Here is a 55936-nt window from a genome sequence, read left to right on the forward strand (position 1 = left end):
GAAGATCGAAACGCAGCTGGCGTTCGTCGACATCGCCGGCCTCGTGCGCGGCGCGTCGAAGGGCGAAGGGCTAGGCAACCAGTTCCTCGGCAATATCCGCGAAGTAGACGCGATCGTCCACGTCCTGCGCTGCTTCGAGAATGACGACATCCAGCATGTCGACGACCGCGTCGATCCGATCGCCGATGCCGATACGGTCGAAACCGAGCTGATGCTGTCCGACCTCGAATCGCTCGAAAAGCGCGTGCCGAACCTCGCCAAGAAGGGCCAGCAGGGCGACAAGGAAGCCAAGGTCGCCGCCGCCGTGCTGAGCCGCGCGCTCGACCTGCTGCGCGAAGGCAAGCCCGCCCGCCTGACCGAGATCAAGGACGAGGAAGAGGAACGCTTCTTCGCGCAGGCGCAGTTGCTGACCGCCAAGCCGGTCCTCTACGTCTGTAACGTCAACGAAGAGGACGCTGCCGAGGGCAACGACCTGTCGGCCAAGGTCTTCGAAAAGGCGAAGGCGGAGGGTGCGCAGGCGGTCGTCGTGTCGGCCGCGATCGAAGCGGAGATCGCGACGATGGAGCCGGCCGACCGGGCCGAATTCCTGTCCGACCTGGGGCTGAAGGAAACCGGGCTGGCCCGCGTGATCCGCGCCGGATATTCGCTGCTCCAGCTCCTCACCTTCTTCACCGTCGGCCCGAAGGAAGCCCGTGCCTGGACCGTATCGGTCGGGGCCAAGGCGCCGCAGGCGGCAGGCGAGATCCACAGCGACTTCGAACGCGGCTTCATCCGTGCCGAAACTATCGCCTTTCCCGATTATATTGCGTGCAAGGGCGAAAGCGGCGCGCGCGACGCAGGCAAGCTGCGCGCGGAAGGCAAGGAATATGTGGTCCAGGACGGCGACGTGATGCTGTTCCGTTTCAACGTCTGATCCCTTCGCTGCCGCCGTGCCGGAGATCGGCGCGGCGTCGGGGCTTGCGGTCGACCGGTTTCCGGTTGAAACTGGTCCCATGCGCTATTTCGAAGACATCGCCGTCGGCGATACCGCCCGCTTCGGTTCCTATCCCGTGACGCGGGAGGCCGTGCTCGACTTCGCCCGGCAATATGATCCGCAGCCGTTCCATCTGTCGGACGAGGCGGCGGCACAGACCCATTTCGGGCGGCTGGCGGCCAGCGGCTGGCATAGTTGCGCGATGACGATGGCGATGCTGGTCGAACAATGGCGGGTCGATCCCGTCGCCAGCCTGGGGGCAGCCGGGATCGACGAACTGCGCTGGCGCCGCCCGGTCTATCCGGGTGATACGCTGCGATGCGAGACGGAGGTCCTGTCGACCCGACCCTCCGCCAGCCGCCCGGAAATGGGAAGCGTGGCCAGCCGGGTTACGGTGCGCAATCAGGACGATCAGGTCGTGATGACCTTCATCTCGCAAGCCCTGATCGCCACCCGGGCCGCTACCCTGTCAAGCTGAGCGAACGATCACTCCGACCGGGGTGGTCTCCGCCCACCGCCGCGCCCTTCGGGGCCACGAAAGCGACCGCCGCCCGGACGTACGCCTTCGGGTCGTTCGAACCCGCGCACGGCGCCGGCGGACGGCCTCTCCGGTCGGGGCGGCATCGCCGACTGGCTGCTGCCGCGCGGGACGTTGCGGAAGCCGGAACGCCCATCGAAGCCGGGGCGGCGGTCCGGTCCTGCATCCGGTCGCCCGCGCCAACCGCCGGGTTGACCGGGCACCGGTGACTGACCGCTGCCGCGCGGGACATTGTCGAACCCGCGTCGGTCGTCGAACCCCGGCCGCCGATCGCCGCGCCAGCCCTCCGGCCGCCCAGGCAAGGGAGACTGGCTGCTGCCGCGTGGGACATTCTGGAAACCGGGCCGGCCGTCGAAGCCGGGGCGGCGATCGTTCCAGCCCGGCCGATCCCAGCCATCCCAGCGCGGACGCCCGTCGCCCCAGCCGCCGCGCCACTGGCCACGTCGCTGCTGCCAGTAATAACGCTGGCGGTCGTTCCAGCGAAACGGACGGCGATAGCGATCATAGACGTAATAGCCGGAGCCCGGATAATAATAGTCGCCGAACCAGCCCCAATACGGATCGCCGAACCCGCCGGCATAGCCGTCATAATATCCATTATAGCCGCCACCATAATATCCCGGCGAGGCATAGCCGACGCCGACCCCACCATAGCCATAATCGCCATAAGCACAGGCGGATACGCCCGCCCCTGCGGCCAGGGTCAGCACGATTGCGCGCAGCCGATGAAACATGCGTTTGCTCCCGCAGGCGACGGGCATGGGCGCGACGCCGATGATGATGGCAAGCAACGGTCGGCACGGACCGCCGGTTCCTGCGCAGGACATCACCGCTAAGCACCCGCGCCTGAATGCAGGCTGTCAGGCGTGTATCAGGCTGACGTGTCCGTAGCAGTTGAAGCCGTAAGCCACTGCAGCCGACCGCGAGAGGGGGTGTCGTTCTCCCATCGCGGACGGGTAGCGGGGTGAGCGCGGAGGATGGCGTTGCAGGTCGGTGTGTCAGCGTCGTGAACGTCGGCGATGGCACGTACCGGTCAGTCCTGACGCCGCTCTGTCGCTTTCATGTTGGACGATGTGCAGGAATAACGCTTGGGCGGGCAGTCCGGCCTTGTCCGACTTACCGAGACCGATCGACCTTCATCCGCAAGACGTCACTTGGGGCTTCCCGGTCGGCCTGCCCAGAAGACATCAATCGCGATGGAGCGGTCCCGGACCAAGTCTGGCGTAACGTCGGAATAAAGGCGTCCTTGCTGCCGAACCGCACCGGATGTCGGTGCGACTTGGTACCGCTTCGTGAGATCATACGACGAGGCTTGTCGAAACAGGTGAATCGACGCGTGCCGGCACGTCGTTCTCCACGACTACAGGCCGGGATCCGTTTGCGGTTACGGCACGGCAGATATATCCGGCTATGCCCTGCCCCGCGCGCGGGCCGATGCTTAACCTTCCACCGATCGGACCCGTTGCCCCGGACGAACTGCCCACGGCAACACCACCGGTTGGGAGCCGTCTCGCCCAAGACGGTACATACGCCGCCTTCGCGCAACAGGGTGAAGTAACAACGATGTTCCGCACGGGTATTCGCGCAGTTGAAGTTGGATCAACATTCATGTTCTATTTCGTCACCCCGGACTTGTTCCGGGGTCCACTTCGCCGCGATCACGGTCGATAGAGGCTCACACGGCACCGATTGCCGCTCCGTGGACCCCGGAATATGTCCGGAGTGACGGAGAGGCTGGAGGCATCGATCGGGAACGACACAGGGGGTAGCTGACGGTTGATCGGCCCGAGGTCCTGAATAGACAGTTCGCGCGCAGCCGCATTGTCTCGGCCAGCATGGACCATAGCGGGGCCAACCCGCTGTCGATCATCGCGTTGTGTTGCAGATCGCCGCGCGCCGTTGCCCGGCCAACGGCACCTCGGGCGAAGACAGGTTCACAGCGGCGAGCAGGATCAGCGGGAGTCGGTGACACCACGCCCGACGGTGGCTTCCGCCCGGCGTCATGCGAAGCGCCTTACCGAACTAAGCCCCGCGGCCAACCAGCGTGCCGCACCATTCGAATCGTAACGGCGGGGCGCGCACGTCGCTGCCCCGCCCTGCTCAATGCCCCGGAAACGCGACCAGCGCAGACACCGCGATCCCATCGGCCCGCAGCGCATCCGCACCGCCCAGATCGGGCAGGTCGATCGCGAACGCCGCCTGCTCGACCGTCGCCCCGGCTTTCCGCAGCAACCGGACCGCCGCACGCGCGGTGCCGCCGGTGGCGATCAGGTCGTCGACCAGCAGGACACGGGCGCCGGGAGTACAGGCATCGGCATGGATCGCGATCCGGTCGGTGCCATATTCCAGCGCATAATCCTCGGCGATGGTCGCGCCGGGCAATTTGCCGTCCTTGCGGATCAACACGACCCCGGCACCCAGCGCCAGCGCGACGGCGGGGGCAAAGACGAAGCCGCGCGCCTCGATCCCCGCGACCAGATCGATCGGCCCCTGCACAGCCGCGACCATGCCGTCGACCGCGAGGCGAAGTCCTTCCGGATCGAGGATCAGGGTCGTGATGTCACGAAACTGGATGCCGGGCTTGGGAAAGTCCGGAATGGTACGGATGCGTCGGGCAAGCTCTGCCGGCCCGATGCCATCCGCGATGCTCAATGCTTCATGCCCCGCCAGATATTGCGATAGGCACCGAAGGCGAGCGCGGTGAAGATCAGCAGGAAGATCACCGCCGCCGCACCCGCCGCATGACGCGTTTCGAGGTTCGGCTCGGCGGTCCAGGTGAGGAACGCGGCAACGTCCTTCGCCATCTGGTCCACCGTCGCGCGGGTGCCGTCCTGATACTGGACCTGATCGGCCGCGGTCAGCGGCGGCGCCATGGCGAGGTTGAGCGTGGCGAAATAGCGGTTGAAATGCAGCCCGCCCGGCGTCTTCGCATCGGGGAATTTCTTCAGCAATTCCGCCGGCTGCGGACCATAGCCCGTCAACAGCGAATAGACGTAATCCGAGCCGTCGTCGCGTGCCTTGGGCATCAGCGACAGGTCGGGCGGCACCGCATTGTTGTTGGCGGCGCGCGCGGCGACGTCGTTGGCGAACACCAGCGGGAAACGATCCGACGGCAGGTTCTTGCGCGTCGCCGGCTCACCGGTTTCCGGGTTCACGCTCGGCTGTTCGATCTGCCAGTCGGTGGCGATCGTCTTCACCTGACCTTCATCATAGCCGAGCTGTTCGAGGTCGCGGAACGAGATCAGCCGGATCGAATGGCAGGCCGAGCAGACTTCCTTGTATACCTGAAACCCGCGCTGCAGCTGCTGCTTGTCGAAGGTGCCGAACAGGCCCGCCGATTGCAGCCCGGCGTCGCGCGGCTTCAGGTGGAACTCATGCTCGGCGGAATGGACCGGTTCGTCATGGATCATGCCGCTGACGGTCGAGAAGATGCCGAGCAGCAGCGCGAAGAGGAAGCCTGCGCCGACGACGAGGTTCAGGTTGCGGGCGAGAAAGCGGGAAGCGAAGGAGAGCATCGTTGTTCCCTTACTCGGCCGCGGCCGGGGTGGCGTGACCATGGGCGGCGGTCTGCGCGGGCGACGTGCCGCCCTCGCCCTTCAGCACCGCTTCGGTGATCGAATTGGGCAGCGGACGCGGACGCTCCATCGCCGACACGATCGGCAGCACGACCAGGAAGTGCGCGAAATAATATCCCGCAGCGATCTGGCTGAGCAGCACCGTCACCGGCGTCGCCTCCGCACCGCCCAGATAACCGAGCACCAGTACGTCGAGCAGCAGCACGATCAGGAAGATGCGATAGGTCGGGCGGTAATTGGCCGACTTGACCGGCGACTTGTCCAGCCACGGCAGAAAGAACAGCAGCAGGATCGAGCCGAACATCGCCAGCACGCCCCACAGCTTCGCCGGGAAGATGAAGTCGACGGTGAACGCCTTCAGGATCGCGTAGAAGGGCAGGAAATACCATTCGGGCACGATATGCGCCGGCGTCGAGAGCGGGTTGGCCGGGATGTAATTGTCCGGATGGCCCAGCAGGTTCGGCGCGAAGAAGATCAGCGACGCGAACACGATCAGGAACACGCCGAGGCCGAAGCCGTCCTTCGCCGTATAATATGGGTGGAAGGGCACGGTATCCTGCGGCCCCTTCACCTCGACGCCGGTCGGGTTGTTCGACCCCGGAATGTGCAGCGCCCAGATGTGCAGGATGATGACGCCCGCGATCACGAACGGCAGCAGATAGTGGAGCGAGAAGAAACGGTTAAGCGCGGCATTGTCCGGCGCATAGCCGCCCAGCAGCCATACGCGGATCGTCTCCCCCACTCCCGGTAATGCCGAGAAGAAGCCGGTGATGACCTGCGCACCCCAGAAGCTCATCTGCCCCCAGGGGAGCACATAGCCCATGAACGCGGTCGCCATCATCAGCAGGAAGATGACGACGCCGAGCAGCCACACCATCTCGCGCGGGGCCTTGTACGACCCGTAATAGATGCCGCGCGCGATGTGCGTATAGACGACGATGAAGAACATCGACGCGCCGTTCGCGTGGGCATAGCGGATGAACCAGCCCGACGGCACGTCGCGCATGATGCGTTCGACCGAATCGAACGCGACCGCGCCATTGGCGGCATAATGCATCGCCAGCACGATGCCGGTGATGATCTGCACCGCCAGCGCCGCGCCGGCCAGCACACCGAAGTTCCAGAAATAATTGAGGTTGCGCGGCACCGGATAGCCGGCGCCGACCGCGTTGTATACCAACCGGGGAAGCGGCAGCTTCTCGTCCAGCCACCGCATCAGCGGCTGTTTCGGTTCGTAATGCTTGGCCCAGGGGAAGCTCATGACTCTCTCCTCAGCCGACCGTCACGACGGTGTCGGACGTGAATGCATATTCGGGAACGTGCAGGTTCTGCGGCGCGGGGCCGGAACGGATGCGCCCGGCGGTGTCGTAGGCCGACCCGTGGCACGGACAGAAATAGCCGCCGAACGGCCCCTTGTTCTCACCCTCGCCAGCGCCCAACGGCACGCAGCCCAGATGGGTGCAGACGCCCAGCGTGATGAGCCAGTTGGCCTTGCCCGTCTTGGTGCGTTCCGCCAGCGTCTGCGGGTCGCGCAGGTCGCTCACCGGCACGGCGTTCGCCTCGGCGATTTCCTTCGGCGTCAGGTTGCGCACGAACAGCGGCTGTTTGCGGAACGTCGCCTTGATCGCCTGTCCCGGTTCAATCGACGACAAGTCGATCTCGGTCGTGGACAGCGCCAGCGTATCGGCGGCGGGCGACATCTGGTTGATGAGCGGCAGCGCGATCACGCCTGCGCCGACCCCTGCAAATGCCACCGCGCCGATCGACAGATAGTCGCGCCTGCGGGGATTGTCCGGCCCACCGTCGAGCGCGGTAGCGCCGCCTGCGGGTACGTGCTGATCGTCGTCAGTCGCCATTCAACAGCCCTTGTCGTCGGACGCATTTCGCGCCCTGCCCCTCTCCGGTCGCCTTCGTATGAGGCGACGCCGGACCGATCGGTTTTCCGTCCAGTCGCACGGGTGATAGCCGGGCGTTCGACCGTTTGCCAATCCCTTTTGCCTTTTCAGCCCCGCCGACATCCATCATGTTCAGATTGGCGCAAGCGATCACATGGTCTATGCGGCCCAACTAGTGCCTTTTGGTTTCCTCGCGCGTTTCGGGAAGTTCATGCGTCGTCTCGCCCTTTTGCTCGCTGTCATCGCCTCGTTCCTTACCCTGCCCGCACTGGCGCAGGTGATCGACGTCCCCGGCCGCGAACCGCCGCCATCGACCACCGACACCCGCAATCTGTGGATCCTCGACCTGTCGACCGGCGGGCGGGTGACGATCTGGCTGCGCCCCGATGTCGCGCCGAAGATGGTCGCGCGCATCAAGACGCTGACCCGCGAGAAGTTCTATGACGGCCTCGCCTTCCACCGGGTAGTCGACGGGTTCATGGCGCAGGGCGGCGATCCCGACGGTGACGGCACCGGCGGGTCGAAGCTGCCGAACGTGGAGAAGGAGTTCAACTATCTCCCACACGTCCGCGGCGCGGTGGCGGCGGCGCGCGCGAATGACGAAAACAGCGCGAACAGCCAGTTCTACATCATGTTCGCGCCCAAATTCTCGCTCGACAAGAAGTACACGGTGTTCGGCCGGGTGCTCGACGGGATGCAATATGTCGATGCGATCGAACGGGGCGAGCCGCCGGCGAACCCGTCGCGGATCGTCCATGCCTATATCGCCAGCGACAATCCGCCGCCGTATCAGGCCGCCGCGCCGGTCGCGCTGCCCGAAACCGTAGCCCCGCTGCCCGCGACCGCCCCGCGCAAGCCCGCCGCCACAGCGCCAGCGACGAAGCGCCCGCAACCGGCCCGCACCCGCTAAAGGCGAACCGCATCCCCATGCACGTCGACCTGTTCGACTTCGAACTGCCGACCGACCGCATCGCACTGCGCCCCGCGTCCCCCCGCGATGCGGCGCGGATGCTGGTGCTGGACGGCGATGCGACACGGGACCTTGGCGTCCGTGACCTGCCGTCTTGCCTGCGACCTGGCGACCTGCTGGTATTCAACGACACGCGGGTCATTCCGGCGCAATTGGAGGGCAGGCGCGGCGATGCGACGATCGGCGCCACGCTGCACAAGCGCGAAGGGCCGCGCCGCTGGCGGGCGTTCGTGCGCAACGGGCGGCGGCTGCGCGACGGTGACGCGATCGATTTCGGCGCGGGCGTCACCGCGACCGCGAGCGACAAGGGCGACGACGGCAGCTTCGCGCTGGATTTCGCCGGCGACGAACCGGTCGAGCTACTGCTGGAGCGCGCCGGCCGGATGCCGCTGCCGCCCTATATCGCGTCGAAGCGCGGCGGGGCAGACGCGCGCGATGCGGAGGATTACCAGACGCTGTTCGCGCGCGAGGCCGGCGCGGTCGCCGCGCCCACCGCCGCGCTGCACTTCACGCCCGAGCTGATGGCGGCGCTTGAGGCGGCGGGGATCGGCCATGCCACGCTGACGCTGCATGTCGGGGCGGGCACCTTCCTGCCGGTGAAGGCCGACGATACCGACGACCACAGGATGCACGCCGAATGGGGCCGGATCGACCGCGCGACGGCGGACCGGCTGAATGCCATACGCGCCGGGGGCGGCCGCGTCATCGCGGTCGGCACCACCAGCCTGCGCCTGATCGAGAGTGCCACCGACGCCGATGGCCAGGTGCAGCCGTTCGAGGGCGACACCGCAATCTTCATCACCCCCGGTTACCGGTTCAAGGGGATCGACGGGCTGATGACCAATTTCCACCTGCCCAAATCGACGCTGTTCATGCTGGTGTCGGCGCTGATGGGGCGCGAGCGGATGCTGGCCGCCTATGCCCATGCCATCGCCGCGGAATATCGATTCTACTCCTATGGCGATGCGTCGCTGCTGCTACCCTAGCGCAACCTCGGCCGGGGCGTCGGCAGGCGCGGCGAGTAGCCCTTCGCGCTTGGCGACGATGGTCGGCACCAGCATCTGACCCGCGACGTTGACGGCGGTCCGGCCCATGTCGAGGATCGGATCGATCGCCAGCAACAACCCCGCCCCCTCCAGCGGCAGGCCGAGCGTGGTCAGCGTCAGCGTCAGCATCACGGTCGCGCCGGTCAATCCGGCGGTCGCCGCCGATCCCAGCACCGACACCATCACGATCAGCGCATAATCGCCCGCACCCAGCGGCAGGCCGAAGAATTGCGCGACGAAGATCGCCGACACCGCCGGATAGATCGCGGCGCACCCGTCCATCTTGGTCGTCGACCCCAGCGGCACGGCGAAGGCGGCATAGGCGGCGGGCACGCCCAGCGCCTGCTCGGTCCGCTCCTGCGTCACCGGCAGCGTGCCGACCGACGAGCGGGTGACGAAGCCGAGCTGGATCGCCGGCCATGCGCGGCGGAAGAACCACAGGGGCGAGATACGGTGCAGCGCCAGCAGCGCCGGATAGACGACGAACAGCACGATGCCGAGGCCGAGATAGACCGTCGCGGCAAAGGCGCCGAGCGAGGACAAGGTGCCCCAGCCATAGCGAACGATCGCATCGCCGATCAGCGCCGCCGACCCGATCGGCGTCAGCGCGATGACCCAGCGCAGCAACCGCCGCAGGATCATCAATGCCGAGGTGTTGAAGGCAAGGAACGGCTCCCCTGCTGCCCCGACCCGCACCGCCGCCGCGCCGACCGCGATGGCGACGACGATGATCTGCAACACGTTGAACCCCAGCGTCGTCGTCGCCGCGCCCTCCGCGACCTTGGTCGAGGCGGTCAGGCCGAGCAGGTTGGACGGCACCAGACCCCTGAGGAAATCGAGCCACGTCCCCACCGTGCCGGGCTGTTTCGCGCTGGCCAACGGCACCGCGCTGTGCAGGCCGGGCTGGAGCGTCAACGCGAGGACGATGCCGATCGACACGGCGATCAGCGCGGTCAGCGCGAACCATAACAGGGTCTGCCCGACCAGCCGCGCGGCGTTGGGCAGGTCGCGCAACGCCGCGATCGACCCGACGATGGCAGTGAACACCAGCGCCGGAACCAGCACCTTGAGCAGTTGCACGAAAATCTGGCCGATGGTGTGCAGCAATGTGCCGATCGCACCATCGGCCCCGCCCGCCTCGGCGGCGATCAGGCCCAGCGCAACACCCGCGACCATGCCGATCGCGACCTGAATGCCGAAGGACGGCAGGATTTTCGTTGCTTTTTGCATGGGCGAGGACTTCGGTGTGCGGGGCGTCCGCTACAACGAAGCATTTCTACGATCGGCCCAATGCGGCGTTACAGCCCCTCCCCGCCGACCCAATGCGCGTTCGATAGATAGCGGGCGACGTCCCAGACCTGTCGCCGCAGATCGGGCACGGCGACGATTTCCCAGAACGCGCCGCGCGTCATCGGCCCGATCGCGAACAGCCGCTCGTCACTCGCGCCATCGACACGCAGCACGCGCCCGGTACGTTCGACGTCGATACCCAGATGTTCGCTATCCGGACGGATGCGCCCCGCCGCGACCAGCGCCGACAGCAACGGATCGTCGGTCCGGGCGACATCGCCCTGCGGCCCGATGCAGGAGATGACGCGCGTGGCGTGGATGTGCCGCAACGCATCCTCGCCGCGCGGCCGCCATTCGAGAATGACACCACCGTCATCGGCTTCCTTCGCATCGCAGCTCTTGCCCGCCAGCAGCGTCAGCCGCCCGCTCGCCACCATCGCGTCGATCCGATCGGCGACGGCGGGGGCCAGGCGGTGGCGATGAATGTCCCACCACGGCCGGACATGGCGCAGGAACCGGCGGCGCTCCACCGGGTCCGCCGCCGCCCAGATGCCCTGGGTGAACGGGCGCAGTTCGTCGATCGCGCTGCGCCAGCCGATCGCCCTTCCCCGTGCGCGGACCGTCCGCACCAGTTCGGAGAGCGGCGGGCGCGGACGCTCGGTCAGCGGCTGCGCGGGCGGGGTCGCGGACGCATGGCGATGCGGCAGCAGTCCGCGCCGCGACAGGGCAACGATCCGCCCGCCAAACCCTTGCGCCTCCAGCGTCAGCACGACATCGACCATCGTCAGCCCGGTGCCGATCAGCAACACGGTATCGTCGTCGGTAAGGCCGGCGGTCGCCCCTGCCGCCCATGGATTGCCGACATAGGCCGGCCGGTCCGCGATTCCGCCCAGTCCCGGCGGCACCTGCGGCGCGAGATTGCCGACCGCCAGCACCACCGCGTCGGCCGCGACCCGCCCGCCATCCCGCAGCAGCACCGTCGCGCCATCGACGCCGACCGCCTCGCCGTCGATCACGGTCAGCCTGTCGGGCGACGCGGCCTGCGCCGCCGCCAGCGTCTCGCGCAGGTACGTCCCATAGAGCGCACGGGGCACGAAGTCCGCGCCGCCCAACGGCGTGTCCCGCTGGCCGAACCAGCGCACGAAATGGTCCGGCTGATCGGGAAAGGCGCTCATGTTCGCGGCACGCACGTTCAGCAGATGGTCGCTCTGGCGCGTGCCATAGGCGACGCCCAGCCCCGCCGCATCGCCCCGTTCGATCAGGGTCGCTGCCGGACCATCATGCCGCAGCAGGTTGATCGCCAGCAGCGTGCCGGAGAATCCCGCCCCGACGATGGCAACATGGCGGATCGTGCCGGGAACGGCGTCGGAAGCGATGGAATGCGACGTCATGCACCGGCGATACCACAGCCACGGCTCATTGGAAGTTGTACGCGCCCGCTTGCACCCGCCGGATCCGTTGGGTAAGGGCATCGCTACCCAAGCGGGTGTAGCTCAATGGTAGAGCAGAAGCTTCCCAAGCTTCACCGCGCTAACAAAATCAGTCACTTAGGCGTGATTTTCATTCCGATAATCAAAAGCTTCGCGGCAATGTTGGAATGGCTACGACGCCTTCCAGCCCGTGCCGCTGAAGTAGGTAAGCGTCCGGATACCCCCGGAGACGAGCGGTACTGTGCCGCCGCCGACCAGTCCGGCGATGACCATCCCGAAGACCCCGAGCACACTGTTCGATGTGACGGTGAAGGTGGCGCCCGGCCAGACATTGGTGCTGGTCGGCGTGATCGTAACCGTGCCCGTCAGGTTCACGATCGGCGCCGTCACCAGCGGAACCAGCGCCATGGTACCCGACGTCATCGGGATCGGCGCAGGCGCATAATCCTGCCGCTGCGGCCGCCAGTAATACCCTGACGAATCGCCTTCGCAGACCATCACGGTCTGCACGTTGCCCCATAGGTCGCTGACACGACCGTACTTGCCCCGCAACGCTGCGCTGGCAGGGAAGGCTGCGAGCAACTGACCAACCGTCTGAAACGCACCGTCGTTGACGAACTGGATGGGCGCAGCGGCAAACCGCCTCTCGATGTCGGCCAGTACATCTGGGAGGATTGCGGCCTTCATCTCCTCGATGGTTGCAGTGTAGAAGGGTGTGTTCACGTCCATCAGTACAGCGTGCTCCTACGCCGAACACCCATCTGTCGAATGGTGAAATTGCATGATCCAGCAGCGCGCGCGACCGCTCTGACCTCTGCCGTTACATAAGGGAACGTCCCGGTAATTGTCGGCAGCGCGAAGGGTCGTGTCGACAGCATCAGGCTACACGGTTCATTTATACCGTAATCGACTGACGCGTTCGCCGCGAACATGTCGAAGCTGGACACGCTGGTCGCGCCCCCGCCGCCGCCGCTGTTCGACACTAGCGAAAGATACAACGACGAAAGATTGACCGGCGGGGCGGTGATGTCGACCATAGCCACTGCCTGAATGATGTCGCCGGCGCGCAATGCGGCATTATATGTACCGCCGTTTGCGCTGCTGCCATTCAAGTCCTGACGTAGCCGCACAAGGTCGCCATTACCCGCAAAGGTGGCAACAATGGTCACGTCATTACCCAAACCGTTCGCGCTTGGGACGTTGTCGATGATCGCAGTGGCACCGCCACCAGCGCTCGCAATATAACCGCCTGGCACGATGGTCGCCGACACGGATACACCAGTCGCGGTGGCAGTTGCGGCAACAGCCGACCCAGCAGCATTGACCATTGAGTAGGTCCCGGCCGTTCCCGTGGTATTCACGAACGTATTGGCAGGGATACCTGAACCTGTAACCTGCGTCCCGCTTGGAACTGCGCGCCCCGCAGTGACAACCAGCGAGCTGCTACCCGACGTCGTATTTGCGGTAAGGATCGCTGTTGATACACCAGTGCCAGCGTTACCGCCGCTCGCAGTGGCAAACAGCGGATTGGCCAGCAACTGCCGCCGACCGTTACCCGCCGCCTCAGCCACGTTCTGGATCATAATCGACCCGCGCGCAGGCGTGATAAGACGGTCGAACAGCGCGGAAAGGCTTTTACCCCATAGATAGCCGCCAAGAGCGTTTGGATGCGTGACGTCATAGACCAGCGTCGGTCGCAAGACGATGCCGGTCGCCGATGCAGTCGGGTTCGTGATGATGGCGAAAGCGTCGTGCACATAAACGTTCGGGGTCACTTCGCCGTATTCCGTGAGCATCTGACGCAGATCCATCAACGCAGCGGTTTTCTCCACGCTGTTGATGCCGTTCGCACCGACTTCGTTCTCGACGACGACGATCATTGCCGCGTCGAGCGCGAGCTGCACCATAGTCCTTATGTTCTTTGCGGCATTCTCGGCCACGTTGGCGATCGTAATTGTTGCCCCGCTTACCGCATCTACGAAGATCGCCGGTCCGGTCGAAGAGGTCTGGGCGACATCATTCACGCCACATTGCAGATACATGATCCCGGCGTTAGTTTTGCGTGGATCGCCCGTGCCATCCAACATTCGCTTCAGGATTTGATCGGTGCGCTCGCCCGAGACGCCATAGGTCAGGCCTACAACAAATCGCTGCCCCAACAGCGCCTTAGCTACGACCAGTGGTGACCGGGCACCATAGGTCAACTTGAAGGGGTCGACATAAATCCCATCAATGCGGCTATCGCCAGTCGCGGAAATGACGTCGCGCGGCCTGCTGAACACCGCAGCGCTCCCTGGAAACATGACTTCCATCGGTCAGCCCTCGTCTGCTGCGAATGCCTGGCCGGTCGTCGCACCCCAGATGGATACGGCACCGGCATAATTGGCTTTGAAGGTCGCGCCGGGTGGCACCCTCCGGCTCGGCGCCGACGGTCCGGCCGGGACACCCAGGTCATTGACCCACAAATCGCCCGACGAAAGGTTTTGCCCCGTCAGGACCTTCCGATTTGGATTGGCCGGCGCGAGCTGCTGCGCCGCGCCCCCGGCCGCGATCGTGCCGCTCCGATCGCTACCGTCGGGCAAAGCCGACGTCGACTTGCCATCCGGACTGACCGTCGCGACGATCGGTATCTTGCCCTGTCGCCCGCTGGTGAACGTCACCGGCACGGCAGCGACGCTGCCGCCCAGCTCGCTGGCGCCATTGTACGGCATCAGCCGCGCGTCCCCGGCGCGGCCTTCGCATTACGGATCGCCTCCTTCACCTCGCGAACCGTCGACTTCACGACCGGCACCGCCGCGATCGCGATCGGTGCGAGCTTGATGCCGACGCGGATGATCTGCCCGATATTGATTTTCATCGTACTTCCTCCGTTGCGATAGGATCGGACCTTGTCCCGGCCGGCTCGACGCCGCCTTTCGGTCGGAAGGTGCCGATCACACCGATCAGCCCCGTCACAGCAGCCGAGATGAACCCCAACGCCGCGACGATCTGCGCCAGCTTCGTCTCCGCATCGACGGTGACACACACGATCGCGGCGGTCAGCGTCAGCACGACGATGGCGGCCAGCGTCGCGAGGTAGGCGGTGACCGGCTGCGACGCCCAGTTCATGCCTCGCTCGCCCCGATCGTGCCCGGCTTCATCACCGGCAGCGCCCCAGCGGTCATCGACATGCCGGCGGGCCAGCGGATCGCGTCGACATCCGCCTTCAGGATGTCGATGATCGACACCCGGTCGCCCTGGTTGCCGCCCAGCGCTTTGTAATAGCGCTTGTCCGCCGTCTCACCGACGATCAGGAAGACATGGTTGCCGCCGGCCCGCGCCTTCACGCCGACCGCACCGACCGCCGCCTTGCACGCCACGCCCCAGTCGCGCCACGACGCCGCCCGCGCCGCGATCTTCGGCGGATCGATCCCGGCCGCGACGAAGCAGGCGGCTTGGAAGCCACCGCACCACGGCATTTCGTCGTCGGCCCACCGTAACCCGTTCCAGCGCTGGGCGGTGTTGAGCAGTGCCAACAACTTGTTGTTGTGGGTCGGTCCCGGAATTTCCTTCAGGCCGAGATACGACCGCGCGATCGTCGTCCATGCCGGCTCCGTCAGCACCAGCGCGTCGGGCGGAATGCCGAGCTGCGCGAGCAGCTGATCGACCAGCACGACTTCCGCCTGGGCGAACCCCTTGCCGCGCACGCCCTTGATGACGTCGAACACCTCACGACGGCTCATTCACCTGCCCCCTTGCCATGGCCGCTCCGCTCGACGGCGGACAGCCGCTCCTCGATCTTGTCCAGTCGCCCACCGATCGCCGGCCCATTGATCTGCTGGCGCTCATCGATCCGCGTCACCGTCTGCTGCAGCTGCGACAGCGTCGACACGACCCAAAGGCACAGCGCTACAATCCCCGCCGTCGCCACCGCGACTGCAAGCGCACCCGCCCATTTGAGTGGGGCAGGTATCTCTGCCTTCATCGGTCCCTGCTGCTGGTGGAATTTGACGATCGCCGCCTCAGCTACCTGCTCGGCGACCATGCGGACCTGCGCCGTGTTGCCCGCATCGGTCACTGCGTGGTGCCGTTCGGTGCATTCTCCGGTGCATCGCCCGGCTTCGTCAGGTCGACAGGTCGCGACGTCACCGGGATCGGGTCACGGTACTGGAAATGCTTCGCCCGAATGGCCGCCATCGCATCGGCCGCCTCGTCGACGGTCATCGCATCGATCATCTGCTGGATGTTCGACATATCGTTCTCGCTATTTTGCGTAGGGGAAAAAAGACGGGATCGCCGATAAATCCCAAGGCCCAGGGCCAACATCGGCGGTGATCCTACCGTCCATGCGGACCGATCCACGGCCCATGCCGCCACCCCCGAATGCGATATTGTATTGCGGGCGGGCACCGGCCGGCAGCGTCGCGATCGTCAGGCCGGCCGTGCCGTCGACACGACCCCACAACTTCAAGCCATTCTCAGGGCGCAAGGTGTAGGAAGGACGGACATACTCTTCGCCGACAATGTTGGTAAAATCGCCCTGCAAGGTGAGCGGCGTGTAATACGACTGAACGTCGAACACGTCCTTTTCGGCCGTCCCGAAATAGATGTCCTGGTGCCGGACACCGCCGACGCCCGCACCGATGGCGAGACTATAGACGATCCTGTCGCCGCTCCGACGCCGGTTGTTCTGCACCTTGGCGTTGGTGACCTGCTTGCCGGGCGCTGCGTTACTCTGGATCAGGATGTCGTAATCGGTATTGTCGTCAAAGATGTTGTCCGTGATCGACAACCCGTCGATAAAACCCACGCCGTCATACGACCCCGCGCGAACGCCGGCGACGCCGGTTTCATAGTCACCCTTGCCGGTCCCGGTGAACGAATTGAACTTGATGGTCAGGTTGATCGTGCCCTGCCCGGCCTCGGACGCCAGATCGGCCTCCTCCGTCCACGACACACCACCGCGCCCGCAGTCATCCATCTTACAGTTGCTGATCGTGACGTCGCGCGAGGTCCGGCCCGCGCTGCTGCCCAGCACGCCGAATTCCTTCATGCCACGCATGTCGCAATCGTCGACCAGCAGCGGCCCGACGCCGCGCGTGATCGCCATTGCGCACCCATGCGAAAGCGGTTGGTCTGGCCGCCCCGTGCGCTTCCCGAACGTATTGCGCAGGCACCGTCCATCTGACAGGTCGCCGTAGAACTGGCCGCCATATTGCGCGAACCCGTCGCTAAACACGTCGGTGACGGTGGCGTCCGATCGCAGCAGGCGGGGGTTCCCACCTGGCGCATTGAGAATGGTCCAACCTGTCTGGAACGTGTCGTCTTTGATCGCGATGTCGGGCGTCGGGCCCTTGATGATCGACAGCTGGGTGATGACTTCCCCGCCACCGCAATGGACCATCGACACGCCATTGGCTTCGCTCGCGCCCTGGACGTAGATGCCGCACCCGTATTTCGATGCGCCGATGACCTTCGCGCCTGGGCAGCGCAAGAACAGGAACGCGCTGATGAACGGGTTCTGCGTCCCATTGTATCGCGGCGGCTGCGCGACGATCCACGCCCCTTCCTCCAGGAACATCACGGGTCGGATCAGGTCCACCAGCGCGACATTGGTGATCCGATACCACCCGGGCGGGACGGAAAACGGGACGCCTGCCAGATACGCCGCGATGAACGCGGCCGTGCTGTCCGACCCCGACAAAATAGTGTCGGTGTCGATCGCGTAAACGCAATCGGGCTTGGCCCCACCGGCGAACCGCCCATCGGTGACGGTCGGCATCTCCAGCAGCTTCGCTCCGATATCCCGCCCATAGAAGCCGATCAGTGCACCGTTCCCGGTGGCCAGGTCCGTCCGCAAGCCGGGATCGTTCGCATCGCCGATCGCGATCGGAACGGGCCGCTTCGAAGCGTCCAGCCCAATCGCCTTGCCGCGATACTGATCCAATGGCCCCAACGGCGCGATCGTCTCCCCTGGCGCAGCCATCAGCGCGCGGTCGTCAATCTCGCGGACGTCGCGCGCCAGGTCCTGCGACACCATAGCGCGCTGGTCGAGCGCCTCTTCGTGGCTCGCCGCAGGAAACCGGTCGCCGGTCGCATAGGCCATCGACTGTTCGAGCGAGGTTGACCGCCGGATCCGCAACACGCCGCCGCTGGTCGCGGCCGTCCGCGTCAGCGTGCCACCCGCATCGGTGTCGCCGCCGGTCGAACTATAGTCGATGCCCACCGCCAGCGGGATCGATACGCCGCCGACGATACGATCGACCGTCAGGCCGTCCGCGCGAAAACGATAGGGAACGGGGAACGCAACTGTCGTGCCGTCTTCGACATAGGATACGACGGAGGGCAGTGCGGCTACGGTCATGCATGGCCCCCAAAGGCGCAAAATCGGGGGCGTGGTCCGGTGCCGTAATCACCGGTGATGTGGGTCTATAGCAGTGCCGCGACTCGACGCCAAGCACGCATCCGTTTAGTGGTTGAGGCAATTTGATGCTTTGATTGGGGAGGGGCCGCCGTTGACGATCGATGTAGCACCTGGATTTCAGATCCGGTCGCGCCCGTCACTCGATCATACGTTGCTAGCCGAGGACGAGCAGAGCACTGCCCGTTCGATCGTAGATTACTTCCTGCTTGCCCAAAGCAGCGCGCGTGCGCTTGCCGCAGCGTTCGTATTAATTGAATTCGTGCGGCGTAACGATTCGTTTCAACCGATATCGCACGACTGGACATTCACCGCCGCGAGAGACGGTGCGTTACAGATTTACAACGTCGGGCAGTCTATCCGCTACGTTAGGAAGATTGCTGGCACCCTTTCTTCTGCCCGGCACCTTATCGACTTCGATCTGTTGAAGAAGGCGGAGGGGATGTTTCGCGAGAGTTTCCCGAACGCTGAAAAAATGCGCCACTCGGTTGCGCACCAGGAATTTTACGCCAACCCGGATAAGGATACAACGAGCCGTGGTGGATATTCTAGCATCCAGCTCAATTTTGGAGTAGAATTCAACTTGGTAAACGGCATAGAGGGAGACGACTATGTCGCTTCTTGGCAGGGGGAAGTCATTCGCTATTCGTTAGCCGCGCAAACCTTGGCAACTATCAAAGACTGTGTTGAAACAATGTTCGCTGCGTTTGCGAATTTGGACCCGTACTCAACCCCAACAATTGCTGCACAGAGATCGTAAGAACTGACGACCTATCGGTTTCTGCCCGTGTTACCCCAATCCGGCGCCCGGCTCGGCGTCATCGCTCCCCGCTCCCACCACGCCTCGCGGCCTTCCTCGGCATGGGCGCGCGCGATCGCTTTCCAGCTGTCCTCGTATCCGGGGTCGAACAGCATCTGCATCTGGTCGAACAGCAACCGCTCGCTGGCGATCCGGCTGTACCAGAGGTTCGTGCCGGGGACGAGGTTGTAACGTTTGGCCATGTTGACGCTCTCGCGTCCCAGCTTCAGCTCCTCGTTCCACGATTTCGGCGTGCCGTCGCGCTTCAGATCGGGACCATCGGTCAGACGTGTGATCACCTGGGCGGCATTGCCGACACCGAACCGGCCGACGTCAGTGATCAGCCCGGCCGTCGGCCCCGCCAGCGTCTCACCGAACGTCCCGCCCCGCTCACTGGTCGACGCCTTCAGGAAATCGCCGAACACACCGAACCCAACGCCCTGCAGCCACGACCGGCCCAGCGTCGTCGCGTTGATCGGACTGGGATCCTCCCCGTTCCGCAGGTCGCGCATCCATAGCGACAGCAACCCCAGCGACGTGCCGATCGTCGTCACACCCGCCAGATAGGCAAGCCGGTTCGCATTGCCCTTGATCGCCAGCATCCGCCCGCCCTGCATCAGGATTAGCGTCGCACCGAAAGACTTATACTGGCCGAGACTTTTGAGGAGTTCACCACCAAACTCACCTGGGCGCAAACCAAACTGCAGCATCGCCCGCCCAGTCGCGGTCACCGACGGCACCGCCGCATCGGTCTCGGTCAGCACCATGCCCAGCACCCGATCGCGCAGATGCGGATCGGCGATGTCGATCGGCTCGAGGAACCCGTCGTCGCGCAGCGGCGTGCTGCGGATCTTCTCCCACGCCGCGCCGTCGACGCCATATTCCCGCAGCATCCGCTGGAACGCGCGCGGCACCTGTTCCAGCGGCCGTTCGGCGACGCTGCCCATGGTACTCGCCATGCCGCGCCCGAACGCCCATTTCCCCGCCTGCGTCCATGGCGCCAGCATCGACAGCTTCATCGTCCGCTCGGCCAGCCACGCCGCCTTGCTGCCGATCGCCACTTCGTCGGCATAGCGGTTCTGCGCCGCCAGCAGGCGCGACGCCTCCTCGGCGATCAGCCCGGTCCGCACCGCCTCGCGGCGCTCCGCCTTGGTAAACATCCGCGCCAGGTCCAGCGCGGTCCCGGTGACCGGCAACCCGCGGTGGATCCGCGCCATCACCGTCCAGCCCACATCGGTCACCGCCGACAGCATCGCACTGCCCAGCTGCGCCGCGACCAGCGTCGACCGCACCGATCCCATCAGCTCCGCGACGCGAGGATTGACCGGCGCCGACAACGCGCCACTGGTCGACTCGTACATCTCCTCGATGCCGATGAAGAACCCCTTGGGCGCCTGCCCCGTCACCTTGCTGTCGGGCGTCACCTGCCGCTGCTGCTCGACCAGATCCGATAGCCATTTGACGGTCGCCGAGGGATTGGGCCCCAGGATCTCCAGATGCGCGATGTCGCGGCTCATCCGCTCCAGATGCCCCATCATCGCGTCATAGACCGTGCCACTGCCGAACCGGTCCTGATATTCCAGCCAGCTGTCGGCATCGCGAAAGATCAGGAACCGGTGGTCGCCATGCCGGTTCGCCAGCTTGGCACCACCCATCACCCCCAGCGACCGGCCTTCCCACCCTTCGGTCCGGATCGTGCGAAACACCCCGTCCAGCGCGGCGTCCAGCGCCGCGTCGTCGAACGGCATCCCCGTCTCGGCATCGATCATCCGCTCGCGGTCGAGGCGCGGCTTCACATACTCGCGCCACGCCTGCGACGCGACCTCGATCATCGCAATGCCGACCCGCGTCTCCTCGGCCGCGTCGCCGGCGGCACGCGCCGCCTTCAGCCGCGCCTCCAGCGACTGATACAGCGGCAGCTCGTCCGCAGCGCCACGGACCGCGCGCGACTCGTGATGCTGGGGAAACCCCCACTTCTCCAGCTTGGCGATATCGCCGCCGGCGGCATTGAACCGCATCCGCAGGAACTCGGCCGTCTCGGTCCATGCATCGGCCAATGCCTTGGCCATCGGATTGCCCGATGCCTCGCCGAACGCCTCGCGCGCCAGCTGCACCAGCTCGGCCTTGTTGCGGATCATGCCGGTCAGGAACCCGCGATGATACCGGTCCAGTACGCCGTCCATCATGGCGTGCGCCTGGCCCAGCAGCGACTTCCGCAGTTCCTCCACATTCTGGTACGGCGCGCGGCCCTGCCAGTCGCGGTCGAACAGCGCCAGCGCCGCCGATCGCGCCTTGCCCGGCCCGCCCGTGAACCGCTTCATATTCTCGGCCGCGCGCGACTGGGCAGCGACCTGCAGCAGCGACTGGCGTTTTTTCAGCGCCGCTTCACGCGCCAGCACGACCAGCGTCTGTTCGCTCGCCTCGGCCGCCGCCGCGTCGGGCGCCATCGACTGGCGGTACCGCGTCTCCAAACGGTCGAACAGCTCCTTCATCCGCGCCCCGCGCGCGGCATCGATCTCGCCCCGCTCGATCATGTCGGGGATACACCGGCCTAGCGACATGGCTTGCTCCTCAAAGGGCCGCCGGCGGGACCATGCACCCCCGCGCGGCGGTGATGCTGGCTTCGTCCTGGTCGATGCTGTCCAACAGGCTGCGCAGGTCGACCGGCTCGCCATCGTCCAGGCGGAACGTCAGCTGCTCCAGCTGGTCGATCTCCATCGACAGGTCGTGCTGCAGGCTGTCAGTCTGCCGGACCGTCGCGGCCCCGATCGGATCGTCGAACCCGGCTACGGCTGCTGCCGCTTGGCCTTCGCTGCCGCGACCTTCTCCTCCAGTGCGATCGCCGCCGACGCGGCCGTCCGCGTCTCCTCCGAGAACCTCGGGTCGCTCGCTACCTTGCGCAACAGCGCGCGGTCCCGGTCCGTCGTCGAACCCGGGGATCCAGTCGTCGGGGAAGACATCGTCCCAGCCATTGTCATCAACCTCCGCTCGTGCGCGCTCCAGCGCGTCCAGTCGCCGCGCGACCGTGATCTCGTCCAGCGCCGCCCACGGGTCGCGACCGCCCGCGACCGCGCTGACGACGTCGCCCAGCATGTCCGCGTCGGCGCCGTCAAAATCGAAATACTCGTCCGCGTCGATCGCCGTCCGCACATCGTGGACGAACCGCTCATCTTCCGCGATCCGGTCGGCACGATAATCCATTTCCTCCTGATCGCCCAGCGCGTAGCGCCGCCGCCCGCCATTGGCGCGCGCGAACGCCGCTTCGTCGATCAGGTCCAGGACCTGCGCCTCGCTCGGCCGCGTGACGAAATACCCGCCCTCCCACAGCAGCTCGCCGGCGCGGTCGATGTCCATGCCGGTCCTGCGGATCAGCGGCGGCACGGTCAGCCGCGACAGCCCGCGTCCCTTGGCCAGGTCGTGCCCGGCATCGTCGCGCACCCCGCCGCGATCGGCCAAAAACTCGATCACGTCGCTCGGCCGCGTCCGGCGCGGCAACGCCTTCGGCGCGGCATAGGGATCGACCACCCGCTCGAACGACGGCCGGTCGACGACGATCGGGTCCCAATTGGTGCCGACCGGTTCGGCGTCGCGCTCGATCGCGGTGTACCGCTCCAGCGGCGGCACAATCTCCGGCCCGTCGCCCTGCGCCGCGCGCGCCAGCTCATCGTCCGCCGCGCGCAGCGCCGCCTCGGCCGCGTCGACCTCCGCCTGTGCGCTCGCCCATTGTTCGTCGCTGGAATAGCGCTCGCGCGGCAGCACCGGGACATCCGGATCGCCGCCCATTTTGGTGTGCGTCCATTCGATCACATCGCCGGCGGTCTTGCCGATCAGGAATTTGTTGGCGCGGATCGCATCGGCGGTCAGCAGCTGCTCGATCGGCGTGTCCGGGGCGGCCTGCAGGATCTTGCGCGCCCCGCCCTGTCCAGTGAAGTGGACCAAATACAGATTGCCGGGTGTCTCGCGCGCGCCGATCTTGGCGAGGAAGCGGGCGTTGTCCGCCAGCAGCGCGTCCATCAGCCGCTCCTGGACGGCGCCGTCGGTCGCCTGCGCCCAGCGCGCCTCGTTGGTCATGTCGCCGCCGATGACCTTCTTGTGATAGGCTAGCCAGGTGCTTTCGATGAACTGGTACCGGCCGGTCGCGGACGACAGCAGCTTGCCGGTTTTCGGATCGCGCGGCCGGGCATTATCGTCGCCCGCGCTTTCGGCGCGCCGCACCTTCGACTTGAACGTCTGACGCGCATCACCGCCCGCCGATACCGGACGACCACCCGGCCGCGTCGCTACCGGCGCCGGCGCGCCACGCGCCTGCACCCTGTCGAGGATGGCGGCGATCTCCGCATCCAGGCGCGTGGCGTGCGCCGTCGCCCCGCCGCCCGGCCCGAACGGATTGGTCGCGTCGATTTCCGCGTCGCGGTCCAGCGCGTCGGCCGCCCCGCGTTCCAGCTCGGTCATATGGTCGGCGCCGATCCGCTCGCGCGCCTCCGCCGCCACCGCGCTGCGCGGCACCGTCAACCCTTCCGCCGCCTTGCCCAGGCCGCCCAGCACGCCGCCGGCGATCCCCGCGATCGCCAGACTGCCGATCGCCTCGCCGGTCGACAGTGCCTTGCCCTGCGCGCCGCGCTCGACCGCGCGCGACGGCAACGCCACCGCCTCGATCCCGGCGTTCAGCTTCGCGCCCTGCAGCACCGCCTGCCCGATCGACCGCGTTGCGCCGACGCCCAGCGGCAACGTGGCGGTGTTCAGCGGATCCGACGCGCCATAGCCGAGCGACCCCAGCAGCCACGACGTCCATCCCGACTGGGCGGCAACCTCGGCATCCTTGGCGATCTTGCCGCGCAGCGGCGTCAGCGCGCGTTCGCGAAATTCGTCGACCGTCTTCGGCAGCCCGGCGAACGCCTTGGCATCGCGCTGCCGCACCGCCTCCACCGCCCGCCAGATGCCGATCTCGTCATAGGTCAGCGCGAACCCGGCACGCGGATCGCGCCGGCGCAGCGCCCGTGTGTCGACGCCGGCGTGCGCCAGGTCCTCGACCAAGCCGGCGAACGCGCTATCCATCGCCTCTCGCTCGCGCACCGGCGCTTCGTCGGCGGTTGCCGCCGATCGGAACGCCGCGGCAACCTCGTCGAGGAACCCCGCATCCGACGGCTTGGGCGGCGGTCCCGCCTTGCTGGTCGGCGCGAACGGGTTCGGTTCGTAGAAGTCGCCGGGGGCAAGGACGCGCTGCTGCATCATCGCGCCGGCAGCTTGTAGATGTCGACCTCGTAGACGCCGCCTTGGTCGTTCGGGATCAGGCGACCGTCACGACCACGGAAACCATAGCGTCCATTGCCGCGATAGGTTGGCAGCAGCGTGCGCAGTTGGCCCCGTGTCATCGCCGACCCGTCCCCCCAGCGCGGTGCCCGGCCGCCGGCAGCGGCACGGTAATCTGGCTCGCCCGCGCGTGCGAACGTCTGCATCAGGGTCTCCGGGGTCCGATCCGGCGGGACGATCACTAGACCCTGCTGCGTCCGCGCGACGCCACCCCGGATCGTACCGTTCGCCGATCGCGTCCGGCCCAGCACGGTTTCGATCGCTTCGGCGAACCGACCGGGATCCCAAGTCGTTTCGCCGCCATCGATCATCCGCGACGCATAGAATTGCGTCGCCGCCTTCAGCACATCAGCGTCATAGCCACCGCCGACTTGCCGCACCGCTGATCCGTAATAGGTCGACAGCACCCGCGCGGCTTCCTTGGCATTCAGCACCCCGGGCTGGGTCTTCAGCTTGTCGGGCCCCAGCAACACATCACGTGCAACCTGCGGCGGCAACATGACGGCGATCCGGAAATCGCCATCGTCGCTCCCGGCGACTTGTCGCGCGGCGCCTGCCACGGCCCGGGCGTCACCGAACCGGCGGATCGTCTCCAGCGCGCGAAGCTTGCCGGCCGGCCCGGCCGCAAACATGTCGCGAAACATTGGCAGCTCGGTTTCGGTAATCGGCTCGACCGTGCCCCGGTTGTACATCGACGCTGCCGCAGCCGCGAGCTGCGCGCGCCGTTGCATGGCTCCCGCGTCATCCGGGTTGAGACGCTCCAGCGTCTTCCCCGTGGCGTAAAGGTATTGCGACAGCGCCCCACCCTGCCCGTTCAGTCGAGTGACGGCCTCGCTGCGCTCCCGCGTGATACCCTTTAGTTCGGCGGCTTCCTGGGTGCTCAACCCGGTCCGGTCGCGCTTTGCTGTCAGGGCACTGACACGTTCGTCCATGACTTGAAGTGACGCGCCCTTCCACTGCGCGGCTGCTCGCATTTCGGCCGCCCGCGCTCGGGCGGTCACAGCTTGGGATGTGTCACCAATAGCGGCGACGCCTTCTCCATATTTCTCCCAGTCCTGGGGGGTGCCCGCACCGGCCTCCAGCTGGGCGCGCAGCGTCGCCAACTGTTCCCGACGTAACGCCTTTTGCGCCGCCGCTTCGGCCCGGGCCGCCGCCGCCGCCCGGTTGATCTCGACTTGGGCGCCGTCACGGAACCGCGCCAGTTGCGTGCCGTCGAACAGGTCATTGTAGGCGCCGGCATCGATCGCCGCGATCAGGGCCTTTGGGCTCTGATCCTGTTTGCGCTGGATATCGCCTGACGCGACCCGTTGATGCAGTTCGCGACGTACCGGCTCGCGGAACTCGCCGATGTTCTGCTGCCCATCGACCATATCGTCGATCGCCCGATGCGCGATGGATGCGGCATTCGGATCGGCACTGGTTAGCGCGAACGCCGACCATTGCTCCCCTGTCTGCCGAAGGTTCTCGACATTCATCTCGACCGCCTTGGCGGTCGCCCACATGTTTTCTCCGCCCACGAACGCGGCGCGACGCGCGGCGATCTGTTCCGCCACCGAACGCTGGACGCGTCGATCCGTCACCCCGTCGGCAATACCCTGCATGGCGGCATCGAAATCGCCCGCCATGACCTCTGCATGACCCGCCGCCCCGGGCAGAGGATTGGCGCGGGCCGCGTCTCGCTGCTGGCTTACCTTCAGCTGCGCTTCGGCCATCTTCAGCGCTGCGGTCGACGCCTCGCTGTCCGCCCGGTTCTGTCGGTCCAGCTGATCGGCCCGCGCCAGCGCACCGCCGACGTCCCCCAGCGCACCGCCGATCGCCGCGCCGAACGCGCCGGCGCCGGCCTGCGGCAATCCCGCCGGCTGCGCCGGGTTGACCTGCGATTGATAGGTGACCTCGCGCGCCATCAGCCATATTTCCGTTTGCTGGCCCAATCGACCGCATTGCCCGCCGCGCCGACCATCCCGGCGGTCAGCGCGTTATTGCCCTGGGCCAGCGCGATCCGCCCCGACACCCGCGCCGCCCGTGCACGCTGCGCCGCCTGCTGGCGGACGTTCATCGCATCCAGCGTGGCATTGACCTGGGATTGCGTCAGCGCGTCCAGCGCCGACCCGGTGCCTTGGGCAAAGCCGTTCGAACCCTGCGCCGCGACCTGCTCGCCGATCGCCATCCGCGCCGCGTCGCGCACCCGGCCCTCCTCGATGGCGCCGGCGCGCTCGATCTCGACCGCCTCGGTATCCGACATGCGCTTGTTGAACCGGCCGGCTTCATAGCCGCCGATCCCGCTGATCAGATTGCCCGCCGCCTGGAACGCTTCCGCCACTCAACCCTCCCGAATGCGTTCGTGCAGGACATGTGTCTCGGCCGCCGCCCCGAAGCAGCGCAGGACATAAGCGGGCGCCAGCCCCACCAGCGACGCCCACGTCCCTTCCGCCGGCGCGTCCGCCTTCACGATCGCCTCGATCCGCCGCAACGAACTGGTGACGATCCGCCGTCGGGCGAACCGCGTAATGCGCAGATGCGACCGCCCGACATCGTTCGACAGGATCGCCCACGCGACCGCCTGCATACCCGGAAAGGTTTCGCGCAGGCCGAAACATGCGACGATCCGGTCATGGACCTTGGCGGTCCACGCCTCGCCGGGAGCCTCGGCCAGGTCGCGCGCCTCCTCGATGGTCATCACCCGGGCGATACCCAGCTGCACCGCTTGCGACGATTGCCGCTGGATCGCGATCGCGTCGGCCGCGACCATCGGCAGGATGACCGTCACGACGTCACCGCCAGCGTCGGCATCGCCGCGACGATCGTCGCCGGCAACGGCGCCCGGCTCTCGAACACCGCCTGCCCGTTGCGGTCCCACCCGCCGCTCACCGACCGTTCGGTATCGCCGCTGAACAGCGGGACCGGCGCGTCCATATGCTCGCTGCTCGCCCGGTCGACCAGATTGTCCAGCTTGCCGGCGATCGGCCCGACGCGGATCCCGGTGGTCGCCAGCAACCGCAGCACGATCTTGACCAGTCGTTGCCGCTTGCCCTGGCTGGTCTGGCCGCTGCCGCGCAGCTCGGGCCGCAACGTCACGAGGCGCGCGACATAGGGAATGCCGACGGTCAACCGGTACGCGCGGTCCGCCGGCACGCTGAGCTTGGGCACGGTGAAGCCGCCGGCGGCGTCGACCTGCACATTCTCGATGACGCCGCCATCGGCCAGGACGGCGACTGTCTGCCCCTTCAGCTGGGCGGCGCCGGCGAACACCGTCTGCCCCGCCGCCGCGACGATCGTCGTGCCGCTGTCGACATAGAAGGCATCGGTGATCGGATCGTCATCATCGCGCCACGTCGCCATCCGCTCGACATAACGATCGCCATTGGTCCGCTCGACCAGCACCCACAACGCGTCCTGCCGGCCGCTGGCATCGGCGCAGCACACCGCCGACAGGATCCGCCCGTCGCCGTGCTTGATCCGCGCGAACCCCTTGATGTCCTGTTCGGGGGCGTGCGGATGCACGACCAGCTGGCCGTCGTTGCGCACCCCGATCAGCAGTTCCTCGGGTTCCTTCTGGAACGTCAGCTGCCGGATGCCGCCCTTGGTGATGTGGCGGCACCACACCGTCATGTTCGCCGCCTGATACCGGTCGCGCGCGAAATCATATTCCGCCTGGCGCAGCTTCCGCCCCGATCGCTGAACGAACACGCCAGTGGTGCCGATCTGCACCGGGAACACCGGCTCGCTGCCATAGAAGCTCTGCGGCACCGCCTCGATATTGTCGCCCGACACCGCTTGCCCCTGGTTGATCGCGCCGATCGCCAGCTCGCGACTGGCGGTACCGACGATCAGCTTACGGTCCCCCGCCGCCCACAGCACCGGGTCCTCGGTCGACAGCGTGCGTCGAAACGCCAGATCGCCGGGGATGATGCCGCTGGCGGTAAAGCTGGCATGGTTCAGGTAATCGCCGGCGACGCTCGCCAGCAGCTCGAAATCCTTGAAGTGGCACAGCCGCGATCCCCACGCGATCACGACGTTCGGCCACCCGGCGGCGGCACTGAACGCACCATGCGCCCAGCGCCACGTCGCGACACTGGTCACGCTGTCGGGCAAGGTGCGGGTGACGGTCGCGGTTGCCGACAGACCGTCGGGCGCGACGGCCGTGATCGTCAGCATCCCGAACCGGTCGTGGCGATAGGTCCACCGCACGCCGAATGGCCCCTTGTCGTTGGCATCCTTGGCGTTGGCGCCGTCCCATTCCGATCCGGTCGCATGGATCGGCTGCACCGTGCCGGTCGTACCGGCGGTCGCCGCGGTATAGGCGCGCCCCTCCGATCGCATCACCTTGCCGGCGGTGACGTCCTTGATCTGCGGCTCCCATGCCGGGATCGTCTGGAAATCCGCCGCTTCGATCCGGAACGGCGCGCCGACATGGCCGGGCTGGAAGATCGCGACCGGCGACGTCAGCGTCACCGATCCGGTCGCGCCGCTGGCGGTGACCGTGCGCGCCTCGTCGCGATTGCCGTCAGCGAACGGACCGTTGCTGAACGGCAGGACTTCATAGACGAAGGTGACCGCCGACATGCGCGTCAGCCGCGCCGGCGGATGGTTCGGATGGTCCAGGTACAGACGGTCGAACGACTGCTGGCACGACACGAACGGCGCTTCCGCCGCGCTGTATGGCACCGCGACCTCATACGGCACGCCCGGCGCCGTCTCGATCCGAACGTCGTTGGTGTAGAAGCGCAGCTTCCCGTCGCTCCATTCCAGCACATAGTCCTGCGTGAGATTGAACCGGAACGTCGTCAGCCAGGTCGCGCCGGCGCGCACTGCCTGGATCGCCTCGAACCCGGGACGCTTGATGATCGCGCCCTCGACGGTCGGGATAAAGTTCTGTGCTTCCTGTACCCCGACGCCATAGATCGCGGTGTCGACCCGCCCGCCCATGCGCGGCGACAATTCGCCGCCGTTGAAGCTGGTCGCGATCGGCCGTTCGAGGGTCATGGCCACACCAGCCCGTGACGGTCGACGCGCTCGGGCATGGCGCCCCGCGCGCGTTCCCATTCGGTCGCTTCGAACGCGACCGGCGGGTTCTCGCGCGCATCGACCCGCTTCGCTTCCTTCAGCGCCGACCAGTACCGGCGCTCGGCCAGCTGGGCGCGCTGCGGGTCGCCGGTGATCCGCCCGGCGATCTGCCACGCGACGCGCATCGCAAACGCCTTGACGAACAGGTCGTCCCACAGCGCCGGTTCGGTGACATCGGTGATGTAACGGATGTTCAGCGGTCCCTTGCCGCCGGTCAGGATCAGCCGCCCTTCGAGCTGGTAATCGCTCCGCCGAAGCGTCAGGACCTCGATCAACCGCACGCAATCCGCCGGCAGGCGGAACCCGGCGGCATAGGGGGCAGTGTTTTCGTTCGCGACCGCCGGCAGCGCCGCCCGGCGCATCGCGAAGTTCCAGCTATGGTCGCGCAGCGCCGCCCGCCGCTCCAGGTCCCACACCGCCCGTACCGATCGCGCCAAGTGCGTGTCGTCGCTGGGCGATCGCAACTGGTCGTCTTCTTCCAGCGCCGACGCCGCGAGGTTCGCGATCGTGACGAAATCGGCCATGCGGTCAGGCCATGGGCCACGGCGATGCGAAGATCTTGGCGCGCAGCGCGTCGACCATGACCAGCGCGTCGCCCTTGCTGATCTTCGTCTGGTCGATGTTCAGCTCCATCGCGTCCGAACCGGCGATCGCCGTGCCGGCCGCAACTGCCACGTCCTTCAGCGCCTGCTTGCCGCGCGATACCGTCAGCTTGACCTGGGCCATCATCGTCTCCGAAAAGGGTGTGCCCGGCGGTGATTACGGCACCGCCGGGCCTTGGGCTGGCCGCGCGCCCCCGCGCGGCTGCCCAAGTCTCTGTCCGACCGTCAGGTCGTGATCGTGTATTCCCAGGCGAGCGCCGCGACGACGCCGGCCGGGATCGCCGCCCCACCGACCGTCAGCCAGATCGCTTCGTCGGTGGTCGACGGTGCCAGCACCGCCGCCGCCGCGCGCGGCCCGATCGCCGTCGGCGTATCGGTCGCGGTCAGCGTGCGGGCGTTGACATACTTCGCCGGTACCGCCGTCGTGCCGATCGACAGCGTGGAGCTGCCGAACGACGTATCGGTGTTGACGGTGATGAACGTCAGCAGCGCGTTGGCCGGCAGCTTGCCCAAGTACAGCCGGTCGCCGACGTTCAGCTGGACGGCCGGCTTCGTGGCGCGGGTGCGCCGCTTCTTGCCGCCGACCAGTCGGTGGTCCAGCTTGCGCGGGGGGTTCTGGGTTGCGTCGGGTCCGCCGACGAATTCCAGTGCGTAGAGGTCTGCCATGGCCTTAGCCCTCGCTGTTTTCGATGATGCCGACCTTGCCGGCCTGGGTGCGGGTCGCGGCGACGGTGGTGCCGGCGAACACGCTGCGGGTGTCGACCTTGCTTGGCTGATCCTTGATCGCCGTGCGCAGCTTGCGCCAGATGCCCTTGCGCACGCCCGACCGGACCCAGAACGGGTTGCGGGTATAGCCTTGACTGGTCACGGTCAGGCCGCGCTGCGCGACCAGCAGGTCGGGGTTCTTCAGCTCGATCGGGACGATATTGAAGCCCAGCAGGCCGGTCAGTCGCCCCTCGCCATCCTGCCGGATGCCGAACGCCTTGGCATAATCGCCGCTGGTCGCCTGCACCTCGTCGAGCAGATCGTCCGCCTGAACCTCCGACAGCGCCAGATACCGCTTGTCGAGCGGGTTGTTGAAGTTCTGGCCCAGCAGCACCTTGGCCGCGCGGACCTTGGCGATGTTCATCCGCTGCGGACCCGACGCGCCGCCCTTGGTCACGGGCACGACCATGCTCGACGGGAACGGGACGGTGATCAGGCTTTCCTTGGCCTTGCCCATCAGCATCGACCCGTAGATGCCTTCGAGGATCCGGCTGTCCCAGCTGCGATGCATGGTGGCCATCGCCGCCATGGTATAGCCGCCTTCCAGGCCGATCTTGGTCGCCAACTCGTCGGCGCCGTCGACGAACTCGTTGAAGTACAGCTCGTTGGGCTTGCCCATCCAGACACGGTCATGGCCGGGGGAGGTCTGCTTCAGGTCGCCGAACCGCTCGTCCGCTTCCTGCGGCGCAGTCGATCCGATCAGGTCCTTGACGGACACCATCTCAGCGCCGGCGCAATCCTGCTCCTCGCAGGTATCCCACAGCATGGACGTGCTCTGCTGCAGCGCCAGCTCGAGGTTGTTCTGAAACTGATATTGTGCGGTCGTATTGACGTCAGCCATGGTGGCCTCACGAAAAAGGTTGGGAACCGATTTCGCATGGCTAAGGGGCGCTGGAGGCCCGGCCGCGCTATCGTTTTACGCCCGCGATCGGCGCTGCACTCCAGCAGGGGGGACCGGGCGTATCGAGGCTAGGCGGTCACTGACCGGCGGTGAACCGACGGTGTAGTGCACATCAATCATATCGCGACTCGCGCGTCAATGCCGCTTCACGATTTGTCTAGCGGGTCAAATGTTATTCTCGTCGGCACCCGAGTAGATACACTCTTGGGCGCTTTGAGCCCCGAATGTTCCGTTTTTTTAGGTTAGCCAAACAAACAGTCACTAAACGACCGTTTAAACGGCCTACAGTGACCCAGGAGCACAGTTCCGAACTGTGGACGATCTCGTTGCTGCCCAGCCCATCTACCCGCTCAGTGAGCCTTAGAACCGGCACAGCGTCGATTTCATCGATTTCGTAGTAAATAGAGTCTTGTAGCAGGCCCACAAATCACTTAGACGCAAAAAGACCGGCAGGGATGGAAGCCCTACCGGTCTGGGAATTGCTCAACTCACCCCGAGGGGATCGTTGATGTTTGTGATCACGTGGGCGCTTATAAACGCCTCGGGATACGGCGTCAACGATCCTTCGGAGTAAAACTTCGAAGGATCGCGCTTATCGATTGAACGAGTTCAAACCTTCTGACCCCGCGTGAACTGATTGCGAACGAATGCGACCAGTGCGGCGATAGGTCCGAATTGGCCGGGTACCTTGGCGACGATCTCGCCTCTGACCTTGCCGAATGCGAGCTGGCGTACGCGCCGTTCCGCGTCGGATTGATCGTCTGCTGGAACCTCGATGTTCCACTCATTCCCGTCGAGACGGTAGCTCACCAGAAATCGTTTCATCTCAAATTCCCGAGGTTTTATGTATTATTATCTGTACCGCGATAACGCCAACCTGTGGCGGTGGACTTTCGTTTCCAGCAACGGCCGCACGATCGCCGTGTCCTCCGAATCCTACTACAACAAGAGCGACGCCCAGAACGGCATCAACCTCGTGAAGGGTTCGTTGTACGCTCCGGTTCGCGAATAATATCCTAAATTCGACCGGCACCGTCACTCAAGACGGTGCCGGTTTTTTTACGCCTGCTTCGCCGCTTGGAACTCGGCCGCCTGGGCGTTCACACGATCCCACCGCGCGCGCTCCGGCGTCCCAGGCTTGTTCTTCGCCTGGAAATCCGCATCCCCCTTCAATCGCTCCAACTCGCCCTGCGCCTCGGCCCCCGAAACGCCGAACCGGTTGCTGCCGCCGGTGATGAGCACGTCCTCGGCCATCCCAGCTCCGAGTTTCGCCAGTAGCCCGAGAGCGCGATCGGCGCCCAATCCAGCCCGTAACCCGCTCATGTCCGTCTTCGACAGTCCCAGCGATCGGGCGGCGGTGTTGATGTGGGCCAGCTGCTCGTCTGCCTTGCCACCCTGTTCCTTCACCCACGACGATGCCAGTTCATCCTGGCGCTTCGCCTCGGCGTTCGCCTGTTCGATCTGTATCTGGACGAAGTCAGATACTAACCCGGCGAACGCACCCTTGGGCGTACCGTGTTTCAGCGCGCTCTCGCGCAACGCGCCGATCATGGCATCGTCCAACTGGACACCTTCCGGGGCCTGCACCTCATACCCGTCGGCCTTGTCCGGCACGCCGATCGCCGTGTGGAACGCCGCCAGCTCGTCTGGCTTCGCGTTCTCGCCTGGCACCTTGATCCGACCACTTTCACGTAACGCCTTCTCGGTATCGCGCGACATTTTTACTAGGCCGTCCAGGTCCTTGACCCCCTTAGCCGACAGCCAGTCGCGGTTCGACGAGCTCTCACCGTCGCCGGCGTCGGCCGACACCTTTTCGAACCAGTCCGGCAGTGTCCCACTTTCGCCTGCGGCTGCGCCGTCGCTGCCGGTAGCAGCGCCGTCACCGCCAGCTGCACCGCCATCGGCGGCGGCACCGCCACCAGCATCGCCGCCCCCCGCCGCGCCGCCCAGCAACTCCGCCGAACCGCCGACGTCGCCGTTTTCAAATGCCATCATCGATCTCCATCAGGGTTTGCACCTGCGCCTCATCCAGCTGCAGGTAATTCGAAAGTCGTAGCCACACGTCGCGCCGGCCCTGCCGCCGCGCCATGATGATCGGGTCGGGATCGAACGCTGACGTTCGCGCAAAACTAAAATCGCGCAGGTCCGCCAGCACATGCTCGGCCGCGATCCGACGCGCTCTGCCGTCGGTCGTGAACACCGCGCGATAGGCCCATGCCGTCAGCAGCGCCCGGCCGCCGATCAGGCGCGCGACCAGCGCCGCGATCCGTGACGGCCAGCGCCGCCCGTCCGCGATCGGATAGAACACGGCTTTCACCGCGCGCGACACCAGCACCGCGTGCCAACGCCGACGGTTGCGCTCTCCCGAGCTCATGCGATCGCGCTCCGGATCGCAGCGCCCAGTTTCGCCAGCGCATCAGCCCGGCGATCGAGCAGTGCTGCCGCAACCATCAGGTCGGCGTCACCGACACCCCAATTGGTCGCGAGCTTGTACCGCAATCCGCGTGTCGATATGTTCATCGCATCGGCCAGCGCCGCCTGCCCGGCCATGTCGGATGCTTGCTGCAGCAGCATGATCCGCCGCGCGGCTTGTGCGATGTTCCTCTTTTCCGGAACACTGATCATACCGCCTCCGCGATCTGGTTGGCCTTGGCGATGTCGAGATACGCACCCGCCGCCGCTCCCAGCCCTTCAACGCCCTGCGTCGCGGCCTGATTGTCCTCGCGCGCCTTGCGCTTCGCCGAGACCGCTTCCGGCGTCGCGATCCAGCTCGGCCGCACGCCCAGCACATCGGCCAGCCCCGGCGCCGCCTGGTCGGTATCGATATGGTCGAACACGGCCCCGCCATCGGTCTGCGCCAGCGGCGTCAGCGCCTCGATCCACCGCGTCAGGCCGGCGGCCTCCTCGGCCCGTGCCATCCGCGTCAGCGGGTTTTCATATTCCGGCAGCGGGTGCGCGCCCGCTTCCAGCACGACGTCGGGATATGGCTCGATCTGTCCGGCGCGCAGCGCCAGGTCCAGGTCGCGTTGCGTCACCGGGTTCTGCTTCTCGGTTTCGTACTGGCCGGCATAGGGCGACACCAGCACCCCCTGCTTGGCAACCATCTCCAGCACCTGCGTCGCCGTCATCCGGTCCGACGGATCGGTCAGGATCTTGAAGAAGTCCTCGAGGAACGCGGTGCGGATCGCGCCACGATCGCTTTCGACCATCTCCAGCCCGATCGGCAAGTTCGATCCCGTAGGCAACGGCTGCACCAGCAACCGGCCATTGTCGTCGACCAGCCCGGGGTTCAGCCCGCCCGGTCGGGTGACCAGCGAGGTGATGCCGTCATCGTCGTAGAACGCCAGCGCCGGGTCGACCATCTTGTGCGCCGATCGCAGGATCGTCTGCATCATGACGTTCGCGCCACGGATCGCCGGCAGCGCCTGCATCGCCGGCGACCAGCCATACAGCTCGCCGGCCTCGCTCATGTGCCGTGACACGCTGATCGGCATGGAATGGAACCCGGCGCGGCGCAGGATGATCTTTTCGTCCAGCGCGATGTGCAGGCTGGCGATCGGCTTGCCCCGATGGTCGAACCGATCGGGCTGGACGTCGGTGTTCGGGCAGACGACGTGCAGGATCTGGAATTCGCGATCCAGCTTGTTCTGCTCGATCGCCTCGCGCATCTTCGGCGTCAGCGCGTCGGCGCCGAACTCCTGCTGGCATTGGCGGGCGTCTCGGACATAGCAGCGATGGACCGTGTCGACCTGCCCGGCAAAATCCTCGTCGATGTAGCATTCCGACATGTGCAGCGCGCGATAGAACAGGCCGGTGCCCTTCTTCTCGCCGGTCCAGTAGGGCGACACGCCATACCGTCCGAGCTGGCGAAAGTCCTTCGTCGCCTGGACATGGAAACCGGTATGCGGCGCGTAGCGGATCGCGTGCAGTCGATCGCCGGCGCGCTCGCACCACCGCCGGACCTCGGGCAGTTTGTCCAGGTCCTTGTCCCCGAACTTCAGCCGGATGTACTGGGTGTTACGCGGCACGGTGATCGCCGCCATGGCCGCGGCGAACCGGCCAAGGCTTTCGACCGCGGTGACGTCGAAATTAGCCGCGCCTTTTACCGTACCGGCGCGGCTCATCCGTCCGGCCGCGCCCGACGCCGCCCCGATCGTGCCGGCACCCATCGGGTTCACGCGTTCGTCGATCTCGCGCCAGATGCTTTCCCACGGCGCGCGCAATGCCGCGAGGCGGTCGTGATTGCGCAGGTGGTGCTTGACCAGCGCGTCGTCTTGTTCGGTATCGGCCATGCCCACCCCCGGCTAGGGACGCCGCCACCGGCGGCGCCCCGTGCGCTTCAGAAAATGATGTCGTTCTCGATGCTGACCCGCTGGCCGGGCGCGACCTGGATCGGCGTCGACCGGCGGGCATAGGCGACCTGCTTGCCGTCCAGCAGCAGCGCATAGCCGTCGACGGTGACGCTGGTGTTCGCCTCGCGATCGCCCTCGATCTCGACCGACTTGGACAGCATCAGGCCGTTGGCATGGTCGCGCCAAGCATCGCCCGTCACACCGACGGGTGCGATACCCGGCACCTCGCGTGTGCCGTCGCTGAACGCGATCTCGACTTCGTCGGCATCCGCGATCCGCTCGCGCAGCTCGGCACCGGTCGGCGCGTCATCGATCTCGCCCAGCTTGCGCGGTTTGGGCGGGGTGGTCAGCTTCTTCACCTCGGCCTTGGCGGTCTTTTCGCCGCTCTCCGCCTTGCTGGCGCGCGCCTCGGCAGCGTCGGCGCGGGCCCGCTCCTTCGCGATCTCGTCGTCCTGCCCGGCCTGGGCAGCGATCAGCGCATCGTTCTCCGCCTCCAGCGCCGCGACGCGCTCGGCCAGCACGATCGGCCCGTCCTTGTCGAGGCCAGTCTTGAATTCATCCATCAGCGCCTGTGCGCGGTTCGGTTCGGTCATGGTGCTTTCCTTCGGTTTAAAGCTGGTGGGTGCCTTCGACGCCCCGCCACATTCGGGCGAGCGTCCGCTGCTGCAGCCAGTGCTGCGCTTCTTCGATCTTCGTGAGAGCCAAGGCGTTCTCACGACATGCGAATGGTCCGGCCTGGAACGAGCGCAATCGATCGGCGACGATCGCCAAGAGAGCCTCCTGCGTCACGCCGTTCACACCCACCTCGTTGATGGGACCGTTCTGAAACAGCACGGTCGCGTGGGTCGCGGGGGATCCGTGCCGTTCGGTGAAGGGGCAGGATGGATTGGTCGAGGTGTCGAACCCTTTAACCATGTAGAGATGCTGCGCACCGCCGGCGCCGGGAGCGTCGATGGCAGTGATCGTCAACTTGTCGTTCGCTGGATTGAAGACGTGGTCAGTAATCTGGCGCATTTTCCGTCCTTCAGCCGAGTGTGAGTTTGCCGCCGGTCAGCGTGGCTTCGGCTCCACGCGCCCCGGTGATGATGTCGGCGGCCGCGCCTTGCCGGCGGCGGATTTCGTCGTCGGTCGCGACCTGCGCGGCGGCATCGTCGCGGGTGACCGAGCGGAGCGGGGTCGGCGCTTTTCCGGGGGTGGACACGATCCCCAGCGCCTTCAGCGGCGCGGCAATCACCTTGCCGAGCGGTTTGAGCAAAGCCATGTCAGTGAACTCCTGCGTGGACGTCGAAATCGCTGTCGTTTTTCACCGGGCGCCGGCGGCGTTCCTTGCCGCGCAGGTCGCCGATAACGTGGGCGCCCTCCAGCGCGGCGTACTGCTCGGCATCGGCGACGTGGGTGTAGATCGTGTCGGCGATCTCGGGGTTGGCCCGGACCTCGCCCGTCTTCGTCTCCGCCTTCTGGTACCGGTATCCGCCCGAATGGGCCTTGATCAGGTGCTTGCAGCCGGGATCGACGGCATAGCCGTCGCGGACATCCTGCGCGGTCCAGATCGCCTGGTTGCGCAGCCCGGCGCTGTTGGTTTTCGCCTTGTGGACCTTCAGCCCCAGCTCTTTCTGAAACGCCAACAGCCAGTCGTGCTCGTTGTCCTGGCGGTCCTTGGCCGCGAACGCGGCCGGATCGGCGACGACCCGGATCATGTCGGGCGTGATGTCGGGGAAATTCTCCGCCAGCATCCGCTTGACCCGCTTCGCGAACGCCGTCGGCCCGACCTTCAGCAGCTGCGTCTGCCCCCGCGCGCCCTTCGTCGTGTTGACGCACTCGGCCAGCGTCCGGATCGAATTGTCCCAGTCGCGCTGCAGCGCCACGGCGGCGGCGAACAGCCCCTGGTCGACGCCGACGATCAGTTTGCGGCGCGGATCCCACTGGCACGGCCGGACATGCGCGGTGTACGCGAACCCGGCATTGACCGCCTGCCCGTGCTGGATCGGCACCGGCTTGTTGTCGACCATGCGATCGACATAGCCCGGCGTCGCCCGGTTCGCGGCGACCTGCAGCACGTAATACCCCCGCCCGCCGGGCAGGTTGTGCAGATTTTCCGCATCCGGTTCGCGCCCACCGGGCTGGACGAACTTTTCGATCAGCTTCCGGTCGCCCAACGTCGACTGCAGGATCTCGGCTTCCTCGGCCGTCAGCCCCAACGCCTCGCTGCTTTCGTCGAACAGCAGCGTGTAGATGTGGTTTTCGATGTCCGGCATGTTCATCGACAGGATGATCTGCGGATCCACGACCAGCGATGGATCAAGGTCGCTGAAGCGTCCGACGCGACCCGTCAGGAACGGCACCAGGCTCTCGGGCTGCAGATCCGCTTCGTCGATGATGACCGCGTTCACCTCCCAACCGCGGCACGCCTCCTCGACCGACAGGTCGCCGATCGCGCGGAACTCGAATTCGCAGTCCAGGACTTCCAGCACCCGGCCGTCGCGGCGGTTGCCCTCGCGCCGCAGGATCTTGGTGAACTTGTGGGTGAACGGCGCCTTCCAGCTGAACGTGCCCTCGGCCTCGGGCACAATGCGGAACCAAGATTTCAACGTCGTCGACTGCAGGCTGGGATAGCTCTCGCGGATAACCCCGATCCGCGCCTTGCGCACGATCACCCCGTCCTCGCGCGCTACCCCCTTCTGCTGCGCCGCCAGGCGCAATCCTTTCTGCAGCGCCGCCATGGTCTTGCCCGACCCCACCGGGCCGATGATCCCGACGATGAACCCGCGCGCGCGGACGAACCCGTCGGCGATCGGCCCGGGCGATACCATCCGGCGCGGTGCGACCATCCCCATCAGGCGTCACCCCCGTCGGTTTCGGACGGCGCCGGCGCGAATTCCGCGTCGATGATGTCGCCGATCTCACCAGCGGTATGGGTGACGCCCTCGATGATCAGATCCGCGACACCGCTGAACGACATGTCGACCTTCAGCGGTTTCTTGCCGACCAGATACGGCATCAGCATGTCGGCACACCGGGCGCGAAGCGACTGCGCCGCCTCGTAGGTCATGTGCTCGACGACCACGTTCGCGGTCCCGTCCTTCTGGAAACTGTGAACCTTGCGCCGCTTTGACGCCTCCATCAGCACTTCCGGCGCGGTTGACTGGATCTGCATCAGCGTCACCGCCGGATGCTGCCCCTGGGCGAGCAACCACTTCTCCAGATCGTCGGTGCGGCGGTTGCGGCTCCCGGCCGGACGGCCGCGTTTCTTTGCCCGGGCGGCATGGGCCACCTGTTGCGGGGTCGCGGTTTCGCCCAGCGCTTCGCGCGCGTCCCAGATGTCTTCCGGCGTGATCGGATCGAGCAGATCGAGCTGCTCGGCCTCGGCCTGGCGCGCATCCAGCTGCGCCTGCGCGTCCGTCATGATCGCGCGGCCGATCGCCGCGTCACCGGTCAGGTCAGTTGACACGGGTGGACCCTCCCCATAGCGTCAGCGTTTCACGGCTTCGCCCCCAGCCCAGGACACCCCCCTGCACCCCGACCCGTTCTTGCCGCATCCCGCTCGCGCCACCGCGACGGACACCGGCGAACATCGGCAGGCGATCTACCCCCGACCCCATCTGCAGGCGGCAGGTTAGGCGACCGTCGCGATCCTGCGGCCCCGACATCGACCAGCGATTTCGAAGGTCAGCCGAAACTCGGAAAATCGGCTGCGCGTGCGAGAGAGGAACGAGGCGCGCGGCGCTGGGGGGGGTGCCCCCTGTCGATCGGCACGACACCTCCCTCTGCCCGGCCGGCGCGGCCAGGCCGACCGCCGCCGCCCCGTCCGACAGCCTCGCAGGCTTGCATAGGGTCCGCGCAAAGCATTGAACCGACACGAAAAACGCCGACCGTTCCGACACGGCCATTCCAACACGCCTGATCGCGCCCGCATAACCGACTGAAATCGCACGGTTTCCGCCCGCCGACCCGCCGGCGCCGATCAACGCGCAGCCGACCCCCGCCGCCCGCGCCCAGCGCCGAAACTTTCGCCGCGCCGCCCGCCTGTCGACGCCCAGATCGAGGCAGCTGGCGAGCCGGCGACCGCCCGCAGCATCAGCGAAGGCCGAGGTGGCATATCCACCCCATTGTTTATTCCGGGTTCTGGAACAGAACCGCAACAGAACCGGCGTAGAACCGTCAAAGCCGCAGGAATGCTGGTTTTTATGGTTCAGTTCTAGAGTTCTGTAGTTCTGTACCCCCCCTATATGCGCGCGGGCACACGCGCCTGCACGCGCGTCATGCGTGAGGCTCTGGAACGGAACTGTAGAACCGATAGATTTCAAGCGGTTAGCGGTTCTGCCCCCGGACCCGTATAGAACTACAGAACTGGCGACCGCTCGCGATGGCGGACCATACCACAATTTTATCTGCAATAAACGGGCCGGGGTACGGGCCGCAAAAAAAGACGTCGTGAAGTATAGCGAGGGCAGCACAAAGACTTCGCGCGAGCGCGCGAAGTTGATGATGAGCACGGCCGCACCGCGCCGCTTCGCGTCGCTGGCCGTGCGCGTCATGCCTGCACCGCCTCGGGCATCGGGCACGCGACCCAGCCCGTCACCTCGTCCTGGTCGATGACCAGCTCGATCGGCACCAGCACCGCCGTCAGCGATTGGCCACCGAATTTCGCCTTCACGCCCCGGATCGCCGCCGGCGCACGGGCCAAGGTCTGCGACCAGCCACCAGCCTGGAACTTCGTCGTGCCGAAGACCTCGGCCAGCGCCCGGTGCTTCTGCGCCACCGCGAGGTAGCACGCCTGCCCCGGCATATGCTCGACCGCGCCGTAGGTCGGGCGGCCGGTCCCGTCGGCCGGCTTGGCCCGCGCATTGACCAGCTTCAGCCCCAGCTCGCCCAGACGCTCGCGCGCCCGCTCGGCCTCGGCCTCGCTGCCGACCTTTGCCGTCACCGCGCGCTTGATCCACGTGCCGACCGTCTCACGCACGTCACCGCCGCGCGCTTGCACCATCGTCGTGGTCAGGTGGATCAGGCACGCCTCGTGATCCTCCGACGTGTCGGCGATCTCGGCCATCGCCGCCGGCGCGCACTGCATCGACCAGTCGTACAGCAGCTCGGCCGTCGGCATCTCGTCGTACAGCGCCAGGTCGGCCGCCGCGAGCAGCGTGCCGAACGTATCGGCCGATCGCGACGAATGCCCCTTCTTGGTCAGCGCGTCGTGATAGGCATGGAACGTATCGTGCCACCGCCACCACCCGTCGATCATCCGCCGGGCCAGGACCTGCCCGATCGCCGGCAACCCGGCCTTGTCGAGGTCCAGCCTGGGCGTGTCGGACTGAAGCGGCTCCAGCTCGAGGATCGCGAACCGCGACCGGTCCTGCGGCTCCATGTGCGGCGTCAGGATAGCGGAGAACTGGAACGCGCTATTGAGCACGAATTCCGCCGCCTTGTGGTCCGAAGACCCGCGATGGATATCGCCACCCGACGACGCGACGCGCGCCAGCTCGAGCACGCCCGCCAGCTTGTGCTGGTTGAACGCGTTCGGCTCGAACTCGTCGAAGATGACCGGGATCGTCTGCGCGCGCAGCATCTGCCGCACCGCCGCCTCGGTGGCGTTGCCGGTGCGCAGCGTACCGCTGCCCAGCACCCGGTCGCACAGCCCGTCCTTGCCATTGAACGTCGACTTGCCCGTCCCGCGCCCGCCGGTGACGAACAGGTGCGACCGCCAGTTGAGGGCGCCGGCGATCGACGCCTGCGCGATCCACCCCAGCGCCAGCATCGCGTCGAGGTGCCCGCGCCGCCAATGCCACGTCGATATGAGCGACAGCAGCTGCTCGACCGCCGCTACCTTCCCCGCCTGGTGATGCGGGCGCGGGGTCGCGGCGGCGGCCGGATAGACATAGCCGTCGTGCAGCCCGGTATCGAACCACTCGGCCGCCGCGCGCTTTCCGGCACGCGGTTTCGCGGTCATGACCTTGTCGCCATAGTGGATGACCAGCGTCTGGTCCTTGCCGCGATGCGCGCCGCGCCCCCGGACGCGCCCCTGCGCGTCGAAGATACCGGCGGACCCGCAAGCAGAGATCAAGGCTTCGCTGGCATCGTCCTGCGCGAAACCTACGATCTCGCTTTCCTTGACTAGCTTGCGCGCGTTGCCACGGCCCTCATACTTGGGCTCGGACCATCGCGGCCAATATTTCGACAGCAACTGGGTCCGGGGCGCAAATAGAGCGTGGAGGTGGTTCTTGCCATGCTCGCGCGGGCCCAGCGCCACCAGCTGCCCGAGGACATTCAGGTACCAGCACGTCGTGCCATCGGTGCCTAGCCCCAGCGCCTTGACCGGGCTTTCGCGCGGCAACAGCGGCCGCTGGATGTCGTCGTCATCGTCCCGCCCGCCAAACGGCTGCTGATCGCCGTCCTGGGCGAGCTGCGGCGCGTCGACCGGCGCATCCAGCGCGGCCGCGATCGACACCACGTTGTCGGGCGCAGGTTGGGCGGCGCGTTTGGTCACAGTATCGCAGCCCGCACCGCATGGGAAAGGTCGACGGGCAGGTCAAAAAGACCCTGCATTCCACGAGCAGCGATCGGATTGTCGAGCGGCACTACGTTGGCGAGCGTCCAACCGAACCGTCCCGGACCAAAATTGCCGAGAGCATCCTCCTTGCGAGTGATCGTCCCGACGAGATCCTCAGTGCGCGCAACTGACCTTAGCTCGGCAACCGCGACGATCATCCCCAGTGGCGGATCACGCAGCGCAGGGCAGGCATAGATGTCAGCGAAGCAGTCGGCGTACCAACGCTCGTCTTTGGTCCACCGCTTGGCCGCATGGACGGCGATCGGCCCACGGTAACGGGTCGACCAATGCCGCGTTTCGATCTGCTTGTGCCCCAGCGCAACAGCACTGGCCCAAGGTTGCCAGAGAGAAAGCGCCTTCACGCCGCCGCCCCGGCCATCAGCCAAGCATTCATGTCCTTGATCCCTACAGGAGGCAGGACGAGCTGGACGCGATGGCCGCGGGCTTGCTGGCGGGCGATCGCCCGTTCCAGCAGCTCGACTTCGCGCTGCCCGTCGTCGCGATCGGCGACCAGGATGATCGTCTCGATCGCCTTCGGAAATTCGATCACGCCCAGATTGCCCAGCGAATAGGCGGCGATGACCCGGGCGTCGGGCTTGCACATCGCGATGGTCAGCGCGTCCTCGATGCCCTCGGTGACGTACAGCGGTTCGGGCGAGCGCATCTGCCCCATCGACTGACGCGACGCACCTTTCCGCAACGGCACGAACGCCCCGCGCGACTTGCCCAGCACCTTCTTCGCCGAACCCTTCGGCACGCCCAGGTCGGCGCCATCGGCCTTCACCCAGTCACGGGTCCGGGGATCGCGGCCCAGCCAGGTGCGATGCGTCGCGACATGCTCGCCGCTCGGCAGGATCATCTGCGCGACGATGCACGGCAGCTTCATGCCCGCATCGCGGTTCCACACCTCGGGATGATAGCGCAGCGCGTTCGGCCAATGGCCCAGCGGATCGACGCAAATCCCGCGCGCGGCATAGTAACGCGCCGCCGGCGTCTCGCCGATCGCCTGCCCGTTCAGGTACAGCGCCCGCGCCCCGCGCTTCTTGGCTTCGGCCTCCTGCTGCGCTTGGCGCTCCAGCGCCGCGTCCTCGCGCGCGCTTTCCGCGCGGACCTGCTGCAGCCGGTCCGGGTCCAGATCGTCCAGCCCCAGCATCGACTTCAGCCACTTCACCGCCTCGCCGCGATCGCCGCCGAACATGCACCGCTCGACCAGCACGATCATGTCGCCCTGGTCGTCCGACGACCAGTCGCGCCACATGCCGCGATTGGCCCCCTGCAGGTTCACCACCAGCGAGGATCCTTTCTCCCCGCCCAGCGACCCGGCCTTCAGATACGGCCCCTCCTGCACCGCATTGGGCAGGCACTTGCGCGCGATCTTCTCGCACGCCGCGCGGGCGCGCAGCTCGATCTCGCGCACGCTGATCGGCGCACCGGTCATGCCGGACTCGACTCTGCGCCGCGAATGATAAAGGATCGGCCCGCCGGTCCGGGTGGCATACGGGTGGGACCGTTCCTGCCCCCGCTAAGCCGGCGAACATCGGGGACCTTCCCGGTGCCGCGCGACCCATCGTTTCCGACGAAGTCGTTCGGCGCCGGCGTCCGACCCAAACCGATGCCAGTCGAACCGGGGGCCCCCGGCAAGACTGGGCCGATAGATCCGCGAGCGCCGGTCAAAGCGCAACGCGGAGCGCTCACACCGCAACCCTTACGGGCCAGCGGCGCGTCGCAGCCCGGGGGATCACTGAGATGAAAACCCGGAATGCTGTAACGGTGGAGGTGAAGATCGATCTGGCGGCGTGCCTCCGCGCGCTTGTCCTGCTCGCCTTCCTCCTCACGTGAACCGACGGGGCGGGCTTGCGCCCGTCCCGTCCTACCGTCCCGAAACCCTGCATCCGCAACCACTTGACTGTTTACCAACGTAGGATAGTTTCCTGCGCATAGGAACAGAACAAGAACGCCAAGCGAGTCGCGAGGCGAACGGAGATGAGCCGATGCCCGCGAAGATTTTGCCCTTTCCATCAGGCGGCCCGCTTGCCGAGCGCGGCCAGCGCCGATGCCAGCAGCCGGCGCCAGCGCGGGACGTCGTAGAAGTCGTTGGGCTCGACCTCGCCGTTCGTCAGGATGAAGATGCGCTCCATCACCTCGGCACCCGGCACGATAGGTTGGACGGCACGCTCGATTTGGCTGATGTACGGTTGGGTACAGCCAAGCTCGGCGGCCACCCATTCCTGGGTCTTGCCTTCCCGCTTCCGCCATTCCGCAAGCTTCAACACATCGTCTCCCGATCCGAGACCAAGCATTATTGGAATAGCTTATATTTAGTCAATGGACATAAGCAGGTCGACGGTGCAGAATATAAGCAGATGGCATACGTCCTCGCCATGCACCCGGATAACCGTCTTAGGGAGCTGCGGAAGGCAGCAGGGCTGAACCAGTCACAGCTGGCGCAGCGGACGGGTGTGTCTCAGCCGTTCATTAGCCAAGTAGAGAACCAGGCCGCCTCTACGCTCGACATCGCCCGGATGCGGATATTCGCGCGAGAGTTTGGCTGCAGCCCCGCAGATTTGCTTGCAAACTCCGACAACCCGCATCGCTTGTCAGCCGAGGAGCAATCGCTAGTCGACTTGTTCCGATCGGCGAACAGCGTCCAGCAGGCGATGGCATTGCGTGTCTTGGCACCACTCGACGGCGAAAAAGAGACGCGAGAAGCTGCTTAAGGTACTACGATCGCGAGATTAAGTACCGCCATCCCGGACACTACGGCAAATAGCGCCCAAAATTTGGACAGTGGATGCGCTAGTGTCCATTTGGAAAACAGCATTGCTGGTAGGATCGCACCCACCCAGCCAATTGCTATAACAGCCGCTGCCCACCACCGCGCTATAACGATAGCACTGGCAATTGCCGCCACAAAACCAACAAACACAATGAGGCCCGACAAACCGACGGCACGGAGGCTTGGCACCTCACCCAGCCCCATCAACCGGTCGCGCCATTGCGGGCTTTGATGAAGTCGCCGCTCAGTATTGAATGCAGCGGTCATCGCCATACCAATCGCAGGCACCGCAACGAGGGGGTCAATCTCCATTATCCTGACAGCATAAGCACCATTTTCGCATATCAAAGCACGCTCAAAATATAAGCTATTGACATAATATAAGTAGGGGCAATATCTACTTCCGTCCACCATGACGGAGACGGATCATGTCCTCCTTCCCCCCTGCCACCGACGCGCAGCTGCAGGCGCTGTCCGATGCGCGCGACGCCTATCGTCAGACCGGCGATTTCGGCACCTGCCCCCGCCCCGCTGCGCACCTTCACGCCTATAGCCTGCTGCGCGACGCGGCGATCGCCGCCGGCCTCGATCGCGACCGCACGCTGCTGACCCTCGAATGGACGGACGAGCGCCTCGCCGCATGGCACGCCGTCAATGCGCTCGATCCGCTCGCCGACCTGCGCGACGCGCTGGCGGCGTTCGAGAAGGAAGGCGGCTTCGGCCCGATCACCGGCAACCGCGATGCGAAGCTGGCGACGCACCAGCGGCTCTATACCGCCGCCGCCGCGCACGGCTACGGCCCGCACTGTCAGGTCGCCGTCGACGAATGGGCGCACGGCCGGCTGCACGGCCTGTTCGCGCGGGAGGCGGCGTGATGCCCAACGTCGCCGTCCTCCCCACCCCGCTCGCCCGCGCGGCGGCGGCCGCCGCCAACCCGCGCAACCGCGATACCTGCGGCATCTACGACATCGCCGGCCGCCTCGGCCAGGCGGCGCGCCGTCCGGCCTATCTGTGCCGCACGATCGACGCCCTGATCGAGGCCAGGGGCTTTCCCGAGCCGTTTCCGCTGCTGAAGGGCGCAAAACTCTCCACCGCCGCCCACGCCGACAGCCGCTGGTCGCGAGCCGCCGTCGACGCGTGGTTCGACAACGCCCTGCCGCCGTCGGCGCGTGGCCTGGTCGACAAGGTCGAACGTCAGGCGGTCAGCAGCCGCCTCTCCGCGAATTTGCATGACCTCTTTCCAGCGGAGCGCGTCGCATGAAGCGCATCCCCGCGAACGCCCTGCCAGGGTTCAAGGAAACCGACGTCGACGTATCGGTCGGGTTTGGCGTGCATCTCTCGGAGATCGACGGCTCGGACTACGTGGTGAACGACAGTCATGGGCTGATGGTCGGGCTCATGGCTCACGACCATGGTGATGTGATCGCACTGACCCAGTATCGTCGCGCTAAAACCCGGCCCTTCGGCATGGGTATGATGCACACGTTAAGCGTCGAATGCGCCCGCGACACCGCCGCCGCGCTGATCGAACTCGCCGACCGGCTCGAAGCCTCCGCCACCGAACAGGCCCAGGCCGCGCTCCGCAAGGCCGCCGGCCGGTGACCCCGCTCGAAACCTTCGGCCGCGCGATTGGCGCCGCCTTCGACCGCTACGTCACGCCGGGCATCCTCGGCATGGCGCTGGCGATCGTCTCGATCGGGATCCTGCACTGATGCGCCCCGATCACCCCCGCGAACCGTCGCTGCGATCCGCCATCGCCCTCGCCGGCCTCGGCATGATCGCGTGGTGCGTCATCTTGTCCGTCCTCCTCGACTGAAGGGAGTGTCCATGAACCGCTTGCCCTTGCGCGACCGCCTGCAGGCCGCGATCGACTATGTCCATCAGGCCAGGAGCGGCGGCAACGCCACCGGCCCCGCCGCGATCATCGCGGGCCTGCAGGCCGATCACGCCGCCAGCTATCGCTGCGGCGCATCCACCAACACCCTGCGCGTCGCCGGCGTCAACGCCAGCTGCACCTGGTCGCGCGACGAGGGCCTGCTGAAGGCATGGGAACGCCTCGCGACGATCCGGCTGCTGCAGCTGGACGGAAGGTGCGGCGCATGAAGCCCGCCGCCATCGTCCTGCGCGACGCGATGCAGGCGTTCGTGTCGGGCTATACCGACAACGCCACGGCGGTCGACATCGACAAGCTGCGCGCGACCGTCGCCCACGTCTTCCCCGCCGCCGCGCCGATCGACGGCGAAATGCTCCGCCGGATGCTCCGCGCGGTGGGCTTCGTCGGCAGTCTCTTGCCCGGCGACGCCCCCGGCATCTGGCGCCGCGCTGTCCGTCCTGAGGAGGTGATGTTCTGATGTCGAACCATTCGATCCAGCCCTGCCCATTCTGCGGGGGTCCCGACGTCAACGTGCTCGAACATGGGGGTGATGCCTACGTCGAATGCTTCAAGCCGGAATGTCAGGCCCGGGGTCCGCTGGCCCGGCAGAAGGCGGACGCGGTCGACGCATGGAATGCCACCGTGTCCCGCAGCGGTCCCGATCATTTCGAACACTGGACCTGCGGCACCGCGCATATTCGAGCGAAGCGCACGCTGCAGATCGTGGAGAATGTCCGTGCCTGCGACACCGACACGATCGAGGCGATTGCCTGCCTCGTCGCCGAGGCGGGCATCGCCGCAGCTCGTGACGCCCTCACGGACGAGGTGCCGTTCTGATGGCCGCGCCACTCCACACCGGCCCGATCGCCGGCGACCCGCCGACGCTCGAATGGCTGGCCCTCGATCGCCTCGCGGTCGACCCGGCCTACCAGCGTGGTACCGAGACGCCGCAGTCGCGCCGGATCCTGGTATCGATGGTGAAGCGCTGGGACTGGCGCCTGTGCCAGCCTCTTAACGTCAGCCGTCGGGTTGACCAGTCGCTGTTCATCGTCGACGGCCAGCATCGGTGGGTAGGCGCAAAGATGCGCGGCGACATCACGCACCTGCCCTGCGTCGTCACCAGCCATACCGACACCGCCGATGAGGCGCAGACCTTCGTCGCGCTCAACCTGCGCCGGCAGAAACTGTCGCAGGGCAATGTGTTTGCCGCGAGCCTCGCCAGCGGGGACGACGACGCGAAACGTGCGCTGCAGCTGATCGAGGGCGCGGGCTTCACCCTCGCGCGCAACCACGACCCGTCGACCTGGGCACCCGGCGAACTGTTCTGCGGTCCCGCCGTGCAGCAGGCGGTGAAGGTTCACGGAGAGGCGGTCGTAAAGGGCGCGCTGAACGCGCTGAGCGAAGCCTATGAGGGCGAGGTACAGGTGCGCGGCGCGACGCTGCTGCAGGCGCTCTACGTCATCTTCGCCGACGACGCGAAGCAGCGCGGGTTTGACCGCGACCGCTTTGTCCAGGCGCTGGGATCGGCCGAACAGCGCGCTTGGATCGATCGCGCCAGCCAGCTGCGCCAGCAGCACAAGGACCTGTCGTGGCGCGACGCCACCGCGATGGCGATCATGGACGCCTACACCGCGTTCGGACGGGCGCTGTGACCCATCCCGTCGCCATCTACCGCCCGCGCACCCGCGAGCTGCTGCTGGCCAACGCCGGACAGTCGATCGTCGTGCCCGAGGACCGCGTGCCCCGCCTCGCTGGCGCACTGCGCGGCTTGGTCGCGATGATCGGCCCGCGCTCGACCGTGCGGATCCGCAACGCCAGCGGCCTGCTGTCGGTCACCCGCGCCGAATTGGCGGCACTTGCCGACGACATGGAGGCCGCCTTCGGCGTCCCGATGCTGGCCGCCGCGATCGCGGCCGATCCGGTCGCCTGACCATGGCGCGGCCCGTCAGCGACCGCGCCCGCTGCCTCGCCATCTTCCGCCTGGCGCTGGCCCAGAACTGCACGATGCAGGAGGCCGCCCGCCGCATCGACGGCGCCGGCGCGGCCCGCACGATCACCGAAGCCCGCATGCACCACGGCCAGGCCATGCGCGCCCTCTACGCCCGCGGCTACGGCCGCCGCTGAATTCCTGCTCGCATCCGGCTGCGAGACAAACAGGACCAACCGCCGGCACGAAAGAAATGAACATGAACCACGTACTCGTCACCACCAAGCATCGCGGCGTTTTTGCGGGGGAAATCCCCGACGATCAGGATTTGACCGCCCAGGCGATGCCGCTCACCAACGCCCGCATGGCGATCCGCTTCGGCACCACCAGGGGCCTCATGCAGCTTTGCGAGACAGGCCCGACGGCACAGAGCAAGATCAGCGCGCCCGCAGATATCCCGATGTTGCATGACATCACCGCCGTGTTCGCCATCACGGATGAGGCGTGGGCCGCATGGACCCGGTAATCACGGCAGACGACGTCGTGCGCGTCGGCGGTGCTTGCACCGACGGCGTTGCCCGCGTCGTCCAGCGGCACGCGGACCGCATCGCCGCCGCGATGCCCGTCAGCGCCGTGCTGAAGCTGCTACCAACGACCGAGCATCACTACGCCCTCAAGGCCGCTGGCCTCGACGGCGACGGCGACGGCGACGGCTACGGCTACGGCTACGGCGACGGCGACGGCGACGGCTACGGCTACGGCGACGGCTACGGCGACGGCTACGGCTACGGCGACGGCTACGGCTACGGCGACGGCTACGGCTACGGCGACGGCGACGGCTACGGCTACGGCGACGGCTACGGCTACGGCGACGGCTACGGCTACGGCGACGGCTACGGCTACGGCGACGGCTACGGCTACGGCGACGGCTACGGCTACGGCGNGGGCGCACGCGCCCGCCGATCTGAGAGCTATGCCTCAACGTCTCCACCGCACCCGCCGCCGCGCGCGACAGGCGCCACCCGGCGCGGTCTATGTCGGCCGTCCTACGATATGGGCGAACCCCTTCGACAGCGCACGCTTTGGGCATCGCGGCGCATTCTTGCTATTCGAGGATTGGCTGACCGATCGGATGCCCCGACGGCGGCTGATCCGCCTCGGATATGGCGATGATGAAATCGAAGCGCTGGCACGTCGACGTCGCACGATGGTGGCAAGCCTGCCCAGCCTGCGTGGCCGACATCTTCAATGCTGGTGCCCGCTTACAGTGAACGTTTGCCACGCCGCTGTCCTGCTTTCCTTGGCAAACGCATGACCGATCGCCGTCCTAGCGCGATCGCGCTCGACTTCCCGCTGCGCTCGGACAACACCAACCGCCGGCCGTGCGACGTGCCGCTTGAAGAGTTGCGCCGCATGGCCCGTGTCGAGCTGGACCGGCGGCGCTCGACCTACCCGATGCTAGTGTCGCGCGGTCGCCTCGCCCCGCCCGAGGCCGATCGCCGCCTTGATACCTGGGCGGCGATCGTCGCGGATCTCGATCGCGACGCCGCCCGCCGCGCGCACGCCGCCGGCCGATCGGCGCCGGGGCCGTCGACCGTGCCCTATGGCTCGACCTGGACCGCGCGCGTGCTCGATCTGCACCGCGAACTGGCGACGGCGCGCGACACCTTCCCGGCGATGGTCGCCAGCCCTGCCAACCCGTTGACTGCGGATACTGCCCGCACGACGCTCGAATGCCTCGACGCGCTGCTGCATCGCTATTGGGTCGACCTCGACGGCTTCAGCGGCCCGCTGCACTTCCGCGACGATCATGTCCGCGCCGGTTGGATCGCCGCCGCCGAACAGCGCACCGCTCCCGATCCGGCATGGGCGGCGATCGGCCGCCTCGCCGATCGCCACGCCGCCGGCACCGTCGACCAGGACGCGTCGTCACGCTGCACCGCGCTCGCCCGCTGGACGCTGGAGCGCACGCAACAGCTCCTTGAGGAGCGCGCTCCGCACCACCGCTATGTCTGGACCGTACAGGTCGACACATGGCTGCTGGCGCGCTCCCGCCCGCCCGCCTAGTCTTTCCCGTTCCACGCCAAAGGATGCCCCCGCCATGGCGAAAATCTCGATCCCCTGTTTCCGCGTAAAGGCGACCGCCGGCGGCCTGCGCTACTACTGGGAACCCAGCGCCACGCTGAAAAAGGCAGGCTGGAAACCGCTGAAGCTTGGCCAGGACGAAACCGCCGCGATCGCCGCCGCCCGCGCACGCAACGACGAGATCCGCGCCTGGCGCGAAGGCTCGGCCGCGCCGGCGGAAGTCCGGAAGATCGAAAAGCGCCACACCGTCAACGCGGTCATCGCCGATTTCAAGAAGGCACGCTTTCCCAAACTGAAGCCCAACACCGCCGCCGAATACACCGCCAAGCTGAAGACGATCAGCAAATGGGCGGGCGCTGAGCGGATCGACGCGATCGGCCGCACCGACATCATTGCCCTGCGCGACGCCCTCTACGCGCCGCGCAAGGACGGCAGGGTCCATGAAAACACCGCCTTCAACACGCTGAAGGTGCTGCGCACCCTGTGGGCATGGGCGCTGGAGAACGAGCGCATTCCGACCAACCCGGCCGCGACCGATCTCGACATCACAGTACCGGCGCCGCGCCAGCAATTTGCCAGCGCGCTGGCGCAGGAGGCGCTGACGACGGCGGCGATCGCGCTCGGCAAGCCCAACATGGCGGCGGCGATGATCCTGGGCTGGACGTTGGGACAGCGCGAGGAGGATCTGCTGAAGCTGCTGCAGAGCCGCTATGACGAGCTGCAGGCCTACGAGGCGGACGATCCCGCCGTCTATGCCCGCCTGGCCGCGCGCGAGCCGGACGGCCGCGTAATGGGCATCCGGCTGCGCCAGGGAAAGACCGATCGCTGGGTTGGCATCCCGATCACCGGCAATGCCCGCCACCAGCTGGAGACGGCGATCGCCGCCGCGCGCAAGCTGAACCTGACGACGATCTTGTTCGACGAGGATTACGGTCGCATCTGGACCAGCACCATCTACGCGGAACGCCGCGCCCGCGCGGCACAATTCCAGCGTGCGATCTCGCGGATCCGCGCCCTCGCCGTCGAGACGACGACAGCCGCCGGCGATCCCGAGCTGGCGGCGGAAATCGCCGACCTGCAGTTCCGCGATTTCCGCCGGACCTGCGTCGTCACCATGGGCCAGCGCGGCATCCCCGACCACCTTATCAGCGCGGTCACCGGCCACAAACTCGACACGGTGAAGAAGATCCTCGAAACCTACCTGCCCCGCACCACCGGCATGGCGATGCTCGCGGTCGACCTCACCAACGAACGCGCGCCGGCGCAGGTCGCACGCATCAAGCGCGGATGATCGACTCGCTTGCGCCGCCCCCGCCAAATGGATAAGGGCGGCGCATCGCAATCGGACGATGTTGGAATTCCAACGGAACGGATGTCGGAACGAAAGCGATCGGCGAACGGAAATTCTAATATTTCCAACGCTATGCGGGTGTAGCTCAATGGTAGAGCAGAAGCTTCCCAAGCTTACGACGAGGGTTCGATTCCCTTCACCCGCTCCACATTTCCGACATCGCGACCATCGCTTCTTTCCCATCGCGCTCGGCTGCGGGCTGCGCTAGGGGCCGTGCGTGGCGTCGCTAGTGTATCAGGAAGGTTTCTCCGCGCGTCGTCCGGTTCCGCTGCCGCGTCGCATCGCCACGTTGGCGCTGGTGATCGCGATCCATGTCGCGATCCTGTGGCTGTTGCTGCGGATCGCGCCGGAAATGATGTCGCCGCCGCCGGGTGAGAAATCGCCGCTGGTCGTTGACATGCTGCCCGCCGATCGGGTCGCCCCCGCCGCCGCACCCGCCAGGCAGGTGCAGCGCAAGGCTGCGGCCGGTAGCACCAGCACCGCCCCGCCGGTCACCACCGTCGCGCCGCCGCCCGACGTGCCGCCTCCGCCGCCGGTGCCGGCCACGCCATCGAACGATGTCTGGTCGAAGGTCATTCCGATGACCGGCCGCGACTTCGCCCGCGCCGCGATCACGCCCGGCACCCGCAGCACGAGCGAGGGTGCGGGGCGCGGCAACGCGGCGGGCGACAGCGGCGATGGCGATGCGGATGTCGATGCCGGCGGGGGCAGCGGCGGGGGCGATCGGCTCTACGCCGCCGACTGGTATCGTCGCCCGACCCATGCCGAGCTGTCGACGTACCTGCCCCGCAACGCCCAGCCCGGCTGGGGCGAGGTCGCCTGCCGCACCATTCCGGGCAATCAGGTGACCGATTGCCGGGAGATCGGCCAGTCGGCGCGCGGATCGGGGCTGGCGGGCGCGGTGCGACAGGCGGCATGGCAGTTCCGCATCCTGCCGCCGCGCGTCGGGGGCAAGCCGCTGATCGGCAGTTGGGTACGGATTCGCATCACCTATACCGAAGACGGCGCGGCCGTGGAGTGATCTCCTACCCTATCGTCCTCCCGGCGAAGGCTGGAATCCAGCGATACTAGCCGTTCCGATAGAATCGCCGACATCCGACACAATGGATTCCGGCCTTCGCCGGAATGACGGATCGGCGAGCGCGATCCTTGCCCTCCCCGCGCCCACCCGCTAACCGGCAGGCGTTTATCCTCCGACATTTCAGGTGCCTTCCCATGTCCGCAATGTTCCGCATCACCCTTCCCGACGGTGCCGTCCGTGAGGTGATGCCGGGCACTACCCCGGCCGACATCGCCGCCGCGATCTCGCCGGGGTTGCGCAAGGCGGCGATCGCCGCGCGGGTCGATGGGCAGGTGCGCGACCTGAACCGCCCGTTCGAGGGTGATTCGTCGCTGGCGCTGGTGACCGCGAAGGACGAGGCCGACGCGCTGGAACTCCACCGCCACGACTTCGCCCACGTCCTCGCCGAAGCGGTGCAGACGCTCTATCCGGGCACGCAGATCACCTTCGGCCCGGCGACCGACGACGGCTTCTACTACGACTTCGCGCCCGCGCCGGGTCGCGGCATGTTCACCGACGAGGACCTGCCGCTGATCGAAGCCGAGATGCGCAAGATCATCGCGAAGGGCGAGAAGTTCGAGCGCGAGGTCGTCACCCGCCAGCAGCTGATCGATCGCTGGACCGCGCAGGGCGAGACGTTCAAGGCCGAATGGGCCGCCGAACTGCCCGAGGGCGAGGAACTGACGATCTATCGTCAGGGCCAGTGGCTCGACATGTGTCGCGGGCCGCATCTCGAATCGACCGCCAAGCTCGATCCGCAGGCGTTCAAGCTGACGCGCGTGTCGGGTGCCTATTGGCGCGGCGACCAGAAGAACGCGATGCTCAGCCGCATCTACGGCACCGGCTGGCTGTCGAAGAAGCAGCTCGACGCGCACCTGACGCGGCTGGAAGAGGCCGCCAAGCGCGACCATCGCAAGCTGGGCGCGGAGATGGACCTGTTCCACCTCCAGTCCGAGGCGCAGGGGTCGGTGTTCTGGCATCCCAAGGGCTATATGATGTGGCGGCAGCTGGAGGCGTATATGCGCCGCCGCTTGGACGCCCACGAGTACCAGGAAGTGAAGACGCCGCAGCTGATGGACGCGCGGCAATGGGAACAGTCGGGCCATTGGGGCAAATATCGCGAAAATATGTTCGTGGTGCCTGACGAGATTCCGAATACCGAGGATGAGGGCGCGATCGTCAGCGCCGATGCCGACATGATGGCGTTGAAGCCGATGAACTGCCCGGCGCACGTCCTGATCTTCCGCCAAGGGATCAAGTCGTATCGCGACCTGCCGATCCGCATGGCCGAGTTCGGCTGCTGCCACCGCAACGAACCGCATGGGGCGCTGCACGGCATCATGCGCGTGCGCCAGTTCACGCAGGACGACGCCCATATCTTCTGCCGGGAGGATCAATTGGTGCAGGAGGTTCGCGACTTCTGCGAACTGCTCGACTCGGTCTATCAGGATCTGGGCTTCACCGATTATGCGGTGAAGCTGGCGCTGCGCCCCGACAAGCGCTTCGGGTCGGAGGAGATGTGGGACAAGGCCGAGGCGGAACTGCGGGAGGCGGTGCTGTCGTCGAACCTGTCCGACGACATCAAGGCGAAGTTCGAGGAACTGCCGGGCGAAGGCGCCTTCTATGCGCCCAAGCTCGAATTCCACCTGACCGATGCGATCGGGCGGACGTGGCAGGTCGGCACGATCCAGTCGGACCGCGTGCTGCCCGAACGACTCGACGCGACCTATGTCGGGGAGGACGGCAATCGCCACCGCCCGGTCATGCTCCACCGCGCGATCCTCGGCACATTCGAACGCTTCCTCGGCATCCTGATCGAACATCATGCCGGGCGGATGCCCATTTGGCTGTCGCCGGTGCAGGCGGTGGTCGCGACGATCGTGTCCGACGCCGACGACTATGCGAACGAGGTTGCCGCAGCGCTGAAATCGGCGGGAATCCGCGTCGAAACCGACCTGCGCAACGAAAAGATCAACTACAAGGTGCGCGAACATTCGTTGGCGAAGGTCCCGGCGCTGGTCGTGGTCGGCAAGCGCGAGGCGGAGGAGCGCACCGTCGCCCTGCGCCGTCTGGGCAGCCAGGGACAGCAGGTGATCGCGCTGGACGAACTGGTCGCGATGCTGAAAGCGGAGGCTCTGGCGCCCGATCTTGCGCGGAACCTTTCGTAATCGCGCAAGATTGATTATATAGGACTTTCGTAAACTACAGGAGCACCACCTATCCGTCCGCCCATGATGCGTCGCCCCAATGCGCCGCCGCCGATGAACGGCCCCCGATTCAATGAGTTCATCCAGAGCCCCAAGGTCCGCGTGATCGACCATGAGGGGGAGAATCTGGGTGTGATGTTCACGCGCGAAGCGATGGCGCAGGCGCAGGAGGTCGGACTCGATCTGGTCGAAGTGTCGCCGAA

Annotated in this window: 64 protein-coding genes and 1 tRNA gene (2 of these 65 cut by a window edge); 24 read left to right on the plus strand and 41 right to left on the minus strand. The window is 66.4% G+C overall.

What is annotated here, in order from left to right; translation table 11 throughout:
* A protein-coding gene (gene ychF / locus ASE83_RS13440) for a redox-regulated ATPase YchF (RefSeq protein ID WP_055790952.1) crosses the window boundary here: on the plus strand, nt 1–913 show its 3' portion. The gene continues 188 nt to the left of window position 1, outside the view; 913 of the gene's 1101 nt are visible here — the last part of the coding sequence; its start codon lies beyond the left edge, outside the window; the stop codon is at nt 911–913.
* A 79-nt stretch (nt 914–992) separates the two neighbouring features.
* Complete coding sequence (locus ASE83_RS13445) at nt 993–1451, plus strand: MaoC family dehydratase (RefSeq protein WP_055791254.1); 459 nt, start codon at nt 993–995, stop codon at nt 1449–1451.
* Nucleotides 1452–1459: 8 nt separating this feature from the next.
* On the opposite strand, the gene ASE83_RS13450 is transcribed toward ASE83_RS13445, so the two are convergent.
* The 5 genes from ASE83_RS13450 to petA all read right to left on the minus strand — a co-directional run bounded on the left by ASE83_RS13450 (nt 1460) and on the right by petA (nt 6942).
* Nucleotides 1460–2245, minus strand: a complete 786-nt coding sequence (locus tag ASE83_RS13450; RefSeq protein WP_156353111.1) for a peptidase — start codon at nt 2243–2245, stop codon at nt 1460–1462.
* Nucleotides 2246–3611: 1366 nt separating this feature from the next.
* Complete coding sequence (locus tag ASE83_RS13455) at nt 3612–4163, minus strand: adenine phosphoribosyltransferase (protein ID WP_235513250.1); 552 nt, start codon at nt 4161–4163, stop codon at nt 3612–3614.
* A complete protein-coding gene (locus ASE83_RS13460; RefSeq protein ID WP_055790960.1) occupies nt 4160–5026 on the minus strand; it encodes a cytochrome c1 in 867 nt (288 codons plus the stop codon). Before ASE83_RS13460 ends, ASE83_RS13455 begins: the two co-directional genes overlap by 4 nt.
* A 10-nt stretch (nt 5027–5036) precedes the next feature.
* A complete protein-coding gene (locus ASE83_RS13465) occupies nt 5037–6347 on the minus strand; it encodes a cytochrome b (protein ID WP_055790962.1) in 1311 nt (436 codons plus the stop codon).
* A 10-nt stretch (nt 6348–6357) separates the two neighbouring features.
* Entirely contained in the window at nt 6358–6942 is a 585-nt protein-coding gene (gene petA / locus ASE83_RS13470) for a ubiquinol-cytochrome c reductase iron-sulfur subunit (RefSeq protein ID WP_082443343.1), read from the minus strand.
* Between the two features lie 250 nt (nt 6943–7192).
* Here petA and ASE83_RS13475 point away from each other — a divergent pair, with 250 nt between their 5' ends.
* Together ASE83_RS13475 and queA are read left to right on the plus strand one after the other, a co-directional pair.
* Nucleotides 7193–7891, plus strand: coding sequence for a peptidylprolyl isomerase (locus ASE83_RS13475; RefSeq protein WP_055791265.1), 699 nt, complete (start codon nt 7193–7195; stop codon nt 7889–7891).
* Nucleotides 7892–7908: 17 nt separating this feature from the next.
* On the plus strand, nt 7909–8937 hold the full coding sequence (gene queA, locus ASE83_RS13480; RefSeq protein ID WP_055790965.1) for a tRNA preQ1(34) S-adenosylmethionine ribosyltransferase-isomerase QueA: 1029 nt from the start codon (nt 7909–7911) through the stop codon (nt 8935–8937).
* Here the strand turns inward: queA and ASE83_RS13485 are convergent.
* The 11 genes from ASE83_RS13485 to ASE83_RS13530 all read right to left on the minus strand — a co-directional run bounded on the left by ASE83_RS13485 (nt 8929) and on the right by ASE83_RS13530 (nt 17643).
* Nucleotides 8929–10227, minus strand: a complete 1299-nt coding sequence (locus tag ASE83_RS13485; RefSeq protein WP_055790968.1) for a dicarboxylate/amino acid:cation symporter — start codon at nt 10225–10227, stop codon at nt 8929–8931. The two genes, queA and ASE83_RS13485, sit on opposite strands and share 9 nt — an antisense overlap.
* A 68-nt stretch (nt 10228–10295) precedes the next feature.
* On the minus strand, nt 10296–11678 hold the full coding sequence (locus tag ASE83_RS13490) for an FAD/NAD(P)-binding protein (protein ID WP_055790970.1): 1383 nt from the start codon (nt 11676–11678) through the stop codon (nt 10296–10298).
* 210 nt (nt 11679–11888) lie between these two features.
* Entirely contained in the window at nt 11889–12446 is a 558-nt protein-coding gene (locus ASE83_RS13495; RefSeq protein WP_055790973.1) for a hypothetical protein, read from the minus strand.
* Nucleotides 12446–14029, minus strand: a complete 1584-nt coding sequence (locus tag ASE83_RS13500; protein WP_055790975.1) for an SGNH/GDSL hydrolase family protein — start codon at nt 14027–14029, stop codon at nt 12446–12448. The genes ASE83_RS13495 and ASE83_RS13500 overlap by 1 nt, the downstream gene beginning before the upstream one ends.
* 3 nt (nt 14030–14032) lie before the next feature.
* A complete protein-coding gene (locus tag ASE83_RS13505) occupies nt 14033–14428 on the minus strand; it encodes a hypothetical protein (protein WP_055790978.1) in 396 nt (131 codons plus the stop codon).
* A complete protein-coding gene (locus ASE83_RS18555; protein WP_156353113.1) occupies nt 14428–14574 on the minus strand; it encodes a hypothetical protein in 147 nt (48 codons plus the stop codon). Before ASE83_RS18555 ends, ASE83_RS13505 begins: the two co-directional genes overlap by 1 nt.
* Nucleotides 14571–14825 (minus strand): hypothetical protein, encoded by a 255-nt coding sequence (locus tag ASE83_RS13510; RefSeq protein WP_055790981.1) that lies wholly within the window; start codon nt 14823–14825, stop codon nt 14571–14573. Before ASE83_RS13510 ends, ASE83_RS18555 begins: the two co-directional genes overlap by 4 nt.
* Nucleotides 14822–15439: a TIGR02594 family protein gene (locus tag ASE83_RS13515; RefSeq protein ID WP_055790985.1), complete on the minus strand. Its 618-nt coding sequence runs from the start codon at nt 15437–15439 to the stop codon at nt 14822–14824. Before ASE83_RS13515 ends, ASE83_RS13510 begins: the two co-directional genes overlap by 4 nt.
* A complete protein-coding gene (locus ASE83_RS13520; RefSeq protein WP_055790988.1) occupies nt 15436–15774 on the minus strand; it encodes a hypothetical protein in 339 nt (112 codons plus the stop codon). Before ASE83_RS13520 ends, ASE83_RS13515 begins: the two co-directional genes overlap by 4 nt.
* Nucleotides 15771–15950 (minus strand): hypothetical protein, encoded by a 180-nt coding sequence (locus ASE83_RS13525; protein WP_055790991.1) that lies wholly within the window; start codon nt 15948–15950, stop codon nt 15771–15773. Before ASE83_RS13525 ends, ASE83_RS13520 begins: the two co-directional genes overlap by 4 nt.
* A 10-nt stretch (nt 15951–15960) precedes the next feature.
* The gene (locus tag ASE83_RS13530; RefSeq protein WP_156353115.1) at nt 15961–17643 is read right to left on the minus strand and encodes a right-handed parallel beta-helix repeat-containing protein; all 1683 of its coding nucleotides are present in this window, start codon (nt 17641–17643) and stop codon (nt 15961–15963) included.
* A 568-nt stretch (nt 17644–18211) separates the two neighbouring features.
* Between ASE83_RS13530 and ASE83_RS13535 the strand changes: the two genes are divergently transcribed.
* Nucleotides 18212–18877, plus strand: coding sequence for a hypothetical protein (locus ASE83_RS13535; protein ID WP_156353117.1), 666 nt, complete (start codon nt 18212–18214; stop codon nt 18875–18877).
* An 11-nt stretch (nt 18878–18888) separates the two neighbouring features.
* Here the strand turns inward: ASE83_RS13535 and ASE83_RS13540 are convergent, their stop codons facing one another.
* The 11 genes from ASE83_RS13540 to ASE83_RS13590 all read right to left on the minus strand — a co-directional run bounded on the left by ASE83_RS13540 (nt 18889) and on the right by ASE83_RS13590 (nt 32383).
* On the minus strand, nt 18889–21477 hold the full coding sequence (locus ASE83_RS13540) for a hypothetical protein (protein WP_156353119.1): 2589 nt from the start codon (nt 21475–21477) through the stop codon (nt 18889–18891).
* Between the two features lie 10 nt (nt 21478–21487).
* Nucleotides 21488–24145, minus strand: coding sequence for a hypothetical protein (locus ASE83_RS13545; RefSeq protein ID WP_162236620.1), 2658 nt, complete (start codon nt 24143–24145; stop codon nt 21488–21490).
* A complete protein-coding gene (locus tag ASE83_RS13550; protein ID WP_156353121.1) occupies nt 24145–26157 on the minus strand; it encodes a hypothetical protein in 2013 nt (670 codons plus the stop codon). Before ASE83_RS13550 ends, ASE83_RS13545 begins: the two co-directional genes overlap by 1 nt.
* A complete protein-coding gene (locus tag ASE83_RS13555; protein WP_055791006.1) occupies nt 26130–26546 on the minus strand; it encodes a hypothetical protein in 417 nt (138 codons plus the stop codon). Before ASE83_RS13555 ends, ASE83_RS13550 begins: the two co-directional genes overlap by 28 nt.
* Nucleotides 26547–26993, minus strand: a complete 447-nt coding sequence (locus ASE83_RS13560) for a hypothetical protein (RefSeq protein ID WP_055791010.1) — start codon at nt 26991–26993, stop codon at nt 26547–26549.
* Nucleotides 26990–29209, minus strand: coding sequence for a hypothetical protein (locus ASE83_RS13565; RefSeq protein WP_055791013.1), 2220 nt, complete (start codon nt 29207–29209; stop codon nt 26990–26992). The genes ASE83_RS13560 and ASE83_RS13565 overlap by 4 nt, the downstream gene beginning before the upstream one ends.
* Complete coding sequence (locus ASE83_RS13570) at nt 29206–29814, minus strand: hypothetical protein (protein ID WP_055791017.1); 609 nt, start codon at nt 29812–29814, stop codon at nt 29206–29208. Before ASE83_RS13570 ends, ASE83_RS13565 begins: the two co-directional genes overlap by 4 nt.
* Nucleotides 29815–29818: 4 nt before the next feature.
* Nucleotides 29819–30016 carry a hypothetical protein gene (locus ASE83_RS13575; RefSeq protein ID WP_156360198.1) on the minus strand — a complete coding sequence of 66 codons (198 nt, stop codon included), beginning with the start codon at nt 30014–30016 and terminating at the stop codon, nt 29819–29821.
* Between the two features lie 101 nt (nt 30017–30117).
* The gene (locus ASE83_RS13580) at nt 30118–30558 is read right to left on the minus strand and encodes a hypothetical protein (protein WP_055791026.1); all 441 of its coding nucleotides are present in this window, start codon (nt 30556–30558) and stop codon (nt 30118–30120) included.
* Between the two features lie 4 nt (nt 30559–30562).
* On the minus strand, nt 30563–31498 hold the full coding sequence (locus tag ASE83_RS13585; RefSeq protein WP_055791029.1) for a phage capsid protein: 936 nt from the start codon (nt 31496–31498) through the stop codon (nt 30563–30565).
* A 669-nt stretch (nt 31499–32167) separates the two neighbouring features.
* Nucleotides 32168–32383, minus strand: coding sequence for a hypothetical protein (locus ASE83_RS13590; RefSeq protein ID WP_055791032.1), 216 nt, complete (start codon nt 32381–32383; stop codon nt 32168–32170).
* 19 nt (nt 32384–32402) lie between these two features.
* On the opposite strand from ASE83_RS13590, the gene ASE83_RS18230 reads away from it, so the two are divergent.
* Nucleotides 32403–32570, plus strand: a complete 168-nt coding sequence (locus ASE83_RS18230) for a YegP family protein (protein ID WP_082443345.1) — start codon at nt 32403–32405, stop codon at nt 32568–32570.
* A 47-nt stretch (nt 32571–32617) separates the two neighbouring features.
* On the opposite strand, the gene ASE83_RS13595 is transcribed toward ASE83_RS18230, so the two are convergent.
* The 13 genes from ASE83_RS13595 to ASE83_RS19115 all read right to left on the minus strand — a co-directional run bounded on the left by ASE83_RS13595 (nt 32618) and on the right by ASE83_RS19115 (nt 44727).
* Nucleotides 32618–33550 carry a hypothetical protein gene (locus ASE83_RS13595; protein WP_055791035.1) on the minus strand — a complete coding sequence of 311 codons (933 nt, stop codon included), beginning with the start codon at nt 33548–33550 and terminating at the stop codon, nt 32618–32620.
* A complete protein-coding gene (locus ASE83_RS13600; RefSeq protein WP_156353125.1) occupies nt 33540–33893 on the minus strand; it encodes a Bbp19 family protein in 354 nt (117 codons plus the stop codon). Before ASE83_RS13600 ends, ASE83_RS13595 begins: the two co-directional genes overlap by 11 nt.
* Before the next feature lie 35 nt (nt 33894–33928).
* Complete coding sequence (locus ASE83_RS13605) at nt 33929–34183, minus strand: hypothetical protein (protein WP_055791041.1); 255 nt, start codon at nt 34181–34183, stop codon at nt 33929–33931.
* The gene (locus tag ASE83_RS13610; RefSeq protein WP_055791046.1) at nt 34180–35850 is read right to left on the minus strand and encodes a portal protein; all 1671 of its coding nucleotides are present in this window, start codon (nt 35848–35850) and stop codon (nt 34180–34182) included. Before ASE83_RS13610 ends, ASE83_RS13605 begins: the two co-directional genes overlap by 4 nt.
* A 47-nt stretch (nt 35851–35897) precedes the next feature.
* Nucleotides 35898–36503: a hypothetical protein gene (locus ASE83_RS13615; protein ID WP_055791049.1), complete on the minus strand. Its 606-nt coding sequence runs from the start codon at nt 36501–36503 to the stop codon at nt 35898–35900.
* A 16-nt stretch (nt 36504–36519) separates the two neighbouring features.
* Complete coding sequence (locus tag ASE83_RS13620; protein ID WP_055791054.1) at nt 36520–36924, minus strand: hypothetical protein; 405 nt, start codon at nt 36922–36924, stop codon at nt 36520–36522.
* 10 nt (nt 36925–36934) lie between these two features.
* On the minus strand, nt 36935–37171 hold the full coding sequence (locus ASE83_RS13625) for a hypothetical protein (RefSeq protein ID WP_055791057.1): 237 nt from the start codon (nt 37169–37171) through the stop codon (nt 36935–36937).
* 1 nt (nt 37172) lies between these two features.
* Nucleotides 37173–38744: a hypothetical protein gene (locus ASE83_RS13630; RefSeq protein ID WP_055899648.1), complete on the minus strand. Its 1572-nt coding sequence runs from the start codon at nt 38742–38744 to the stop codon at nt 37173–37175.
* On the minus strand, nt 38744–39313 hold the full coding sequence (locus ASE83_RS13635) for a hypothetical protein (RefSeq protein ID WP_156353127.1): 570 nt from the start codon (nt 39311–39313) through the stop codon (nt 38744–38746). Before ASE83_RS13635 ends, ASE83_RS13630 begins: the two co-directional genes overlap by 1 nt.
* A 1128-nt stretch (nt 39314–40441) precedes the next feature.
* Complete coding sequence (locus tag ASE83_RS13640) at nt 40442–42391, minus strand: hypothetical protein (RefSeq protein ID WP_055791067.1); 1950 nt, start codon at nt 42389–42391, stop codon at nt 40442–40444.
* A complete protein-coding gene (locus ASE83_RS13645; RefSeq protein WP_162236647.1) occupies nt 42388–42816 on the minus strand; it encodes an ASCH domain-containing protein in 429 nt (142 codons plus the stop codon). The genes ASE83_RS13640 and ASE83_RS13645 overlap by 4 nt, the downstream gene beginning before the upstream one ends.
* A complete protein-coding gene (locus ASE83_RS13650) occupies nt 42813–43892 on the minus strand; it encodes a DUF7146 domain-containing protein (protein WP_055791073.1) in 1080 nt (359 codons plus the stop codon). Before ASE83_RS13650 ends, ASE83_RS13645 begins: the two co-directional genes overlap by 4 nt.
* Before the next feature lie 580 nt (nt 43893–44472).
* Complete coding sequence (locus ASE83_RS19115) at nt 44473–44727, minus strand: helix-turn-helix domain-containing protein (RefSeq protein ID WP_162236621.1); 255 nt, start codon at nt 44725–44727, stop codon at nt 44473–44475.
* Here ASE83_RS19115 and ASE83_RS18970 point away from each other — a divergent pair.
* On the plus strand, nt 44617–45171 hold the full coding sequence (locus ASE83_RS18970) for a helix-turn-helix domain-containing protein (RefSeq protein ID WP_235513251.1): 555 nt from the start codon (nt 44617–44619) through the stop codon (nt 45169–45171). The genes ASE83_RS19115 and ASE83_RS18970 overlap by 111 nt on opposite strands.
* On the opposite strand, the gene ASE83_RS18560 is transcribed toward ASE83_RS18970, so the two are convergent.
* Complete coding sequence (locus ASE83_RS18560; protein WP_156353129.1) at nt 45168–45542, minus strand: hypothetical protein; 375 nt, start codon at nt 45540–45542, stop codon at nt 45168–45170. The two genes, ASE83_RS18970 and ASE83_RS18560, sit on opposite strands and share 4 nt — an antisense overlap.
* A gap of 116 nt (nt 45543–45658) precedes the next feature.
* Here ASE83_RS18560 and ASE83_RS13665 point away from each other — a divergent pair, with 116 nt between their 5' ends.
* The 17 genes from ASE83_RS13665 to infC all read left to right on the plus strand — a co-directional run.
* Complete coding sequence (locus tag ASE83_RS13665) at nt 45659–46105, plus strand: hypothetical protein (RefSeq protein WP_055791083.1); 447 nt, start codon at nt 45659–45661, stop codon at nt 46103–46105.
* Nucleotides 46102–46491: a hypothetical protein gene (locus ASE83_RS13670; RefSeq protein WP_156353131.1), complete on the plus strand. Its 390-nt coding sequence runs from the start codon at nt 46102–46104 to the stop codon at nt 46489–46491. The genes ASE83_RS13665 and ASE83_RS13670 overlap by 4 nt, the downstream gene beginning before the upstream one ends.
* Nucleotides 46488–46832, plus strand: coding sequence for a hypothetical protein (locus tag ASE83_RS13675; RefSeq protein ID WP_055791090.1), 345 nt, complete (start codon nt 46488–46490; stop codon nt 46830–46832). The genes ASE83_RS13670 and ASE83_RS13675 overlap by 4 nt, the downstream gene beginning before the upstream one ends.
* Before the next feature lie 225 nt (nt 46833–47057).
* Complete coding sequence (locus ASE83_RS13680; protein WP_055791092.1) at nt 47058–47333, plus strand: hypothetical protein; 276 nt, start codon at nt 47058–47060, stop codon at nt 47331–47333.
* Nucleotides 47330–47581, plus strand: a complete 252-nt coding sequence (locus ASE83_RS13685) for a hypothetical protein (RefSeq protein ID WP_055791094.1) — start codon at nt 47330–47332, stop codon at nt 47579–47581. Before ASE83_RS13680 ends, ASE83_RS13685 begins: the two co-directional genes overlap by 4 nt.
* Nucleotides 47581–47940, plus strand: coding sequence for a Lar family restriction alleviation protein (locus ASE83_RS13690; RefSeq protein WP_055791097.1), 360 nt, complete (start codon nt 47581–47583; stop codon nt 47938–47940). Before ASE83_RS13685 ends, ASE83_RS13690 begins: the two co-directional genes overlap by 1 nt.
* Nucleotides 47940–48755 (plus strand): DUF6551 family protein, encoded by an 816-nt coding sequence (locus ASE83_RS13695; RefSeq protein ID WP_055791100.1) that lies wholly within the window; start codon nt 47940–47942, stop codon nt 48753–48755. The genes ASE83_RS13690 and ASE83_RS13695 overlap by 1 nt, the downstream gene beginning before the upstream one ends.
* Nucleotides 48752–49033: a hypothetical protein gene (locus tag ASE83_RS13700; RefSeq protein WP_055791103.1), complete on the plus strand. Its 282-nt coding sequence runs from the start codon at nt 48752–48754 to the stop codon at nt 49031–49033. The genes ASE83_RS13695 and ASE83_RS13700 overlap by 4 nt, the downstream gene beginning before the upstream one ends.
* A 2-nt stretch (nt 49034–49035) precedes the next feature.
* Entirely contained in the window at nt 49036–49227 is a 192-nt protein-coding gene (locus ASE83_RS13705) for a hypothetical protein (protein ID WP_055791106.1), read from the plus strand.
* 62 nt (nt 49228–49289) lie between these two features.
* The gene (locus ASE83_RS13710) at nt 49290–49556 is read left to right on the plus strand and encodes a DUF6948 domain-containing protein (RefSeq protein WP_156353133.1); all 267 of its coding nucleotides are present in this window, start codon (nt 49290–49292) and stop codon (nt 49554–49556) included.
* 447 nt (nt 49557–50003) lie between these two features.
* A complete protein-coding gene (locus ASE83_RS19120; protein ID WP_082447238.1) occupies nt 50004–50345 on the plus strand; it encodes a DUF4326 domain-containing protein in 342 nt (113 codons plus the stop codon).
* Nucleotides 50342–51097 (plus strand): hypothetical protein, encoded by a 756-nt coding sequence (locus ASE83_RS13720; protein WP_055791112.1) that lies wholly within the window; start codon nt 50342–50344, stop codon nt 51095–51097. The genes ASE83_RS19120 and ASE83_RS13720 overlap by 4 nt, the downstream gene beginning before the upstream one ends.
* A 34-nt stretch (nt 51098–51131) precedes the next feature.
* Entirely contained in the window at nt 51132–52406 is a 1275-nt protein-coding gene (locus ASE83_RS13725; RefSeq protein ID WP_055791115.1) for a hypothetical protein, read from the plus strand.
* A gap of 134 nt (nt 52407–52540) precedes the next feature.
* Nucleotides 52541–52614: transfer RNA gene (locus ASE83_RS13730), tRNA-Gly, on the plus strand.
* 69 nt (nt 52615–52683) lie between these two features.
* Nucleotides 52684–53487, plus strand: a complete 804-nt coding sequence (locus ASE83_RS13735) for a hypothetical protein (protein ID WP_055791118.1) — start codon at nt 52684–52686, stop codon at nt 53485–53487.
* Nucleotides 53488–53681: 194 nt separating this feature from the next.
* Nucleotides 53682–55694: a threonine--tRNA ligase gene (gene thrS / locus ASE83_RS13740; protein WP_055791122.1), complete on the plus strand. Its 2013-nt coding sequence runs from the start codon at nt 53682–53684 to the stop codon at nt 55692–55694.
* Nucleotides 55695–55757: 63 nt separating this feature from the next.
* A protein-coding gene (gene infC / locus ASE83_RS13745) for a translation initiation factor IF-3 (protein WP_055758887.1) crosses the window boundary here: on the plus strand, nt 55758–55936 show its 5' portion. The gene runs 355 nt beyond the window's last position; the window shows 179 of its 534 coding nt (coding positions 1–179); its start codon is at nt 55758–55760; its stop codon lies beyond the right edge, outside the window.

The sequence above is a fragment of the Sphingomonas sp. Leaf32 genome, from assembly GCF_001421765.1.
Classification (GTDB): Bacteria; Pseudomonadota; Alphaproteobacteria; order Sphingomonadales; family Sphingomonadaceae; genus Sphingomonas.

Excerpts from the sequence above, each read along its gene's own strand:
- ASE83_RS19120 (WP_082447238.1), top strand. The coding sequence starts at position 50,004 with ATGCCTCAACGTCTCCACCGCACCCGCCGCCGCGCGCGACAGGCGCCA.
- ASE83_RS13450 (WP_156353111.1), bottom strand. The coding sequence starts at position 2,245 with ATGTTTCATCGGCTGCGCGCAATCGTGCTGACCCTGGCCGCAGGGGCG.
- ASE83_RS13710 (WP_156353133.1), top strand. The coding sequence starts at position 49,290 with ATGAACCACGTACTCGTCACCACCAAGCATCGCGGCGTTTTTGCGGGG.
- ASE83_RS13460 (WP_055790960.1), bottom strand. The coding sequence starts at position 5,026 with ATGCTCTCCTTCGCTTCCCGCTTTCTCGCCCGCAACCTGAACCTCGTC.
- thrS (WP_055791122.1), top strand. The coding sequence starts at position 53,682 with ATGTCCGCAATGTTCCGCATCACCCTTCCCGACGGTGCCGTCCGTGAG.
- ASE83_RS18555 (WP_156353113.1), bottom strand. The coding sequence starts at position 14,574 with ATGAAAATCAATATCGGGCAGATCATCCGCGTCGGCATCAAGCTCGCA.
- ASE83_RS13595 (WP_055791035.1), bottom strand. The coding sequence starts at position 33,550 with ATGGCATTTGAAAACGGCGACGTCGGCGGTTCGGCGGAGTTGCTGGGC.
- ASE83_RS13675 (WP_055791090.1), top strand. The coding sequence starts at position 46,488 with ATGAAGCGCATCCCCGCGAACGCCCTGCCAGGGTTCAAGGAAACCGAC.
- ASE83_RS13540 (WP_156353119.1), bottom strand. The coding sequence starts at position 21,477 with ATGTCGCTAGGCCGGTGTATCCCCGACATGATCGAGCGGGGCGAGATC.
- ASE83_RS13475 (WP_055791265.1), top strand. The coding sequence starts at position 7,193 with ATGCGTCGTCTCGCCCTTTTGCTCGCTGTCATCGCCTCGTTCCTTACC.
- ASE83_RS13680 (WP_055791092.1), top strand. The coding sequence starts at position 47,058 with ATGAACCGCTTGCCCTTGCGCGACCGCCTGCAGGCCGCGATCGACTAT.
- ASE83_RS13505 (WP_055790978.1), bottom strand. The coding sequence starts at position 14,428 with ATGCCGTACAATGGCGCCAGCGAGCTGGGCGGCAGCGTCGCTGCCGTG.
- ASE83_RS13590 (WP_055791032.1), bottom strand. The coding sequence starts at position 32,383 with ATGAAACGATTTCTGGTGAGCTACCGTCTCGACGGGAATGAGTGGAAC.
- ASE83_RS13725 (WP_055791115.1), top strand. The coding sequence starts at position 51,132 with ATGGCGAAAATCTCGATCCCCTGTTTCCGCGTAAAGGCGACCGCCGGC.
- ASE83_RS13465 (WP_055790962.1), bottom strand. The coding sequence starts at position 6,347 with ATGAGCTTCCCCTGGGCCAAGCATTACGAACCGAAACAGCCGCTGATG.
- ASE83_RS13605 (WP_055791041.1), bottom strand. The coding sequence starts at position 34,183 with ATGATCAGTGTTCCGGAAAAGAGGAACATCGCACAAGCCGCGCGGCGG.
- ASE83_RS13510 (WP_055790981.1), bottom strand. The coding sequence starts at position 14,825 with ATGAACTGGGCGTCGCAGCCGGTCACCGCCTACCTCGCGACGCTGGCC.
- ASE83_RS13630 (WP_055899648.1), bottom strand. The coding sequence starts at position 38,744 with ATGGGGATGGTCGCACCGCGCCGGATGGTATCGCCCGGGCCGATCGCC.
- ASE83_RS13635 (WP_156353127.1), bottom strand. The coding sequence starts at position 39,313 with ATGACGGACGCGCAGGCGCAGCTGGATGCGCGCCAGGCCGAGGCCGAG.
- ASE83_RS13495 (WP_055790973.1), bottom strand. The coding sequence starts at position 12,446 with ATGGACGTGAACACACCCTTCTACACTGCAACCATCGAGGAGATGAAG.
- ASE83_RS13685 (WP_055791094.1), top strand. The coding sequence starts at position 47,330 with ATGAAGCCCGCCGCCATCGTCCTGCGCGACGCGATGCAGGCGTTCGTG.
- petA (WP_082443343.1), bottom strand. The coding sequence starts at position 6,942 with ATGGCGACTGACGACGATCAGCACGTACCCGCAGGCGGCGCTACCGCG.
- ASE83_RS13585 (WP_055791029.1), bottom strand. The coding sequence starts at position 31,498 with ATGGCTGACGTCAATACGACCGCACAATATCAGTTTCAGAACAACCTC.
- ASE83_RS13615 (WP_055791049.1), bottom strand. The coding sequence starts at position 36,503 with ATGACCGAACCGAACCGCGCACAGGCGCTGATGGATGAATTCAAGACT.
- ASE83_RS13515 (WP_055790985.1), bottom strand. The coding sequence starts at position 15,439 with ATGAGCCGTCGTGAGGTGTTCGACGTCATCAAGGGCGTGCGCGGCAAG.
- ASE83_RS13625 (WP_055791057.1), bottom strand. The coding sequence starts at position 37,171 with ATGGCTTTGCTCAAACCGCTCGGCAAGGTGATTGCCGCGCCGCTGAAG.
- ASE83_RS13650 (WP_055791073.1), bottom strand. The coding sequence starts at position 43,892 with ATGACCGGTGCGCCGATCAGCGTGCGCGAGATCGAGCTGCGCGCCCGC.
- ASE83_RS13695 (WP_055791100.1), top strand. The coding sequence starts at position 47,940 with ATGGCCGCGCCACTCCACACCGGCCCGATCGCCGGCGACCCGCCGACG.
- ASE83_RS13665 (WP_055791083.1), top strand. The coding sequence starts at position 45,659 with ATGTCCTCCTTCCCCCCTGCCACCGACGCGCAGCTGCAGGCGCTGTCC.
- ASE83_RS13720 (WP_055791112.1), top strand. The coding sequence starts at position 50,342 with ATGACCGATCGCCGTCCTAGCGCGATCGCGCTCGACTTCCCGCTGCGC.
- ASE83_RS13705 (WP_055791106.1), top strand. The coding sequence starts at position 49,036 with ATGGCGCGGCCCGTCAGCGACCGCGCCCGCTGCCTCGCCATCTTCCGC.
- ASE83_RS13570 (WP_055791017.1), bottom strand. The coding sequence starts at position 29,814 with ATGGCCGATTTCGTCACGATCGCGAACCTCGCGGCGTCGGCGCTGGAA.
- ASE83_RS13580 (WP_055791026.1), bottom strand. The coding sequence starts at position 30,558 with ATGGCAGACCTCTACGCACTGGAATTCGTCGGCGGACCCGACGCAACC.
- ASE83_RS13575 (WP_156360198.1), bottom strand. The coding sequence starts at position 30,016 with ATGGCCCAGGTCAAGCTGACGGTATCGCGCGGCAAGCAGGCGCTGAAG.
- ASE83_RS13610 (WP_055791046.1), bottom strand. The coding sequence starts at position 35,850 with ATGGCCGATACCGAACAAGACGACGCGCTGGTCAAGCACCACCTGCGC.
- ASE83_RS13445 (WP_055791254.1), top strand. The coding sequence starts at position 993 with ATGCGCTATTTCGAAGACATCGCCGTCGGCGATACCGCCCGCTTCGGT.
- ASE83_RS18560 (WP_156353129.1), bottom strand. The coding sequence starts at position 45,542 with ATGGAGATTGACCCCCTCGTTGCGGTGCCTGCGATTGGTATGGCGATG.
- ASE83_RS13525 (WP_055790991.1), bottom strand. The coding sequence starts at position 15,950 with ATGTCGAACATCCAGCAGATGATCGATGCGATGACCGTCGACGAGGCG.
- ASE83_RS13690 (WP_055791097.1), top strand. The coding sequence starts at position 47,581 with ATGTCGAACCATTCGATCCAGCCCTGCCCATTCTGCGGGGGTCCCGAC.
- ASE83_RS13620 (WP_055791054.1), bottom strand. The coding sequence starts at position 36,924 with ATGCGCCAGATTACTGACCACGTCTTCAATCCAGCGAACGACAAGTTG.
- ASE83_RS13545 (WP_162236620.1), bottom strand. The coding sequence starts at position 24,145 with ATGCAGCAGCGCGTCCTTGCCCCCGGCGACTTCTACGAACCGAACCCG.
- queA (WP_055790965.1), top strand. The coding sequence starts at position 7,909 with ATGCACGTCGACCTGTTCGACTTCGAACTGCCGACCGACCGCATCGCA.
- ASE83_RS13485 (WP_055790968.1), bottom strand. The coding sequence starts at position 10,227 with ATGCAAAAAGCAACGAAAATCCTGCCGTCCTTCGGCATTCAGGTCGCG.
- ASE83_RS13490 (WP_055790970.1), bottom strand. The coding sequence starts at position 11,678 with ATGACGTCGCATTCCATCGCTTCCGACGCCGTTCCCGGCACGATCCGC.
- ASE83_RS13565 (WP_055791013.1), bottom strand. The coding sequence starts at position 29,209 with ATGACCCTCGAACGGCCGATCGCGACCAGCTTCAACGGCGGCGAATTG.
- ASE83_RS13500 (WP_055790975.1), bottom strand. The coding sequence starts at position 14,029 with ATGGAAGTCATGTTTCCAGGGAGCGCTGCGGTGTTCAGCAGGCCGCGC.
- ASE83_RS18230 (WP_082443345.1), top strand. The coding sequence starts at position 32,403 with ATGTATTATTATCTGTACCGCGATAACGCCAACCTGTGGCGGTGGACT.